This is a genomic window from Asanoa ishikariensis (assembly GCF_900107455.1).
Classification (GTDB): Bacteria; Actinomycetota; Actinomycetes; order Mycobacteriales; family Micromonosporaceae; genus Asanoa; species Asanoa ishikariensis.
Map to the genome: position 1 here is coordinate 619,835 of NZ_FNQB01000002.1, position 56,014 is coordinate 675,848.

General features: G+C 71.5%; 55 protein-coding genes and 1 pseudogene (2 of these 56 cut by a window edge). 42 read left to right on the forward strand and 14 right to left on the reverse strand.

The features are described from left to right. The 5 genes in view from BLV39_RS17200 to BLV39_RS17220 are tightly spaced (at most 15 nt apart) and all read left to right on the forward strand, a layout consistent with a single transcriptional unit that may run on beyond the window. On the forward strand, positions 1–228 hold the 3' portion of the coding sequence (locus tag BLV39_RS17200; RefSeq protein ID WP_090797453.1) for an ABC transporter ATP-binding protein. It extends 561 nt beyond the left edge of the window; the window shows 228 of its 789 coding nt (coding positions 562–789); its start codon lies beyond the left edge, outside the window; it ends in the stop codon at positions 226–228. Next, positions 225–1,682: a benzaldehyde dehydrogenase gene (locus tag BLV39_RS17205; RefSeq protein ID WP_090793144.1), complete on the forward strand. Its 1,458-nt coding sequence runs from the start codon at positions 225–227 to the stop codon at positions 1,680–1,682. Before BLV39_RS17200 ends, BLV39_RS17205 begins: the two co-directional genes overlap by 4 nt. A 15-nt stretch (positions 1,683–1,697) precedes the next feature. Further along, a complete protein-coding gene (locus BLV39_RS17210; RefSeq protein ID WP_090793149.1) occupies positions 1,698–2,819 on the forward strand; it encodes a 5-methyltetrahydropteroyltriglutamate--homocysteine S-methyltransferase in 1,122 nt (373 codons plus the stop codon). Positions 2,820–2,821: 2 nt separating this feature from the next. Next, positions 2,822–4,000: a 4-hydroxybenzoate 3-monooxygenase gene (locus tag BLV39_RS17215; protein WP_239083590.1), complete on the forward strand. Its 1,179-nt coding sequence runs from the start codon at positions 2,822–2,824 to the stop codon at positions 3,998–4,000. Continuing rightward, positions 3,997–5,163 carry an MFS transporter gene (locus BLV39_RS17220; protein WP_176984953.1) on the forward strand — a complete coding sequence of 389 codons (1,167 nt, stop codon included), beginning with the start codon at positions 3,997–3,999 and terminating at the stop codon, positions 5,161–5,163. The genes BLV39_RS17215 and BLV39_RS17220 overlap by 4 nt, the downstream gene beginning before the upstream one ends. Here the strand turns inward: BLV39_RS17220 and crcB are convergent. Both crcB and BLV39_RS17230 read right to left on the reverse strand, forming a co-directional pair. Then, the gene (crcB, locus tag BLV39_RS17225; RefSeq protein WP_090793154.1) at positions 5,147–5,512 is read right to left on the reverse strand and encodes a fluoride efflux transporter CrcB; all 366 of its coding nucleotides are present in this window, start codon (positions 5,510–5,512) and stop codon (positions 5,147–5,149) included. The two genes, BLV39_RS17220 and crcB, sit on opposite strands and share 17 nt — an antisense overlap. Then, positions 5,509–5,943 carry a fluoride efflux transporter FluC gene (locus BLV39_RS17230; RefSeq protein WP_204082756.1) on the reverse strand — a complete coding sequence of 145 codons (435 nt, stop codon included), beginning with the start codon at positions 5,941–5,943 and terminating at the stop codon, positions 5,509–5,511. Before BLV39_RS17230 ends, crcB begins: the two co-directional genes overlap by 4 nt. 97 nt (positions 5,944–6,040) lie before the next feature. Between BLV39_RS17230 and BLV39_RS17235 the strand changes: the two genes are divergently transcribed. Beyond that, positions 6,041–7,384: an FAD-binding oxidoreductase gene (locus BLV39_RS17235; protein ID WP_090793156.1), complete on the forward strand. Its 1,344-nt coding sequence runs from the start codon at positions 6,041–6,043 to the stop codon at positions 7,382–7,384. A gap of 228 nt (positions 7,385–7,612) precedes the next feature. On the opposite strand, the gene BLV39_RS17240 is transcribed toward BLV39_RS17235, so the two are convergent. Continuing rightward, positions 7,613–8,446, reverse strand: a complete 834-nt coding sequence (locus BLV39_RS17240) for an SRPBCC family protein (protein ID WP_090793159.1) — start codon at positions 8,444–8,446, stop codon at positions 7,613–7,615. Then, positions 8,443–8,997 carry a helix-turn-helix domain-containing protein gene (locus BLV39_RS17245; RefSeq protein ID WP_090793162.1) on the reverse strand — a complete coding sequence of 185 codons (555 nt, stop codon included), beginning with the start codon at positions 8,995–8,997 and terminating at the stop codon, positions 8,443–8,445. The genes BLV39_RS17240 and BLV39_RS17245 overlap by 4 nt, the downstream gene beginning before the upstream one ends. A gap of 178 nt (positions 8,998–9,175) precedes the next feature. Here BLV39_RS17245 and BLV39_RS17250 point away from each other — a divergent pair, with 178 nt between their 5' ends. Together BLV39_RS17250 and BLV39_RS17255 are read left to right on the forward strand one after the other, a co-directional pair. Then, positions 9,176–9,712 (forward strand): hypothetical protein, encoded by a 537-nt coding sequence (locus BLV39_RS17250; RefSeq protein WP_090793164.1) that lies wholly within the window; start codon positions 9,176–9,178, stop codon positions 9,710–9,712. A gap of 4 nt (positions 9,713–9,716) precedes the next feature. Continuing rightward, positions 9,717–10,724, forward strand: coding sequence for a COG1361 family protein (locus BLV39_RS17255; RefSeq protein ID WP_090793166.1), 1,008 nt, complete (start codon positions 9,717–9,719; stop codon positions 10,722–10,724). A 110-nt stretch (positions 10,725–10,834) separates the two neighbouring features. Here BLV39_RS17255 and BLV39_RS17260 read toward each other — a convergent pair whose 3' ends face one another. Together BLV39_RS17260 and BLV39_RS17265 are read right to left on the reverse strand one after the other, a co-directional pair. Continuing rightward, a complete protein-coding gene (locus BLV39_RS17260; RefSeq protein ID WP_090793169.1) occupies positions 10,835–11,311 on the reverse strand; it encodes a GNAT family N-acetyltransferase in 477 nt (158 codons plus the stop codon). A gap of 42 nt (positions 11,312–11,353) precedes the next feature. After that, positions 11,354–11,905, reverse strand: coding sequence for a dihydrofolate reductase family protein (locus tag BLV39_RS17265; protein WP_090793172.1), 552 nt, complete (start codon positions 11,903–11,905; stop codon positions 11,354–11,356). Positions 11,906–12,002: 97 nt separating this feature from the next. Here BLV39_RS17265 and BLV39_RS17270 point away from each other — a divergent pair, with 97 nt between their 5' ends. The 20 genes from BLV39_RS17270 to BLV39_RS17365 all read left to right on the forward strand — a co-directional run bounded on the left by BLV39_RS17270 (position 12,003) and on the right by BLV39_RS17365 (position 34,046). After that, positions 12,003–12,329: a YciI family protein gene (locus BLV39_RS17270; RefSeq protein ID WP_090793174.1), complete on the forward strand. Its 327-nt coding sequence runs from the start codon at positions 12,003–12,005 to the stop codon at positions 12,327–12,329. A gap of 2 nt (positions 12,330–12,331) precedes the next feature. Further along, complete coding sequence (locus BLV39_RS17275) at positions 12,332–13,552, forward strand: RNA polymerase sigma factor (RefSeq protein WP_090793177.1); 1,221 nt, start codon at positions 12,332–12,334, stop codon at positions 13,550–13,552. Positions 13,553–13,619: 67 nt separating this feature from the next. Next, positions 13,620–14,840, forward strand: a complete 1,221-nt coding sequence (locus BLV39_RS17280; protein WP_090793180.1) for a CehA/McbA family metallohydrolase — start codon at positions 13,620–13,622, stop codon at positions 14,838–14,840. A gap of 111 nt (positions 14,841–14,951) precedes the next feature. Continuing rightward, complete coding sequence (locus tag BLV39_RS17285; protein WP_090793183.1) at positions 14,952–15,662, forward strand: hypothetical protein; 711 nt, start codon at positions 14,952–14,954, stop codon at positions 15,660–15,662. Between the two features lie 173 nt (positions 15,663–15,835). Further along, positions 15,836–16,297 carry a hypothetical protein gene (locus BLV39_RS17290; RefSeq protein ID WP_090793187.1) on the forward strand — a complete coding sequence of 154 codons (462 nt, stop codon included), beginning with the start codon at positions 15,836–15,838 and terminating at the stop codon, positions 16,295–16,297. Further along, on the forward strand, positions 16,297–17,352 hold the full coding sequence (gene pstC, locus BLV39_RS17295; protein WP_090793190.1) for a phosphate ABC transporter permease subunit PstC: 1,056 nt from the start codon (positions 16,297–16,299) through the stop codon (positions 17,350–17,352). The genes BLV39_RS17290 and pstC overlap by 1 nt, the downstream gene beginning before the upstream one ends. Position 17,353: 1 nt before the next feature. Next, the gene (gene pstA / locus BLV39_RS17300; protein ID WP_090793191.1) at positions 17,354–18,604 is read left to right on the forward strand and encodes a phosphate ABC transporter permease PstA; all 1,251 of its coding nucleotides are present in this window, start codon (positions 17,354–17,356) and stop codon (positions 18,602–18,604) included. Beyond that, positions 18,601–20,199, forward strand: coding sequence for a phosphate ABC transporter substrate-binding protein PstS (locus BLV39_RS17305; protein ID WP_090793194.1), 1,599 nt, complete (start codon positions 18,601–18,603; stop codon positions 20,197–20,199). The genes pstA and BLV39_RS17305 overlap by 4 nt, the downstream gene beginning before the upstream one ends. After that, positions 20,196–22,826, forward strand: coding sequence for a hypothetical protein (locus BLV39_RS17310; RefSeq protein WP_090793197.1), 2,631 nt, complete (start codon positions 20,196–20,198; stop codon positions 22,824–22,826). The genes BLV39_RS17305 and BLV39_RS17310 overlap by 4 nt, the downstream gene beginning before the upstream one ends. Before the next feature lie 188 nt (positions 22,827–23,014). Then, positions 23,015–24,190 (forward strand): hypothetical protein, encoded by a 1,176-nt coding sequence (locus BLV39_RS17315; RefSeq protein ID WP_090793199.1) that lies wholly within the window; start codon positions 23,015–23,017, stop codon positions 24,188–24,190. 71 nt (positions 24,191–24,261) lie between these two features. Then, positions 24,262–25,902 (forward strand): Ig-like domain-containing protein, encoded by a 1,641-nt coding sequence (locus BLV39_RS17320; protein WP_090793203.1) that lies wholly within the window; start codon positions 24,262–24,264, stop codon positions 25,900–25,902. 40 nt (positions 25,903–25,942) lie between these two features. Beyond that, on the forward strand, positions 25,943–26,851 hold the full coding sequence (locus tag BLV39_RS17325; protein WP_176984954.1) for a sortase: 909 nt from the start codon (positions 25,943–25,945) through the stop codon (positions 26,849–26,851). Between the two features lie 16 nt (positions 26,852–26,867). Then, positions 26,868–27,671 (forward strand): phosphate ABC transporter ATP-binding protein, encoded by an 804-nt coding sequence (locus BLV39_RS17330; protein ID WP_090793208.1) that lies wholly within the window; start codon positions 26,868–26,870, stop codon positions 27,669–27,671. 147 nt (positions 27,672–27,818) lie between these two features. Continuing rightward, positions 27,819–29,015 carry an Ig-like domain repeat protein gene (locus BLV39_RS17335; RefSeq protein ID WP_090793211.1) on the forward strand — a complete coding sequence of 399 codons (1,197 nt, stop codon included), beginning with the start codon at positions 27,819–27,821 and terminating at the stop codon, positions 29,013–29,015. Between the two features lie 82 nt (positions 29,016–29,097). Continuing rightward, positions 29,098–30,147: a WxL protein peptidoglycan domain-containing protein gene (locus BLV39_RS44200; RefSeq protein WP_090793213.1), complete on the forward strand. Its 1,050-nt coding sequence runs from the start codon at positions 29,098–29,100 to the stop codon at positions 30,145–30,147. Further along, positions 30,144–30,503, forward strand: coding sequence for an LPXTG cell wall anchor domain-containing protein (locus BLV39_RS17345; protein ID WP_090793216.1), 360 nt, complete (start codon positions 30,144–30,146; stop codon positions 30,501–30,503). The genes BLV39_RS44200 and BLV39_RS17345 overlap by 4 nt, the downstream gene beginning before the upstream one ends. Before the next feature lie 181 nt (positions 30,504–30,684). Further along, the gene (locus tag BLV39_RS17350; protein WP_090793219.1) at positions 30,685–31,833 is read left to right on the forward strand and encodes an inorganic phosphate transporter; all 1,149 of its coding nucleotides are present in this window, start codon (positions 30,685–30,687) and stop codon (positions 31,831–31,833) included. After that, positions 31,830–32,051: a hypothetical protein gene (locus BLV39_RS17355; RefSeq protein WP_090793223.1), complete on the forward strand. Its 222-nt coding sequence runs from the start codon at positions 31,830–31,832 to the stop codon at positions 32,049–32,051. The genes BLV39_RS17350 and BLV39_RS17355 overlap by 4 nt, the downstream gene beginning before the upstream one ends. A 143-nt stretch (positions 32,052–32,194) precedes the next feature. Then, positions 32,195–32,521 (forward strand): STAS domain-containing protein, encoded by a 327-nt coding sequence (locus BLV39_RS17360; RefSeq protein ID WP_176984955.1) that lies wholly within the window; start codon positions 32,195–32,197, stop codon positions 32,519–32,521. 37 nt (positions 32,522–32,558) lie between these two features. Next, complete coding sequence (locus BLV39_RS17365; protein ID WP_090793229.1) at positions 32,559–34,046, forward strand: CYTH and CHAD domain-containing protein; 1,488 nt, start codon at positions 32,559–32,561, stop codon at positions 34,044–34,046. 279 nt (positions 34,047–34,325) lie between these two features. On the opposite strand, the gene BLV39_RS17370 is transcribed toward BLV39_RS17365, so the two are convergent. Then, entirely contained in the window at positions 34,326–35,240 is a 915-nt protein-coding gene (locus tag BLV39_RS17370; RefSeq protein ID WP_239083589.1) for a class I SAM-dependent methyltransferase, read from the reverse strand. A gap of 109 nt (positions 35,241–35,349) precedes the next feature. Between BLV39_RS17370 and modA the strand changes: the two genes are divergently transcribed. The 3 genes from modA to BLV39_RS17385 are packed head-to-tail and all read left to right on the forward strand — an operon-like array spanning position 35,350 to position 37,984. Further along, on the forward strand, positions 35,350–36,144 hold the full coding sequence (modA, locus tag BLV39_RS17375) for a molybdate ABC transporter substrate-binding protein (RefSeq protein ID WP_204082755.1): 795 nt from the start codon (positions 35,350–35,352) through the stop codon (positions 36,142–36,144). Then, a complete protein-coding gene (locus BLV39_RS17380; protein WP_090793239.1) occupies positions 36,141–36,926 on the forward strand; it encodes an ABC transporter permease in 786 nt (261 codons plus the stop codon). The genes modA and BLV39_RS17380 overlap by 4 nt, the downstream gene beginning before the upstream one ends. Continuing rightward, complete coding sequence (locus BLV39_RS17385; protein ID WP_090797460.1) at positions 36,923–37,984, forward strand: ABC transporter ATP-binding protein; 1,062 nt, start codon at positions 36,923–36,925, stop codon at positions 37,982–37,984. The genes BLV39_RS17380 and BLV39_RS17385 overlap by 4 nt, the downstream gene beginning before the upstream one ends. Here BLV39_RS17385 and BLV39_RS17390 read toward each other — a convergent pair. Genes BLV39_RS17390 through BLV39_RS17400 form a run of 3 tightly spaced genes read right to left on the reverse strand, consistent with a single transcriptional unit; the run spans position 37,972 to position 40,706 of the window. Then, positions 37,972–39,237 (reverse strand): MFS transporter, encoded by a 1,266-nt coding sequence (locus BLV39_RS17390; protein WP_239083588.1) that lies wholly within the window; start codon positions 39,235–39,237, stop codon positions 37,972–37,974. The two genes, BLV39_RS17385 and BLV39_RS17390, sit on opposite strands and share 13 nt — an antisense overlap. After that, on the reverse strand, positions 39,234–39,821 hold the full coding sequence (locus BLV39_RS17395; protein ID WP_090793241.1) for an ArsR/SmtB family transcription factor: 588 nt from the start codon (positions 39,819–39,821) through the stop codon (positions 39,234–39,236). Before BLV39_RS17395 ends, BLV39_RS17390 begins: the two co-directional genes overlap by 4 nt. Before the next feature lie 57 nt (positions 39,822–39,878). Continuing rightward, positions 39,879–40,706, reverse strand: coding sequence for an SDR family NAD(P)-dependent oxidoreductase (locus BLV39_RS17400; RefSeq protein WP_090793244.1), 828 nt, complete (start codon positions 40,704–40,706; stop codon positions 39,879–39,881). Between the two features lie 45 nt (positions 40,707–40,751). Between BLV39_RS17400 and BLV39_RS17405 the strand changes: the two genes are divergently transcribed. Beyond that, entirely contained in the window at positions 40,752–41,918 is a 1,167-nt protein-coding gene (locus tag BLV39_RS17405; protein WP_090793247.1) for a serine hydrolase domain-containing protein, read from the forward strand. A gap of 5 nt (positions 41,919–41,923) precedes the next feature. Here BLV39_RS17405 and BLV39_RS17410 read toward each other — a convergent pair whose 3' ends face one another. Beyond that, complete coding sequence (locus BLV39_RS17410; RefSeq protein ID WP_090793250.1) at positions 41,924–42,967, reverse strand: amidohydrolase family protein; 1,044 nt, start codon at positions 42,965–42,967, stop codon at positions 41,924–41,926. A gap of 62 nt (positions 42,968–43,029) precedes the next feature. On the opposite strand from BLV39_RS17410, the gene BLV39_RS17415 reads away from it, so the two are divergent. The 9 genes and pseudogenes from BLV39_RS17415 (at position 43,030) to BLV39_RS17455 (ending at position 53,350) form a co-directional block, all read left to right on the forward strand. Continuing rightward, positions 43,030–43,491 carry a hypothetical protein gene (locus BLV39_RS17415; protein ID WP_090793253.1) on the forward strand — a complete coding sequence of 154 codons (462 nt, stop codon included), beginning with the start codon at positions 43,030–43,032 and terminating at the stop codon, positions 43,489–43,491. Further along, complete coding sequence (locus BLV39_RS17420; RefSeq protein ID WP_090793256.1) at positions 43,488–43,862, forward strand: nuclear transport factor 2 family protein; 375 nt, start codon at positions 43,488–43,490, stop codon at positions 43,860–43,862. Before BLV39_RS17415 ends, BLV39_RS17420 begins: the two co-directional genes overlap by 4 nt. 570 nt (positions 43,863–44,432) lie before the next feature. Further along, positions 44,433–45,511, forward strand: a pseudogene (locus tag BLV39_RS17425) (M20/M25/M40 family metallo-hydrolase). Positions 45,512–45,776: 265 nt separating this feature from the next. After that, positions 45,777–49,280: an ATP-binding cassette domain-containing protein gene (locus tag BLV39_RS17430; protein WP_090793258.1), complete on the forward strand. Its 3,504-nt coding sequence runs from the start codon at positions 45,777–45,779 to the stop codon at positions 49,278–49,280. A gap of 45 nt (positions 49,281–49,325) precedes the next feature. Beyond that, positions 49,326–49,766, forward strand: coding sequence for a hypothetical protein (locus tag BLV39_RS17435; protein ID WP_090793262.1), 441 nt, complete (start codon positions 49,326–49,328; stop codon positions 49,764–49,766). Continuing rightward, positions 49,763–50,638, forward strand: coding sequence for an MFS transporter permease (locus BLV39_RS17440; RefSeq protein WP_176984956.1), 876 nt, complete (start codon positions 49,763–49,765; stop codon positions 50,636–50,638). The genes BLV39_RS17435 and BLV39_RS17440 overlap by 4 nt, the downstream gene beginning before the upstream one ends. Before the next feature lie 4 nt (positions 50,639–50,642). After that, the gene (locus BLV39_RS17445) at positions 50,643–51,035 is read left to right on the forward strand and encodes a thiol-disulfide oxidoreductase DCC family protein (protein ID WP_090793265.1); all 393 of its coding nucleotides are present in this window, start codon (positions 50,643–50,645) and stop codon (positions 51,033–51,035) included. A gap of 138 nt (positions 51,036–51,173) precedes the next feature. Further along, positions 51,174–52,343 carry an alanine racemase gene (alr, locus tag BLV39_RS17450; RefSeq protein ID WP_239083585.1) on the forward strand — a complete coding sequence of 390 codons (1,170 nt, stop codon included), beginning with the start codon at positions 51,174–51,176 and terminating at the stop codon, positions 52,341–52,343. Beyond that, positions 52,340–53,350 (forward strand): D-alanine--D-alanine ligase family protein, encoded by a 1,011-nt coding sequence (locus BLV39_RS17455; protein ID WP_090793270.1) that lies wholly within the window; start codon positions 52,340–52,342, stop codon positions 53,348–53,350. Before alr ends, BLV39_RS17455 begins: the two co-directional genes overlap by 4 nt. On the opposite strand, the gene BLV39_RS17460 is transcribed toward BLV39_RS17455, so the two are convergent. The 3 genes from BLV39_RS17460 to BLV39_RS17470 are packed head-to-tail and all read right to left on the reverse strand — an operon-like array spanning position 53,301 to position 55,860. Continuing rightward, the gene (locus BLV39_RS17460) at positions 53,301–53,768 is read right to left on the reverse strand and encodes a hypothetical protein (protein WP_090793273.1); all 468 of its coding nucleotides are present in this window, start codon (positions 53,766–53,768) and stop codon (positions 53,301–53,303) included. The genes BLV39_RS17455 and BLV39_RS17460 overlap by 50 nt on opposite strands. Next, positions 53,765–55,174, reverse strand: coding sequence for a sensor histidine kinase (locus BLV39_RS17465; protein ID WP_239083584.1), 1,410 nt, complete (start codon positions 55,172–55,174; stop codon positions 53,765–53,767). The genes BLV39_RS17460 and BLV39_RS17465 overlap by 4 nt, the downstream gene beginning before the upstream one ends. Then, positions 55,171–55,860: a response regulator transcription factor gene (locus BLV39_RS17470; protein WP_090793276.1), complete on the reverse strand. Its 690-nt coding sequence runs from the start codon at positions 55,858–55,860 to the stop codon at positions 55,171–55,173. Before BLV39_RS17470 ends, BLV39_RS17465 begins: the two co-directional genes overlap by 4 nt. A gap of 95 nt (positions 55,861–55,955) precedes the next feature. On the opposite strand from BLV39_RS17470, the gene BLV39_RS17475 reads away from it, so the two are divergent. Further along, a protein-coding gene (locus tag BLV39_RS17475; protein ID WP_090793280.1) for a cytochrome ubiquinol oxidase subunit I crosses the window boundary here: on the forward strand, positions 55,956–56,014 show its start. 1,303 nt of this gene lie beyond the right edge of the window; only the first 59 of its 1,362 coding nucleotides appear in the window; its start codon is at positions 55,956–55,958; the stop codon falls past the right edge of the window.

The following is a 56,014-nucleotide window of genomic DNA, read 5'->3' on the forward strand; positions in this document are numbered from 1 at the left end:
TTGCTGTTCGTCACGCACGACATCGACGAGGCGGTCTACCTCGGCCAGCGGGTGATCGTGCTGTCCGCGTCGCCGACCACTGTGGCGCAGGACCTGACCATCGACCTGCCCGCCGAGCGCGACCAGCTCACCACCCGGGCCGACCCTCGGTTCACCGAGCTGCGCGGCCAGGTTTACGCCCGGATCCAGAAGGTGAAGGCACCCGCTTCGGAAGGAGCACCAGCATGACGTTCTTCGACCCAGAGCTGTGGGACGGCAAGGTGTTCACGGGCGACTGGTCCACGCCGTCGGGCGGGTCGGCGCAGATCGTGGAGAAGGCGACCGGCGGCTCGCTCGGCCGCACCGGCGTGGCCGACGCCGGTGACGTGGCCGGCTCCGCGGCCCAGGCTGCCGCCGCGCAACGGGCCTGGGCGGCCACCTCGTTCGAGGAGCGCGCGGCCGTGCTGCGCCGGGCCGGCGCGCTGATCGAGGCCAACGCGGCCGAGCTGCGGGACTGGGTGGTCCGGGAGACCGGTGCCGTGCCCGGCCTGGGCGACTTCGCGGTCGGCGTCGCGACCCAGGAGTGCTACGAGGCGGCCGGGCTGGCCCATCGACCGGCCGGCGAGATCTTGCAGAGCAACCAGCCGCGGCTGAGCCTGATCAAGCGCGTACCCGTCGGCGTGGTCGGGGTGATCTCGCCGTTCAACGTGCCGCTGATCCTGTCCATCCGCTCGGTGGCGCCGGCGCTCGCGCTGGGCAACGCCGTGGTGCTCAAGCCGGACCTACGCACCCCGGTCAGCGGCGGGTTCGCGATCGCCCGGGTGTTCGCCGAAGCCGGCTTGCCGCCGGGTCTGCTGCACGTGCTCCCCGGCGGTGCCGAGGCGGGCTCCGCGTTGGTCACCGAGCCCTTGGTGCGGGTGGTCTCGTTCACCGGGTCCAGCGCGACCGGCCGGCGGGTCGCCGAGCTCGCCGCGCGCCACCTCAAGCGGGTCCACCTGGAGCTGGGCGGCAACTCGGCGCTGGTCGTGCTCGACGACGCCGACCTGGACCGGGCGGTCTCCGCCGGTGCCTGGGGTTCGTTCCTGCACCAGGGCCAGATCTGCATGACCGCGGGACGGCACCTGGTGCACGAGCGGATCGCCGACGACTACGTGGCCGCGCTCGCCGAGCACGCCGACCACCTGCCGGTCGGTGACCCGTTCACCGGCCAGGTCGCGCTCGGGCCGCTGGTCGACGAGGGCCAGCGCGACAAGGTGCACGCGCTGGTCAACGCGACCGTCGACGCCGGCGCGCGGCTGGTCGCGGGCGGCAAGTACGAAGGGCTCTTCTACCGGCCGACGGTGCTCGACCAGGTGCGCACGGACATGCCGGCGTACGCGGAAGAGGTCTTTGGCCCGGTCGCCCCCGTGGTCCGGTTCAGCACCGTCGACGAGGCGGCCGCGCTCGCCGCCGACTCGCCCTACGCCCTTTCGCTGAGCATCCTGACCGGCGACGCGATGCGCGGTCTGGCGCTCGCCGAGCGGATCCCGAGCGGGATCGTCCACATCAACGACCAGACCGTCAACGACGAGGCGGTGGCGCCGTTCGGCGGTGTCCTCGACTCGGGCACCGGCGCCAGGTTCGGCGGTGCCGGCAACCTCGACGCGTTCACCGAGCAGCGCTGGATCACGCTGCGCGGGGATATCCCGGCCTACCCGTTCTGATCGAGAGGTGCAGAAATGACCTTGCGCGACACGCCGCCGTTCCGGGCCGACCACGTGGGCAGCCTGCTGCGCCCCGAACGTCTGCTGAAGGCGCGTGCCGACCGGGCGGCCGGCACGATCTCGGCCGAGGAGTTGCGGGCCGTGGAGGACGACGCGATCCGCGACGTGGTGCGGATGCAGCGCGACGTCGGGCTCAGCTCCGCCACGGACGGCGAGTTCCGGCGTACGTCCTGGCACATGGACTTCATCTACCAGCTCGGGGGCATCCACTCCACCGACGAGAAGATCCGGGTGCACTTCCACAACAAGGCGGGCGACCTCGACTTCACCTCGGCGGCGCTGGCCGTCGACGGCCCGGTCAAGCTGGAGAAGACCATCTTCGGCGACGACTTCGCCTTCCTGAACGCCACCGTGGAAGAGCCGGTCACCGCCAAGCTGACCATTCCGTCGCCGAGCATGGTGCATTACCGGGGCGGCAAGGCGTCCATCGACCCGGCGGTCTACCCCGACGAGGAGCAGTTCTGGGCCGACCTGTCGGCGGCCTACGCCGCACAAGTCAACGCAGTCGCGGAGCTCGGTTGCCGCTACCTCCAGCTCGACGACACCAGCCTGGCCTATCTGAACGACCCCGAGCAGCGCAAGCAGCTCACGGAGCGGGGTGACGACGCCGAGCACCAGCACCTGCGCTACATCAAGCAGATCAACGCGGCGATCCAGGACCGGCCGGCCGGGCTGTCGGTGACCACACACATGTGCCGGGGCAACTTCCGGTCGTCGTGGGCGGCCGAGGGTGGCTACGACTTCGTGGCCGAGGCGCTCTTCTCGGAGCTCGCGGTCGACGGCTTCTTCCTGGAGTTCGACGACGAGCGCTCCGGCGGCTTCGCGCCGCTGCGCTTCGTACCGCCGGGCAAGATGGTGGTGCTCGGCCTGGTCACCACCAAGAACGGCGCACTGGAGTCCAAGGACGCGCTGAAGCGGCGCATCGACGAGGCGAGCAAATATGTGCCGCTGGAGCAGCTCTGCCTGTCGCCGCAGTGCGGTTTCTCCTCGACGGTCGAGGGCAACGTGCTGAGCTACGACGACGAGGTCGCCAAGCTGAGCCTGATCGTCGAGACCGCGCAAGAGGTGTGGGGCTGACCGTGGTCGTGGAGACGCGCACGCAGGTGGGCATCGTCGGCGCCGGCCCGGCCGGCCTCGTGCTCGCCCACCTGCTGCGGTCCCGCGGCATCGACTGTGTCGTGCTCGAACGCCAGTCCCGGTCCTATGTGGAAGCCAGGATCCGGGCCGGTGTGCTCGAGCACGGCACGGTCGACCTGCTCACCTCGCTGGGGCTGGCCGACCGGCTGCACCGTGAACGGATGGTGCACCACGGCATCGAGCTGCTCTTCGAGCGCGAGGCGCATCGGATCCCGCTTTCCGAGTTGGCCGGGCGGGAGATCACCATCTACGGGCAGCACGAGGTGGTCAAGGACCTGATCGCCGCGTGGGACGGCCCGCTGCATTTCTCGGTGTCGTCCGTCTCGTTGTCTTCGCTCGACTCCGCCTCGCCGGTCATCTCCTATGTGGACTCAGTCGGGGTGCCGCAGCGCGTGCGGTGCGACGTGATCGCCGGGTGCGACGGGTTCCACGGCGTGTCCCGGGCCTCCGCGCCCGACGGGGTGCTCACCGTGCACCAGCGCGACTATCCGCACGCCTGGTTGGGGATTCTGGCGGAGGCACCGCCCTCGTCGGAGGAGCTGATCTACGCGCATTCCGCGCGCGGCTTCGCCCTGCACAGCATGCGCTCGCCCACGGTGACCCGGATGTACCTCCAGGTCCGGCCCGACGAGGACCTGGAGGAGTGGCCCGACGAGCGGATCTGGAGTGAGCTGCGGGCGCGGCTGGACCGCTCCGACCCGGCGTGGAAGCTGACCGACGGGCCGATCCTGGAACGCTCGGTCGCCGCGATGCGCAGCTTCGTCGTATCGCCGATGCAATACGGCCGGCTGTTCCTGGCCGGCGACGCCGCGCACATCGTGCCGCCGACCGGTGCCAAGGGCCTCAACCTGGCGGTGGCCGACGTCAAGGTGCTCGCGGACGCGCTGACCTCCTGGTACGCCACCGGCGACCGGGCCGGGCTCGACGCGTACTCGGAAACCTGCCTGCGCCGGGTCTGGCGGGTCCAGCACTTCTCCTGGTGGATGACGTCGATGCTGCACCCGACCGGCGACGACCCATTCGACCTGGCGCTCCAACTCTCCCAACTGCGGTACGTGACCTCGTCGCGCGCGGCGGCGACGTCGCTGGCGGAGAACTACGTCGGCTTCCCGTTCCCGTGAGGGGCCGGTTCACCACCGTCGCCTGGCTGGCGGCGGTCCTGCTCGCCGCGGTCAACCTGCGCCCCGCCATCGCGTCCGTGCCGCCGATCATCGACGCGGTCCGCGGGACGTTCGGGCTGTCCGCCTCGGCGGCCGGCGTCCTGACCGCGGTGCCGGTCGTCTGCATGGGCCTGTTCGCGCCGGCCGCGGCGTGGGCGGCGGCCCGCTGGGGGACCAGCCGCACGATGGCGCTCGCGCTGGCCCTGCTCACGGTGGCGACGGCGGTCCGACCACTGGCCGGGATCGGGCTGCTCTATACGGCGACGGTGCTGGTCGGTGTGGCGATCGCGGTCGGCGGCGCGCTGATGCCCGCGCTGGTCCGCGACCGTTTCCCGGACCGGGTCGGCCCGATCACCGGGCTCTACACGACGGCGCTGATCTCCGGCGCGCTGATCGGCTCCGGTGGCACCGAGCCGTTGCGCGCTGCGCTGGGCGGGTCCTGGCAGGCCGCGCTGGCTCTCTGGGCGGTGCCGGCGGCCCTGGCGTTGGTGGTCTGGCTGGTGGTGCGGCCGGCCGCGGCGCCCCGTCGCCCAGTGGTCGCTGCTAGTGGGGGCTGGTCGCCGTGGCGGGACCGGGACGCGTGGATGGTCACCCTCTACATGGGCGGACAGTCGCTGCTCTACTACGCGCCGCTGGCCTGGCTGGCCGCGCGCTACACGGAACTGGGCTGGTCGGCCGCCCGGGCGGGTGGGCTGCTCGCGCTGTTCAGCGCGACCCAGGTGGTGGCGGCGCTGGTCGCACCGGCGCTGGCCCGGCGTGATCCGCGGCCCGCGATCGTGGTCGGACTGCTGCTCGCCATCGGCTGCCTCGCGCTGATCGGGGTGTCACCGCTGAGCGCGCCGGCGCTCTGGGCGGGGCTGCTGGGCATCGGGGTGGGCGCCAACTTCTCGCTCGCCCTCACCGTGGTCGGGCAGATCGCGCCGACGCCGGCGGACACCCCGCGGGCGTCCGGGATGGCGTTCTTCGTCGGCTACCTGCTGGCCTCGCTTGGGCCGGTCGCGGTCGGTTTCCTGCACGACCTGACCGGCGGCTTCCGGGTGCCGTACCTGGTGTTGGTCCCCGTCGGCCTGGCCACGCTGGCGGCCGGGCTGGCGGCGGGCGGCGTGGTCAACGCCAGACGGTGAGGCCGATGGCGACGCCGGCTGCCGCGGCGCCCAGGCCTGCTGCGACGCTGACGGCGGCGTACGCGATCGCCGTGCGGGTAAGGCGCTGCTCCAGCAGCCGGACGGTCTCGTAGCCGAACGTTGAATAGGTGCTCAGAGCGCCGCAGAAGCCGGTGCCGACCAGCGCGAACACGCCGGTGGTCGGGGCGGTGCCGCCGGCGGCCAGGCCGAGGACGAAGGAGCCGACGACGTTGACGATCAGCGTCCCGGCCGGGAAGTGGCCGCGATAGAGGCGCTGGACCGCGCGGCCGGTCAAGTAGCGCAGGGGCGCGCCGACGGCCGCGCCGAGCGCCACGAACAGCACGGTCACGAGGCCATCCAGCGGCGAACGGCCCGGACCGCCGCCATGCCGGCGAACACCGCCACCAGAGCGGCGGCCAACGTCGCGAACAGGTAGAGCACGGCGGTTCCGGTGGCACCGGCCGCGATCAGGCCGCGGATCTCGACCGAGTACGTGGAGAACGTCGTGTAGCCGCCGAGCACGCCGACGCCGAGGAAGGGCTGGAGCAGGTGGTGCCGCGTGAAGACGTCGTGGACCAGCATCATGAGGGCGCCCATCAGCAGGCAGCCTGTGACGTTGATTACGAAGGTGGCCCACGGGAACCCTGAGGCCGGTGTGGGCCAGGCGTGCCCGATGCCGTAGCGGGCCAGCGCGCCCAACACGCCACCTGCCGAGACCACGGCCAGTGCGGACCACGGCGGCCGGGCCCGCTCGGCCGGTCCCGGCATCACGAACCGCATGACGACTCCCCCCACCGCTGACCATGATCGTAGGTGGAATGTCGTACCCGGCGGCTAGAACGGATAGGACACACGTAACCGCCAACGGAGGAGTGCCATGACTTCCACCCTGTCGGCACAGGTAACGGGCCCGGTGCTGGCCGCTTACGACGAGGGCTACGCCGACGAGGTCGCCGCGTGGAACACCGGCGCCACGCACACCCCGGAGCTCGTCGTCGGTGCGACGTCGGCCTCCGACGTCGCCGCGGCCATTCGCTATGCCGGCGACCATGGGCTGCACGTGCATGTCCAGGGCACCGGGCACGGCGCCGAGCGGCCGATCACCTCTGGGCTGCTCATCACCACGCGTCGGCTTGACGGCCTCGTCGTCGACCCGCAGACCCGCACCGCGACCATCGGCGCGGGCCAGCAGTGGGGTGCGGTGGTCGCGGCCGCCGCCGAGCACGGGCTGCTGCCGATCGCCGGCGCGGCGTCCACCGTCGGCGTGATCGGTCTGTTGACCGGTGGCGGCCTCGGCCCACTGGCCCGCAGCCACGGCTACGCGTCCGACTACGTTCTCGACTTCACCGTGGTGACCGGGGCCGGCGAGATCGTCACGGCCTCGGCGACCGATCACGCCGACCTGTTCTGGGCGTTGCGCGGCGGCAAGTTCGGGCTGGGCGTCGTCACCGAGGTGCGGGTCCGGCTCGTCGAGCTCGACCGCCTCTACGGCGGTGCGCTGATGTTCGACGCGGCCGACATCGAGCCGGCGCTGCGGGCCTGGGTCGACTACACGGCCACGGCCGACGACCAGGTGTCGACCAGCGCCGCGATCATCCGGATGCCGCCGATCGAGCAGGTTCCTGAGGCGTTGCGCGGGCGCACGTTGCTGTCCGTGCGGTTCGCCTATCCTGGCTCGGTCGAGCAGGGTGCGAGCCTGGCCGCGCCGTTGCGGGAGGCGGCGCCGGTCTACCTCGACGTGCTGGGTGAGCTGCCCGCCGGTCAGATCGCGCGGATCCACAACGACCCGACCGAGCCTGGCCCGAGCCAGGTCTACGGCATGCTGCTCGACCCTGTCGACCAGGACTTCGCGACCGCGTTCCTGGCCGCGTTCGGGCCGTCGGCCGACTCGCCGTTCGTGGCGGTCGAGCTTCGTCACCTCGGTGGCGCGGCGGCGCGTGACGTCGAGGGCGGTTCGGCGGTCGCGGGTCGCGGCGGGGCGTTCGCGTGCGCGTTGGTCGGCGTGCGGCCCGACTTCTTCGAGAAGGTGCTGCCCGAGGCCGCCGCCGAGTGGCGCGAGACGGCCGGGCCGTGGCTACGCGGCGACTGCAACGCCAACCTGATGGGCCTGCCGATCACGGCCGAGCGGCTGGCGACGATGTGGACCGAGGGCGCCAACACGCGGCTCGGCGAGATCCGCTGGCGCTACGACCCCGACTCGGTGCTGGCCAAGCCGGCCTGACGGGCGGTGGGCGGTCCGGCCGTGAGGCCGGACCGCCCATGGCCCTTGGCGGCGTCGGGTAAGCCGTTCGTTGGGCCGGACCGCCCACTGCCCTTGGCTGGGCCGGGTGGGCCGTGGTCTGGTCGTTGGGCCGGACCGCCCACGGCCCTTGGCTGGGCCGGGTGGGCCGTGGGCTGGTCGTTGGGCCGGACCGCCCACGGCCCTTGGCCGGGGCTGGGTAGGCCGCGGTCAGGCCGGCAGGAAGATCTGCGGTTGGCCGGGCAGCTCGTGGAAGCGGCGCAGCCCGGCGGTGCCGGAGAGGATGCCGCCCCAGGCCGCGTAGGGCGGGTTGGCCGTGTCGAAGCCGCTCTGCACGAGGGTGAGCCGGGTCTTGCCCTCCGAGCCCGCGAGCTCCCAGGTGCTGACACCGGCGGGTCCGAAGTCGATGGAGAACCGGGCGTCCGGCACCAGCTCGAGGACCTTCGCCGGGTTCGGGTTGGCGTCCAGGCCGCCCATCGCGAACCGGCCGCCCTCCCACGGCTCGATGCCGACGGGGAAGCCGAACCACTCGCTGGCCTGCGCGGAGTCGGTCAGCGAAGTAAAGACGCGGTCGACCGGTGCGGCGACCTCGAACTCGGCACGGAAGTCGGGCGTCGTGAAGTCGACCTTGGGGGTCAGGGCGCGACCCTCCACATGGTCCACGAGGTTGGCGACCGACAGCGCCCAGAAGGTCTGTAGCACGCCGCGGATGCTGCTGCCGCTCATCATCTCGGCGAAGTCGAAGTGGCTCTGGTCGACGACGATGACGGTGCTGTCGTCGCCCTCGGCCTCGAGTGCGATGTCGGTGGTGGTGTCGACCCCGTCGAGGCGCCAGGTGAACGCCACGCCGCTGTCGTCGGCCCTGGTCGGGCTCTGATGCGGCGCGTCGCCCTCGGGCGTGTAGCGGCCCCAGAACGCGTAGCGGCCGGGCAGGTCGACGTCGGCATGCTCGGCGAGCCACACGCGCAGCTCGCCGGCGTCGGTGAGCGCGTGCCGCACCTGCTTGATCGGGGCGTTGACGCGGGCCTTGGCGATCACGGTCATCGTTCTTCTCCCTTGGGATAGCAGGCCACGGCGAGTTTGAAGGCGTCGCCTTCGGCACCGCCGTAGCGGGTGAACAGCTCTTGCAGCGTCGACTGGAGGTCGTCGAGGAACTCCTGACGCCGCTCGGGTCGGATGTGAATCTCGCCGGAGACGCCGATCGACGGCAGCTCCGGTGCGGTGCGGTCGAGCGCGCCGATGTCGGCCTGCACTTCTTCCATCAGGTCGAGCAGGTAGCCCAGGCTCAGCTCGTCCTGCGCCTTGCGCAGGCCGATCCGGCCGACCAGCCGCGGCGACAGCCAGTAGGACCGGGCCTGCGCCTGGTAGATCCCCTCGCTGATGCCGCGGACCTTGCGCTCGGCCACCTGCGTGGCCAGGCCGGCGTCGACCAGCCGCTTGACGTGGTAGTAGACGCGCTGCGGCGTCTGGCCGAGCGTCGCGGCGACCTCGGTGCACGACCGGGGCTCGGCTAGCTGCCGCAGCACCTCGATGCGCTGCGGCTTGAGCAGTGCCTCGGCCTGCTCGATCTGCTCCAGGTACAGGACGTCTCTCATAACGAAAACAAGTCTTTACGTAAAAACAGATTTTGTCAATCGGATCCGATGGATCGACACGCGTCTGACCTGCGGGTTTTTTGGTGATTAGTCGGATTGGTGATGTGAAGAGTTCTTATGGTGAATCCGCACCTTCCAACGTGACGCCCGTGCAGGGCGTGGTTCGTGAGGAGTAGCCATGTACAGACGCGTCACCCTGGCAGCCATCGCTGCGGTCGCCGCAGTGGTGGGGATCGGAGCCGCGCCCGCTGTGGCGGCTCCCGGCCCGACCGCCACGACCGGCATCACCTTCCAGATCACCGCCGGCGGCCTGACCATCACGGCGCCCGCCAGCGTCAACCTCGGCAACGGGGTGTCCGGCGGCACCGTCGCCGGATCCATCGGTCCTGTCCAGGTCGTCGACCAGCGCGGCCTGCTGGTCGCCGCGTGGACCGCCACGGTCTCGTCGACCGCCTACACCACCGGCGGCGGCACACCGGCCGAGACGATCCCGAACTCGGCGGCCACCTACACCCCTGGTCTCCAGACGGCGGTCACCGGCGTGCCGGTCCCCTTGCCCGGAGTGGCCGGCACGTTGGGCGCGGCCCGCACGGCGTTCTCCGCGACGGCCGTCGGCTCGAACTCGGTGACCTGGAACCCGAACCTGTCGATCGCCATCCCGGCGGCGGCGGTGGTCGGTACCTACACGGGAACGGTGACCCATTCGGTCGCGTAACCGGATGACGCACCTGGTGATGGCGATCGCGGCCCTGGGGGCCGCGGTCGTCATTCCGTCGCCCCCGGCCGCCGCGGCGGCCGAGGACGGGCAGGTGGGCATCCGGTTGCTCGAAGCACCCGTGGCGCGGCGAGACGACCCGCGGGCGCACATGTACATCGTGGACCACCTCGCGCCCGGCATGCGGATCAGCCGGCTCTTCGAGGTCATCAACCGGACCGACGAGCGGCGGGAGTTCGACATCTACGCCGGCGCGGCGAGCCTCGAGAACGACGAGTTCGTCTACGGCAAGGATCGCGAGACCAACGAGCTGAGCTCGTGGGTGACGCTCTCCAAGACCAAGGACACGCTGGACCCCGGTGAGACCGTCCAGGTCGAGGCGACCATCGTGGTGCCCAAGCAGGCGTCGCGGGGCGAGCGCTACGCGGTGATCTGGGCGGAGACCCGGGCGGCGCCGGACAAGAAAGGCAACATCGGCGCGATCCGGCGCGCGGGGATCCGGGTGTACCTGAGCGTCGGCCCGGGCGGTGAGCCAATCTCCAGCTTCGACATCGGCCAGGTCACCGTCTCCCGGGGCGACGACGGCGTGCCGAGGATCTCGACCCTGGTCCACAACACCGGTGAGCGCGCGCTGGACATCAACGGCACGCTCAACCTGGAGGACGGGCCGGGCAGCATGCGGGCGGGCCCGTACCGGTTGGCCACGGTGACCACCCTCGCGCCCGGCGCCAGCGGCATCGTGGTGGCCGCCCTCGACGCCAAGCTGCCCGACGGCGCCTGGCGGCTCGACCTGGACCTGGCCAGCGGCACGGTCAAACGCCACCTCGACCTGGCGGTGACGCTCCAGCCGCCGGGCCTGAGCATGGTCGGCACGGTGATCGAGAACTGGTGGGGGTGGTTCGGGGCCGGCGGCGCGCTGCTCGTGGCCCTCGCCTTCGCGGCCCTGCTGCTCGTGCGTCGCCGTCGCCGTCAGCCGGCCGCCGCCGTCACCTATCGGCCGCGACACCTCTGACTCGGAAGCCCGGGGCCCGTCACAAGGCCTCGGGCAGGGTCCGCTCCATTCAGTCGGCCGCCGCCGTCACCTGCCGGCCGCGATGCCTCTAGCCGGAAGCCCGGGGCCTGTCACTGGGCCCCGGGCAGGCTCCGCTCCATCAGGATCTCGGCGGGATCCTCCTCGTTCGGCCCCGTGTGGCGGAAGCCGGCGCGTTCGTAGAGGTGGCGAGCCGGGGCGTTGTCTGTCCGCACCGCCAGCTTCAGCGACGTCACGCCGGACTCCGACGCCCAGGCGGCGATCGCCGCGACAAGTGCGTCGCCCACGCCGCGGCCGCGCCCGGCCGGACTCACCCAGACCGAGATGATCTCGACGGTGTCCGGCCCGGTCGGTAGCCCCGTGGCCATCCCGACGGGTTCGTCGCCGAGATAGGCGACCAGGTCCCGGGCGCCTGGCAGGCGCAGCCGGTCGCGCCAGCGGTCCTCCTCCGCGTCCTGCCAGCCGGCGAGCGTGGAGCCGAACGCGTGGGGCGCCTCGGCCAACGCCGCGAGCCGTAGGTCCCGCCAGAGCTTCCAGTCGTCGTCGGACAACACCCGAAGATCCACCATGGCCAGCAGGATGCCGGACCGCCGTGGGCCGCCGCCACCGAGTTAACGGCGGCCCTGATTCACCGTGTAGAGGTGGTGGGTGACGCCGGAGCGGAGGACGTCGCACTTCTCCAGGGTCAGGTGCACCTGCGGTCCGTCGCCCGGGAAAAGGCGCTGGCCCGCGCCGACGACGATCGGGTGGATCAGCAGGCTGAGCCGGTCGACCAGGCCCGCGGACAGCAGCGCGCGGACCACGGAGATGCTGCCGACCACCGAGATCGGCCCGCCCGGACCGGCCTTGAGCTCGGCGACCCGCTCGGCCAGGTCGCCGGCCGGCAGCAGGTGCGAGTTGCGCCAGGCCAAGGCGGGCCGGGTGCGCGACACGACGACCTTCGACGGCCGGTTCATCGGCCCGCCGACCGGGTCGTCGTCGGGCAACGTGGCGAACGCGCCGGCGAAGCTGTCGTAGGTGACGCGGCCCAGCAGCAGGGTGTCGGCCGGCTCGGACCAGATGGCCGCCATCATCTCCTGGTCGACGTACGGCATGTGCCACTTCTCCGGCGACTCGACGACGCCGTCCAACGAGCTGAACTGACCCACCGTGATCGTGCGCATGGTTGCTCCCAGCGAACCGCGGGCGGCCGTTCCGCCCGACACCCACTCCGCGATCGGCGGGACCGGATTTCGACACGGACCGGCTAGATTTCTCGGAATGCGCTTCCTGATGACGTTGAACGCCCCTGTGCGACCGCCCGACCAGGAGCTTTTCGCCGAGATGGGCAAGTTCGTCGACGATCTCGCCCAGGCCGGCGTGCTGATCGCCACCGGCGGCCTGGCCATGGAGGGCACCCACGTCTCGTCCAGTGGCGGCAAGGTGACGGTGGTCGACGGTCCCTATCCGGAGACCAAGGAGACGATCGTCAGCTTCGCGTTGGTCGAGGTGGCATCGAAGGACGAGGCGGTCGCGCTGTCGCAGCGGTTCTTCGGGATCGTCGGCGACGGCGAGGGTGACCTGCGCCAGGTGTTCGGTCCGGAGTAGCCGTGGACGCACGGGCCACCGTCGAGTCGGTCTGGAAGCTCGAGTCGGCCCGGATCGTCGCGGCGCTGACCCGGCTGGTCCGCGACGTCGGTCTGGCCGAGGACCTGGCACAGGACGCGCTGCTCGCCGCCCTGGAGGAGTGGCCGGCCAAGGGTGTGCCGGCCAACCCCGGAGGCTGGCTCATGCTCACCGCCAAGCACCGGGCGATCGACCGGCTCCGCCGCGACGACCGGCTCCGGGCCAACCTGGCGGAGCTCGGCCGGGCCGCCGAGCACGAGCAGCAGGCCGGTCCCGAGGAGCTCGACGACGGGGACATCGGCGACGACGTACTCCGGTTGATCTTCATCGCCTGTCATCCGGTGCTGTCCCGGGAGGCCAGCGTCGCGCTCACGCTACGGATGATCGGCGGGCTCACCACGGCGGAGATCGCGCGCGCGTTCCTGGTGCCCGAGCCGACCATCGGGCAGCGGATCTCGCGGGCCAAGCGGACGCTCGGCGAGCGGAAGATCCCGTTCGAGGTGCCACCGCCCGACGAGCGCGCCGGCCGGCTGTCCGCCGTACTCGAAACCGTCTATCTGATCTTCAACGAGGGGTACGCCGCGACGGCGGGCGACGACTGGATGCGTCCGGCCCTGGCCAGCGAGGCGATCCGACTCGGTCGGATGCTGGCCGGGCTGGCGCCCGCGGAGCCCGAGGTGCACGGCCTGGTCGCGCTGATGGAGCTGCACGCGTCGCGGATGGCGGCCCGGCTCGGTCCCGGCGGTGAGCCGGTGCCGCTGCTGGAGCAGGACCGCGAACGGTGGGACCACGAGCTGATCCGCAGCGGCTTCGCCGCCCTGCTGCGGGCACAGCATTCCGACGGCCCGTACGTCCTCCAGGCCGCGATCGCCGCCAGCCACGCGCGGGCGCGGACCGCCGGCGACACCGACTGGGTACGCATCGCCGGCCTCTACGAACTGCTGGTGCGTCGCACGCCGACCCCGGTGGTCGAGCTGAACCGGGCCGTGGCGGTGGCGATGGCGTTCGGGCCGGAACGCGGGCTGGCCATCGTCGACGGGCTGGCCGGCGAGCTACGCGACTACCACCTGCTCCCGGCGGTCCGCGGTGACCTGCTGCGCCGCCTCGGTCGGGACGCGGAGGCCCGGGCCGAGTTCGCCCGCGCGGCGGACCTCGCCCGCAACGCCAAGGAGCGCGACGTGCTCCTGGCGCGCGCCGCGATGTAGCCGGAGTTTCCCATCAGTACATCCATATGTGTCGACATGTTGGGAGCGGTCGGGTCGACTGTTCCTCGTGAGCGGACACGAACACACCCACGAATCTGACCACCGCGGCAACCTCACCCGGCGTGGCCTGCTGGCCGGCGCCGGCGGCCTGGTCGTGCTCGGTGCGGCGCCGGGCAGCGCACAGGCGGCCCGCGTCCAGGTCGCGCCCGGCCTGGCCGCCGGCGCCGACCGGGCCTCCCGGATCACCCAGGGCACCACCCTGGTGCACGGCGACCTGCACAACCACACCCTGATGTCCGACGGCGACGGCAACCCCGACCTCGTCTTCGGCTCGATGCGCGACGCCGGCCTCGACGTCGCGGCCCTGACCGACCACGCCACGCTCTTCGCCATCGAGGGGCTGAGCAAGTCCGAGTGGAACCGGGCCGGCGCGCTCGCCGACGCCGCCAACGTGCCGGGCACGTACACGGCGCTGCGCGGCTTCGAGTGGAGCCACCCGCTGCTCGGGCACGCCAACGTCTGGTTCACCAACAACTACGTCGACCTGGGCGGCGCCAGCAGCATGGGCCGGTTCTTCAACTGGCTCGCGGGCTCCGGCGGCATCGCGGGCTTCAACCACCCGGGCCGGGAGATCCTGCGGTTCGACAACTTCAACTTCAACAGCGGCGCGCGCGACCAGTTGGTCAGCATGGAGATCTTCAACCGGGGCGACGACTACCTCTTCGACGGCTGGTCCAGCACCGGCTCGTCGCCGCTGGTCGCCTGCCTGAACGCGGGCTGGCGGACCGGCCTGGTCGGCGTCACCGACGAGCACGGCACCAACTGGGGCTTCCAGGAGGGGCTGGGCCGGGCGGGGCTCTGGGTCACCGGCAACACCCGCAACGAGGTGCTCAACGCGATGCGGGCCCGGCGGTTCTTCGCCACCCGGGTCAGCGGCTTCCGGCTCGACGCCACCGCGTCCGGCGTGCGGATGGGCGGCGTGCTCGGCATCACCTCGGGCGACGTGCGGTTCGCGGTCGACCTGGACCGCGGCCCGGAGTGGCTCGGCAAGCCGCTGCACATCCAGGTGCTGCGCCCCGACACCCGGGCACCGAAGGTGGTCGACGTGATCGAGACGACCGCCGGTGCGGTCGCCGAGTTCACCGTGCCGTTGAACGTGGCCGACGGCAACTGGGTGGTCCTGCGGGTCTCCGACCCGAGTCAGCCGAACCCGTCGCCGGGCCCGGCCAACCACCCGTGCAACGACTTCGGGGTCGCGTACTCGAGCCCGTGGTGGCTCCAGCCGTAGGTGTTCCCGGACGGAGCGCCCGTCGGGCCTGGGCGCTCCGTTCACCCGCTCGCCGTCTGGCGCGCGCCTGCGCGAGAGCCGCGGGTCGTCGGCGCTGACTAGACCGAGCGTGTGAACCCACTCATCCGCCGCTTCTCCGCTGCCGCCGGGGCCGTCCTCGCCCTCGCCGTGGCCGTTCTGGTCCTTCCCGCGCCGGCCGTCGCGGCGCCGTTGGGGCAGGTGACGCTCGATCGGACCGCCGGATCGGTCGACGACAACCCGATCTTCAGCACCGCCGCCGCCAGCGCGCCCTGCCCGACCGGGTTCGGCGCCGACGCGATGGTCCGGATCGGCCCGCCCGGTGGCCCGTACGCGAACGTCGCCAAACCGCTGACCGCCGGCGGGTACGACCGGAAGGCGGTCTCGGTGAAGCCGAACCGCTCGTTCGTGATGGCGCTGGGCAACGTCAAGCCGGCCGACGGCGAGTGGCAGGTCGTGGTCGAGTGCTACAGCGTCACCGAAGGCATGCACAAGGAGCGGTTCGTCACGCCGATCACGGTGTCCGGGGGACGTTGGCGCACCGGCCGGCCGGCGGGCGGCAACCCGACGCCGACGACGTCCGCCGGTGCCGACGACCAGCCGCCGGCCACGCCGACGGCGTCCGCGCCGCCGGACGTCAGTGGCTCGGACCAGGCAGCCATCGACGCGCGACTGGCCGCGAACAATCGAACCGGGAAGGCCTCGTTCGGCAATGCCTGGTGGATCGCCGGACTCGGCGGAGTTCTTTGCGTATTCGGATTGGTTTTCCTGTTGACCCGTCCGCGTCCCGGAAAATCCCGCTGAATTGGGACGCCAATTCGTCGCCTCATACCACTAGTGCCGCACGGTAGCTGAACGGTGGATACGTCAATACGGGCTGTTCATCTTCCGCATGTCTGGCGTGTGCACGACGCGTCGCGCCGAGTCATGGGCCATGCGGAATCTGGTGCCGCACGCGGACAACGAAGGGACCGACGATGCAGCGTTCCCGATTCGTCTTTCTGGCCCTGCCGATGCCGGACGGCAATGCGACAACCGCCGACCGGACGCCGGCCGAAGGGATCCTGTGGATGCTGGTCTCGCCTAACAATCGGCCGCTTGGGCGCGGTACGACCTATCACGAGTCGTACGCGGAATGCCTGGGTTCGGTAGAGCTCATGAAGGCCAACGCGCATCGCGTCGTGCCGGTCGAGACGACCGTGGAACGCACCGGCCAGTGGAGTTGGCGGATCGAGCTCGACGGCACGGCGGTGGCGGCGTCCAGCCGCTCGTACCTGCGCACCCGGGAATGCGCCTACAACCTGGCCAAGTTCATGGAGGCGCTCCCGACGGCCGACATCGTGGCCGGCACGCGCAGCGCGCGGCGCGGCCGCCAGCGGCCCGAGCCGTCGCCGGTCTGGCGACGCGGTGAGCGACTACGCGGCGGGTTGGCCGGCTGATGGTGCTCCTCGAGGACTCCCGGGCGACCGTGACACCGTCCACTCCGGATGGACCGGATGACGAGCCGCGGGCGGTGGTCACCCGGCTGCCCACCAGCGACCGGGTGTTCCGGGGCGTGGCCCGGGTGGCGGGCTCCGCCGTGCTGGGCATCATGCTGCTGGTCGGGCTGTTCCTGAGCGTGCAGGCCTGGCCCGCGGTGCGCAAGGCCGGCTGGGGCTTTCTCACGACGCAGGACTGGGACACCGAGGGAAACCACTTCGGCGTCGCCGGCGTGCTCGTCGGCACGATCCTGATCGCCCTCGTCGCCATCACCATCGCACTGCCGCTGGCGATCGGCACCGCGCTCTACATCTCCGAGTACGCGCCGCGCCGGATCGCGCCGCTCCTCGTCAACCTGGTCGACCTGATGGCCGCGGTGCCCAGCGTCGTCTACGGCATCTGGGGCTTCTTCCTGCTCCAGCCGCACCTGCTGGTCGTCGGCAACCAGGGTGAGGGGCTGCCGCGCTGGCTCACCACGTACTTCGGCTGGATCCCGCTGCTCTCGGTCGACGAGTACCAGCCCCGGGACCCCGAGGCGAGTGCCAGCCGGTTGACCTCCTCGACGTTCATCGCCGGGATCGTGGTGGCGATGATGGTGACCCCGATCATCGCCTCGGTGATGCGCGAGGTGTTCGCGCAGGCGCCACCGGGGGAGCGGGAAGGCGCGTACGCGCTGGGCGCCACGAAGTGGGGCATGATCCGCTCGGTCGTCCTGCCGTTCGGCCGGGGCGGCATGATCGGCGCGACCATGCTCGGCCTCGGTCGCGCGCTCGGCGAGACCATCGGCGTCGTCCTGATCATCTCGATCGGCTTCGTCATCCAGCCGCACATCCTGCAGAACGGCGGCGGCTCGATCTCCGCCCTGATCGCCTCGCGCTACCAGGAGTCCACCGCCATCGGCGTCGCCGCTCTGATGGGCGCCGGGCTCGTCCTGTTCGCCATGACCCTGGTCGTGAACCTGCTGGCCGGCGTGATCATCAGCCGCAGCCGGTCGGGCGCGTCGAGCGAGGCCTGAGATGACGACGACCATAGAACCTCGCACCACGCTCCCGGAGCGCGCCGCGGACGCCGGCCACGAGGTGCGCCGCTCGACCGGGTCGACCCGCAAGGCCGACCTGTACGTCGCCCTCGGCGCCGCCTGGGGCTCGCTCGCGCTGACCGCGCTGCTGTTCACCCGCCTCGCGCCGTTCGACGGCACGCTCGGCTTCGTCGTGCTCGCGTTCGTCTTCTTCGTCGCGTTCTACGGGCTGCTGGTCGGGCTCGACGAGCGCGGGCCGACGGTGCGCGACCGGATCGCGGCGGTCCTCGTGCACGGCCTCGCCGTGCTCATGCTGATCGCGCTCGTCGTGGTGGTGGTGTTCACCGTCTATCGCGGTCTCGACGCCCTGGGCCACCGCAACTTCTACACCCAGGACATGCGCGACGCGGGACCGCTTCAGCCGCTGTCGATCGGCGGCATCCGGCACGCCATCCTCGGCACGCTGGAGCAGATCTCGATCGCACTGGCGGTCACCGTGCCGCTCGGCGTCACCGCCGCGGTCTTCCTGGCGGAGTTGCCCGGCCGGTTCAGCCGGTTCGTGCGCACGATCGTCGAGGCGATGACCGCCCTGCCCTCGGTGGTCGCCGGCCTGTTCGTCTACTCGTCGGTCATCCTGCTGCTCAACCAGGCCAAGGACCGGCTCCCGGAGGAACTGCGCTGGCTCGCGGTCGGCAAGTCCGGCTTCGCCGCGTCCCTCGCGATCAGCGTGATGATGCTGCCGATCGTGATCCGCGCGGCCGACGTGGTGATCCGGCTGGTGCCCGGAACGCTGCGCGAGGCGTCGCTGGCGCTGGGCGGCTCGCAGTGGCGCACGGTCTGGTACGTGGTGCTGCCGACCGCCCGGTCCGGCCTGATGACCGCGATCATCCTGGGCACCGCGCGCGGCATCGGCGAGACCTCGCCGGTGCTGCTCACCTCCGGCGTCACCGCGTACACGAACGCGAACCCGATGCGGGAACCGCAGATCTCGTTGCCGTTGTTCGTCTTCAACTCCGTCACCCGGCCCGACGCGGGAATGATCTCGCGCGGGTTCGGCGCGGCGGCCGTCCTGATGTTCCTCGTGCTCTTTCTCTTCGCGGTGGCCCGCATCATCGGCGGCCGCCCAGCGGGGCAGTTGGGCCGGGGCCAGCGGCGGCGCCGGGCCGGGCGGTCCTATCGCGACGCGGTGCGGTTCGCCGGCCGCGAACGAGCCAGAGTCACCAACCGCGACGATGAGGTCAGCACATGAACGTCAGAGCCCTGGTCGCCGCCGCGGTCGCGGTCGCCGTCACGGCGCTCGTTCCCGCACAGGCGGCAGTCGCCGCCGCGCCCCGGCGCGTGCCGATCAACGGTGCGGGATCCACGTGGAGCTCCAACGCCATCGACAACTGGCGGCGCAACGTGTTGCAGCGCCAGTTGTACGTCAACTTCCAGCCGACCGGTTCGACGGACGGCCGCAACCAGTTCCGTAATGCCACTGTGGACTTCGGTGTCTCCGAGATCCCCTACGGCCTGCGGGACGCCTTCGGCGGCGTGGACACCGCACCGCCGCGCAAGTTCGCCTACATGCCGATCGTGGCCGGCGGCACCGCGTTCATGTACAACCTGAAGATCGCCGGCCGGCAGGTGACCAACCTGCGCCTGTCCGGCGACGTCGTGGCGAGCATCTTCACCGGTGCGATCAAGCGCTGGAACGACCCGAAGATCAAGGACGACAACCCGGGGCTGGCATTGCCCAACCGGCGGATCGTGCCGGTGGTGCGGCAGGACGGTTCCGGCACCAGCGCGCAGTTCACGCTCTGGATGAGCAAGCAGTATCCGAGCATCTGGAACGCCTACTGCGCCAAGTTCGGCAAGAAGGCGCCGTGCGGCATCACGTCCGCCTACCCGTTCCGGTCGTCCGACGGGTTCGTCGGCCAGCAGGGCTCGACCGGCGTCACCGGCTACGTCCAGCAGGCCAACGCCGAGGGCGCGATCACCTACGTCGAGTACTCGTACGCGATCGGTGCCCGGTTCCCCGTCGTCAAGGTGCGCAACGCCGCCGACTACTACGTCGAGCCGACCGCGCAGAACGTGGCGGTGGCGCTGACCAAGGCGCGGATCAACACCAACCAGGGCTCGCGCGAGTACCTCACCCAGATCCTCGACGACGTCTACCGCTTCACCGACCCGCGGGTCTATCCGCTGTCGTCGTACTCCTACATGATCGTGCCGACCGAGACCGGCCGCGGCATCAACACCGACAAGGGCTTCACGCTCGGGGAGTTCGCCAACTACTTCCTCTGCGAGGGCCAGCAACAGGCCGACGTGCTCGGCTACTCGCCGCTGCCGAAGAACCTGGTCGAGGCCGGCTTCGCGCAGGTGAGCAAGATCCCGGGAGCGGTCAAGCACGGCGGGTCGCTTTCGCAGTGCAACAACCCGACGTTCTCCAGCGACGGCTCCAACACCCTGGCCAAGACGGCGCCACAGCCGTCGCCGTGTGACAAGCGAGGCTCGAAGCAGACCTCCGCCGGCACGGCGGGTGCGAAGGTCGAGACTCCGGTGCTCGCCGCCGCGCGCTGCACCGGCAGTGGCGGCGGGGGCAGCCAGGGCAACACGCCGCAGAACGGCGCGACCGTGGGACCGTCGGCCTCGGCCAGCGCGGGCCCCGGCGGCGGGGCGACCGGCGGCGGCGGGAGCGGCGACGGCGAACTGATCGGGGCGGTGCCGGTCGACCTGACCGGCCGGCCCGGCTGGGGGCTCCAGCAGACCGCGATGCTGATCGCCGGGCTGGTCGTCCTCGGTCTCGTGCTGGTGCCCCCGCTGCTGGCGCAGCGGTGGCGGTCGCGTGGAGGACGGCGATGAACCGCGTCAGTGCGGCCGGCCTGGTGCTGGCCCTGGCGGCCGGGCTCGCGCTGCTCGGCGTGGGCGACCCGACACCGTCCCTGGCGTCGCAGGACGTCCAGTCCGGCGGGGCCGACACGGGCTCGGCGATGACCGTGCACGGGCGGAAAACAGCTATCGAAGACTTCTCCGGCCTCGCGGTCACGGTCTCGCAGACCCGCGACCTGACCAACCAGGCGGTCGAGGTGTCCTGGACCGGTGGCGTGCCGTCGCCCCGGACCCGGTCGCTCGGCTTCGACTACCTCCAGATCATGCAGTGCTGGGGCGATCCAGGGGATGACGAGAACGACCCCGACGGTTTGGCGTTCCGGGAGACCTGCCAGTTCGGCATGAACCTGCCGTCGCCGTTCACCGGGCGCTCCGGGGCCACGTCGCAGGCGGCCAACTCCCGCTCGATGACGTTGGGTCTCGCGAACTATCCGTCGCGGGACGAGAAGGAAGTCGCGCCAAAGGACGTGGACGATCCGGCGACCAAGGACGTCGACGAGCGGGACGCGCCGGGCACGCTGCGGACCGACGCGAAGATGATCCCGTTCCGCACGGTGCAGGGCATCCGGTTCCGCGACGGCAGCCCCTACAAGCCGTACCGGATGATCATTAACCCGGCCACGGGCAATACCACCGAGGAAACCGACGTCGACGTGCTGCGCGAGTCGTTCGCCGAGCCGTCGACCAACGAGGTTCCGTGGGCGCTGACGTCGGGCGACGGCACCGGGCGTGCGGTCTTCGAGATCCAGGACGCCGGCCGGGCGCCGGACCTCGGGTGTGGCGCACCGACGGTGGAGCGCAACGGCAAGTCGGTCGCGGGACCGAAGTGCTCGCTGGTGATCGTCCCGCGCGGGCGCAACAACCCGTACACGGGTGAACAGGTCAACCTGGCCGAGGGTGCCGTGCACGGCAGCCCGTTCCTGCCGGCCAACTGGGTCAACCGCATCGTCGTGCCGCTGGACTTCCGACCGGTGACCGGCCTCTGCCCCCTCGGCCTCTCGGAGCGACGCACGGCCGGCACCGAGATGGTGGCCGAGGCGGTCACCGCCTGGCAGCCGGGAGTCTGCGCCAACAACGGCCCGCTCATCGGCTACTCGGCGATCGGCGACGGTGAGGCCGCCCGGCAGGTGCTGCTGACCGGCGCCGGCTCACCCGGACTGGTGTTCACCGCCGATCCGGTAGTGCCGGGGTTGGGGCAACCACCGGTGGTGCACGCGCCGGCGACGTTGAGCGGCATCGAGATCGCGATGAACGTCGACGCCAACATCGTCGACCCCAATCAGGCCGACGGGAAGGTGCCGCCCGAGGTGCTGGCGATGGCCGGCTCGGCGCTCAAGGACGTCAAGCTGACGCCACGGCTGATCGCCAAGCTGCTGACGCAGACGTACCGCAACGACGCCAAGGACCCCGACGCGTTCCCGAACCTGCCCAACGGCCACAAGGCGGCGAACCCGGCGTCCATCAGGGACGATCCCGAGTTCCGCGTCATCAACCCGGTCTTCGACTGGTGGGACCGCACCCAGTCGTCGACCCTCGACGGCCTGATGGTCTCGCTCGGCAACTCGGCCGGGAGCCGTCAGGTGTGGCGGTGGCTGCTCGCCGACCCCGAGGCCGGGCCCTTCCTCGCGGGTAAGCCCGACGAGAACGGCATCGTGATCAACAAGTGGTACAAGGGCCTCACCAACACCGGACTCGACACGTTCCCCAAGGCCGACCCGAAGTGCACCGAGGTCACGTTCGACAAGATCGCCTATCCGCACTGTACGCAGAACCTGCGGCCGTACCTGGGAAGCATGTCCGAGGCGGCGTTGCAGACGCTGCGGGCCGACACCAAGGGCCGGCTGCCGGTGTTCAACGAGCTCACGCTGCCGCCGAACTACGACCCGGTGCCGCGGCGGGCGCCCGGATACCGGTTCGCCATGTCGATCACGGAGTCGGCGTCGGCGGCTCGCTACGGCCTCTTCCCCGCGCAGCTCTGCAAGCCGCTGCGTGACACCAAGAAGAAGCTGCTCGCGGGCGTCGACTGCCGCACGCCCACGGACACGGCGCTGCAGAAGGCCGCGGGGACCGCGCAGAGCTCGACGGTGCCAGGGGTGAAGGTGATCGACCCGACGGTCGCCTGGAAGACGCCGGGCGCGTACCCGCTGGCGATGATCAACTACGCGGTCGGCAACCTCTGGGAGCAGGCGGACGCACGCAAGGACTACGCCGCGCTGCTCCGGCAGATCGCCGGCGAGGGGCAACAGCCGGGCCTCGGGCGCGGTCAGCTACCTGAGGGCTACGCGCCGCTGCCGCAGGACCTCCGGTCGCAGACGATGAACGCGGCCGCCCTGCTCGAGTTCGGGTCGCCGACGCCACCTCCTCCCTCCTCGCTCACCCCGCCGCCGGGTGTGCCCGCCACCGGTCTGCCGCCCTCGCTCGGGCCCGTCGCGGCCTCGCCCGCGCCGCCGATCGCGCGGGCGTCCGCGACGACTCCGGGCGGCCCAATGGGGATGATGCGGAACCTGCTGATCATCGTGCTCGTGGTCGGGCTCGTCGGCGGGGTGATCGGACCGGTCCTCAAGCGCATGGGCGCCGGCCGGGGCGGTCCGAGCTCATGACCATCCATCGTGGAGTAAACGACCCCGCCTCCGCTCGTTCATCCGGCCTACGTGTTGGCGGAACGCTTCACCCCGAAACGTTCGTCCGGTCGCGGTATCAGCGCACCGCCGGCGCTCGCGACGATGGCTTCGCCTCGTCCGTCAGCAGGGCGGCTACGAGCACCTTGCCCCGCAGAAAGGGAGCACACATGAAGGTCAAGAACGTCGGTCGGGTGGGCGCTGTCCTCCTGGCCGCCGCGCTTGGGGCCGCTGCCATGGCTGGACCGGCCATGGCCGACCCGAGCTCGGCGACCGATTTCCGGTCGCTGACCGGTGTCGGCTCGGACACCACGCAGGACGTCATGAACGGCTTCGGCAACGCGTACGCCCCGAACGGCACGAAGGTTGTCGCCTCCTGGGACGCCCGCGGCACCTCGCCGATCAAGACCAAGGCGACCAACTGCGTGTTCCCGCGGCCGGACGGCTCGGGTGCGGGTCGTCAGGCGCTGCGCGCGTCGGAGGGTGAGAACCTGGGCGGCACGCACGGCGGCCCCGGCTTCTTCAACGGCGCCGCGGTGCAGGGTTGCGCCGACTTCGCCCGCTCGTCGTCCTACGGTGGCCCGACGCCGCCCGCGACGGCCGGCAACTACACCTACATCCCGTTCGGCGTCGACGCCGTGGGCCTGGCCCGCAACGTCAACGGCGACATCCCGGCGAACATCTCGTTCGCCCAGGTGCAGCGGGTCTACAAGTGCTTCGACACCGCGATCGCCGGCAACACGGTGACCCCGCGGATGATCCAGGCGGCCTCCGGCACCTGGCAGTTCTGGACCGGCAAGATGGGCATCACCGAGGCTGAGATCAACCTCGGTGACTACAGCTGCCTGGCTCGCGACGCCGACAGCAACCCGGCCACCCCGGCGCAGCCCAACCTCGAGCGCGTCCAGGAGCACGACGGCACCGTCCTCAACAACAACCTGAACCAGATCGTGCCGTTCTCGGCCGGTCAGTTCATCGCGCAGAGCAACGTCGCCACCATCGCGACCGCGACGGGCGTCACCGTGACCGACCGGCGTGGCCAGGCGGCCCTGACCGGCATGCGGATGCCCGGCCAGGCCATCCAGCAGCCGATCGTCGGCGGCGTGCTCAACACCGCGTTCCCGCTGCGTCGTGACGTCTACAACGTCGTGCCGACCAGCAAGCTCGCCAACGCCGCGATCGACGCCGCGTTCACCGGTGCCGACTCGGCGCTGTGCACCAGCACGGTCAACGTGGGCGGCACCAACCGCAGCCTGATCGAGCTCTTCGGCTTCGGCAAGCGCACCGCCAATGTCGACCTGCTCAACGCCGCCTGCGGCTCGACCGACCTCAAGGCCAACAGCTAGTCCGTCACACCCCGAGGTCCGGACGGCCAACCAGGCCGTCCGGACCCGTCGACTTGAAGGAGTCGCCAGCGATGCACAGGCGTCGTCTGACCCGGCTGGTCGCGCGAGCGGCTCTGCTCGCGGCCGCCATCACCAGCATCGCGGCCGGCACCCTGGTCATCGCGACCAGCGGCGCCAGCGCCGCCAGCCTCGGTGAGGTGAAGTTGTCGCAGCCGCAGGGCAACGTGAACGACACACCCATGTTCGCGTCAGCCACGTCCGGGCCATGCCCGACGGGATACGGCGAGAACGCCGGGTTGCGGGTCGGCCCCGCTCCCAGTGGTCCCTTCAACAACCTCGCGGTCGCGCTCGGCGGTGGCGGGTTCGACGAGGCGGACGTCGAGTTCGCGGGCGAGACGGCGCCCAACCGGTCGTTCACCACGGCGATGGGTGGCGTGGCGCCGGCAGAGGGCGACTGGATCGTCATCATCGAGTGCTTCAGCCTCACCGAGGGCCGGAACACGGACGAGTTCCGCACCCCGATCAAGGTCTGCGGCGCCCGGTGGGCGGTCGGGAACGCCTGCCCCGGCAAGGACCTCACCTTCACCACGCTGACCGTCTCGCCGAGCTGGTCGGTGCTGGACGACGCCCCGGTGACCCTGACCGCGGCGGTGACGCCGGTGACGGTCGGCGGCGAGGTCGAGTTCTTCTACGACCCGCCGGGTGACGAGACGAAAGCGTCGATGGGCAAGGTCGCGGTGGCCGACGGCAAGGCGGTACTGACGACGAGCGACATCCCGGTCAACGAGACCGGCGAGTTCTTCGACCTCTCCGCGGTGTTCACCCCGATCGGTGAGTACCAGGCGTCGACCAGCAACGTCGTCAAGCTCAACGTGCGACAGCAGGCCGACCCGATGCCGACCACCGTCGCGATCGAGGTCACGCCGAAGAACCACGCCGACGTCGGCGCGAACGTGACCATCGCGGCGACGATCGAGCCGGCGAACGCGCTGGGCAAGGTGGCGTTCTCCTACCGGCGCGGTGCGGACCCGACGGACGTTCCGATCGGTGCCGAGGTGCCGGTCGACCAGCACGCGGCCGTCAAGGAGACCACTGAGCTGCCGGGCGGCAAACTGACGATCACCGCGACGTTCGTACCCGGCGAGGGCTTCGGACCGTCGACCGTGTCGCTGCCGGACTATCAGGTCGGCGAGGCGGTGAAACAGGCGACCACGGTCTCCCTGAGCCCGAGCAAGCAGAGCCCGCAACCGGCGAACGCCCCCATCACGCTGACGGCGACCGTCACGCCGGGCGGCACGGCCGGTGCCGTCCAGTTCAAGAACGAGACGGCCACCCTCGGCGCGGCGGTCACGGTCGTCAACAACGTGGCCAAGCTGGACCTCGTCAACATCCCGGTCGGCACGTACGTGTTCACGGCCGAGTTTCAGCCGACGGACACGGCCACCTTCGCCAACTCCACGTCGGCGCCCGTGAACTTCGTGATCACCGATGCGGCGGGCGGCGACGACCCCGACGGTGACGATCCCGACGGCGACGACCCGGGTGGTGACGACGACGGTGGCAACCTGCCCACGACCGGTGCCCCGATCGTCGCTGTCGCGATGGTCGGCGCCGGTCTGGTCGGCGTCGGTGCGCTCGCGATGACCACCGGTCGTCGGCGCCGGCTGTTCCCGTCGGTGCCCTGGTTGGACCGCCACGATGACGACAACTGACGTTCAGGCATCGGCACCGCCGGCACCTAGCGTGCCGGCGGTGCCGCCGCCGTCCCCGCCCCCGTCCCGGCCGCCGAACCTCGGGCTGCAGGTCGTCGGCACCGCGTTCACCATCGTCGCGGTGCTCGCCATCGGGCTGATCGCGCACCTGACCGCGGTCTCGTGGCTCCAGTACCAGCGTGACCAGCAGACGCTGTTCGCCGACTTCCGCGCCGAGCTCAAGCTGGGCACCGCGCCGGTCGGCCAGTACCGGGTGACGTACGAGCCCGACGGCTCGCCGCGGCCGGAGGAACTGGTCGAGCCGGGCAGCCCCGTGACGTGGCTGGAGATTCCGAGCATCGGCCTGAGCGCGGTGGTCGTGGAGGGCACCAGCGGCGACGTGCTGCGCGCGGGACCGGGGCACCGGCGGGACACCGTGCTGCCCGGGCAATCCGGTGCGAGTGTCCTCATGGGACGGCAGGCGGCGTACGGCGCGCCGTTCCGGGACCTCGAAATGCTGATGAAGGGTGACCCGATCCACGCCACCACCGGCCAGGGACGCGCCGAGTACAAGGTGACCGGCATCCGCCGGCCGGGTGAGCCGGAGCCGCCGGAGCTCGTGCCGGGTGCCGGTCGGCTGACGCTGATCACCGCGCACGGCAAGGCGTTCGACCCCGAGGGCACCGTCTACGTCGACGCCGAACTGCTCTCGCCCGCGCAACCCACCCCGGCACGCAAGTTCGGCGAGGGCTCGCTGCCCACGGCCGACCGGGTGATGGCGACCGACTCGTCCGGCTGGCTCTGGGCGATGTTGTGGGGCCAGGCGTTGCTGCTCGCCGCGATCGCGGTCACCTGGCTGCGCACGAGATTGAGCGGCTGGCACGCCTGGATCATCGGCGCGCCGGTGCTCGCCTTCCTCGGTCTCGCCGTCGCCGACCAGGCCGCGCGCCTGTTGCCCAACCTGCTCTGAGAGAAAGAGATACGACGTGACCCAGACGCTGACCGCCCCGCCGATCGGCGGAACCTTGGACGCCAGGGCGATCTCGGCCTGGTTCGGCGACCACAAGGTGCTCGACCGGGTCTCGCTGGTGATGCCGGCCGGCAAGGTGACCGCGCTGATCGGCCCGTCCGGCTGCGGCAAGTCGACCTTCCTGCGAATCCTCAACCGGATGCACGAGCTCGTGCCGAGCGCGTCGCTGGCCGGCGAGGTGCTGCTCGACGACACCGACCTGTACTCGTCCGAGCGCCGCGTCACCGACGTACGCCGCCAGGTCGGGATGGTGTTCCAGAAGCCGAACCCGTTCCCGGCGATGTCCATCTTCGACAACGTGCTGGCCGGCCTGAAGCTGACCGGCACGCGGGCCTCCCGCTCGACCCGGGACGACATCGTCGAGGAGACGCTGACCCGGGCCGGACTCTGGAAGGAGGTGCGCGACCGGCTGCGTTCGCCCGGCGGCGCGCTCTCCGGCGGCCAGCAGCAACGGCTCTGCATCGCGCGCTCGCTGGCCGTACGCCCGCGGGTCTTGCTGATGGACGAGCCCTGCTCGGCCCTGGACCCGACCTCCACCCGGCGGATCGAGGAGACCATCGCCGAGCTCGCGGGCGAGGTGACCATCGTGATCGTCACGCACAACATGCAGCAGGCGGCCCGCGTCTCGGACCTCTGCGCGTTCTTCCTCGCCTCGCACGGAACCCCTGGCGCGATCGTCGAGCACGGGCCGACCGACGTCATGTTCGACTCGCCGCGCGACGAACGGACCAACGACTACGTCAACGGTCGCTTCGGGTAGCCGAAACGGATGAGCCCTTGGCACCAACTGTTTCCCTAGCGCACGTCCGGCGGAGAGATCGGCCTGATGACCGGGACACAGCCGCTGTAAAGCCTGATCGCGGCCGGTTCACCGGACCCGGCTTGAACTTCTGAGAGGAAGTGATCCATGAGCAAGCGTGTGTTCGCTCGCGCGGCCGCGCTGCTGGGTGCGGCGACCATCACGGCCGGCGTCCTGGCGGGTATCGCCAGCCCGGCCCAGGCCGCCTCGCTGGGCGAGGTCACGCTGTCGCAGCAGAGCGGCAGTGTGAACGACACCCCGATGTTCGCCACGGCCACCAGCCCGGCGTGCCCGACCGGCTTCGGCGAGAACGCGTCGCTGCGCATCGGCCGCCCCGGCGGTCCCTACAGCAACCTCGCGGTCGCCCTCGGCGGCGGCGGGTTCGACGAGGCGCCGATCTCGGTCAACTCGAACCGGTCCTTCACCACCGCGCTGGGCGGCACCGCGCCGGCCGCCGGTGAGTGGTGGGTCATCGTCGAGTGCTACTCCCTCACCGAGGGCCGGCACGTCGACGAGTTCCGCACCTCCATCGTCGTCAACGGCACCACGTGGCGGATCCCCGTCGCCGAGGCGACCACGACCGCCCTGTCGGTCGGGCCGGCCGGTGGCATCGAGCGTGGCCAGGAGGCCACCTTCACCGCCAACGTCACCCCGAACACCGCCACGGGCACCGTGGAGTTCAAGCGGGGCACCACGGTAATCGGCTCGGCGTCCGTGACCAACGGCGTCGCGACCTTCGCCACCACCGCGCTGCCGGTGGGCACCTACCAGTTCACCGCGGCCTTCACGCCGGCGGACGCCACCGCGTTCAAGTCGTCCGTGTCGACCGCGGCGGCGTTCACCATCGCGCCGGGCCAGACCACCGGCCCGTCGGCCGACGTCGAGATCCTCGCCCCGATCGACCCGGGCGCGTTCAGCCTGGCCGTCGCGGCGCCGACCACCTCGCTGTCCGGTGGCGTCGTCGGTGGCACCGCCAGCGGCACCCTGCCGAAGGCGACCGTGACCGACCTCCGCGGCACCAACGTCGGCTGGTCGCTCACCGGTCAGCTCGAGGACTTCGCCCAGGGCACCAGCACCATCGCCAACAGCAAGCTCGCCTGGACCCCGTCGGCCGCCAAGGTCTCGGGCTCGGGCGCGGTTACCGCTGGCGCCGCTGCTGACCTCGGCGACACCCGCACCCTCTGCTCGGCCGCCTCGGGCGCCAGCGCCGGCACGTTCACCTGCGACGCCGGCCTGACGCTGTCCATCCCGGACGACGTGGCACCGGGTGAGTACGCGGCGACCCTGACCCTGACGCTGGCCTGATCGGTGTCAACGGCGGAGGTGTCGCAGCCTGCGGCACCTCCGCCACCCCACGTACCACCGTCCTCTAACCGGAGCCGCCCAGATGAACACCAGAACTGTCAACGGACCCCGACGCGCCTGGCGTGCCGGGGTGTTCGTCGCTGTGGCGGCGATGCTGCTCACCTCCGGGCCGATGCCGTTCGCCTCCGCCGCACCGGCCGCCCGGCGTGCCGAACGTCCTACCTGGACGGTCGTGCCGGGAAGCCCCACCGGACCCAAGGGGCGTAAGCAGTTCGACTACGAGCTCAACACCAAGGAAGCGATCACCGACTGGATCTCGGTGAGCAACCTGGGCACCAAGCCGCTCACCGTGGACCTCTACGCGACGGACGCGTTCACAGCGGCGGACGGCGGCTTCGCGCTGCTGCCCCGCAACCGGAAGCCCGACGGCGTCGGCACCTGGATCAAGCTGCCCAAGGCGTCCACCACGCTGCCGGTCGGCAAGCGCTCGGACATGCCGTTCACGCTGTCGGTGCCCGCCGGAGCGACGCCGGGTGACCACATCGGCGGCATCATCGCGTCGATCACCGAGCAGCAGGTCAACGAGAAGGGTCAGCGGGTCGACGTCGAGCGGCGGGTCGCCGCCCGGGTCTACCTGCGGGTCACGGGACCGCTCACGCCGGTGGCCGCGGTCACCGCCGTCGACGTCGACTACGAGAACCCGATCATCCCGCTGCCCGGCGGCAAGATGGCGGTCACCTACCGCGTCGCGAACCACGGCAACGTGCGCCTGTCCGGCACCGTGCGCGTGCGGGTCGACGGTCCGTTGGGCGTACGGCTGGCCAGCAGTGACCCGATCACGGTCGCGGAACTGCTGCCCGACTCGGAGCTTCGGCTGCGGCAGGAGTTCTCCTCGGTGTTCCCGGCCGGCCGGCTGACCACCGCCGTCGACTTCAACCCGACGACCAACCGCGAGACGCTTCCCTCGGTGTCCGGACAGGCCGGCACGACCGCCGTACCCTGGCTGATCCTCGCCCTGCTGGTCGTCGTCCTCGCCCTGGTGGTGTACCGGATCTTCCTGCTCCGCGCCCGCCGGCGTCCCGCGCCCACCTTCCTCGACGGCGCCGGCCAGGCCGTCCCGACGGCGCCGTGAAGCGGGCCGCGTTCGTCCTGCTGGTCGCTCTAGGTGTTCCGGCGGTGGCCGCCGTGCCCGGACCTCCGGCGCAGGCCGCGGTGATCGCCCCGACGCCGGGTCCGAGCGGTGCCCGGGTCGACCTGACCGTGCGCATCGCACCGAACCCGAGCACCACGCCGACCACGCCGCCACCCACCACCGCACCGCCGACGACCGAGCCGCCGGACGAGGATCCGGGCGGTGGCGACCTGCCGAGGACCGGCGCCGCGATCATGATGATCGCCCTGGTCGGCGGCCTGTTCGTCGCCGGCGGTGTGTTGCTGCGGGTGCTGGCGCGGCGCCGCGCCGACGCGGAACGCTGGATGGCCCGCTGATCTGGCCGAACTCCGCCCACGGCGGCTGCCTGAGGTCGAGAATGGGAACGGTGAATTAGTTTCACGCTTGGGTCGTGTCATGCCGTCCTGATGCGGGGTTCGCCGAAGGGTCACCTCATGGGCCGATCCACGGTGCCTCGGCAGGGGACCTCATTGACCAGGGTTCCCCTGGGAGGCATCGATGGACACTCTGGTCATCGTCGTCATCATCACGGCACTGGCCTTTGATTTCACCAATGGCTTTCACGACACCGCCAACGCGATGGCGACCTCGATCGCGACGAAGGCGTTGCGGCCCAGGGTCGCGGTCGCCATCTCGGCGGTGCTCAACCTCGCGGGCGCGTTCCTCTCGGTGCAGGTCGCCAAGACGATCTCCAGTGGTCTGGTCGACGACGCGAAGATCACTCCAGCGGTGATCTTCGGTGGGCTGGTCGGCGCGATCCTGTGGAACCTGCTCACCTGGCTGGTCGGCCTGCCGTCGAGCTCGTCGCATGCGTTGTTCGGCGGCCTGATCGGCGCCACCTGGATCGCCGCGGGTGGTGATGCGGTGAACTTCGCGACGGTCGTGACCAAGGTGATCATTCCGGCGATCGCCTCGCCGCTCATCGCCGGCGTGGTGGCCGCGACGGGCACGTTCCTCCTCTACAACATCACCAGGCGGGCGGCCAAAGGCAAGGTCCGCGCGGGCTTCCGCCACGGGCAGGTGGTCTCGGCGTCACTGGTGTCGCTGGCGCACGGTGCCAACGACGCGCAGAAGACGATGGGCGTGATCACGCTGGTGCTGATCACCGCCGGCGTGCTGGGTGCGGACAGCGGGCCGCCGCTCTGGGTGATCTTCACCTCCGGCCTCGCCATCGCCCTGGGCACCTACTTCGGTGGCTGGCGGATCATCCGTACCGTCGGGCACCGGCTCACAAAGATCGAGCCGCAGCAGGGCTTCGCCGCGGAGACCAGCGCGGCGACGGTCATCCTGGCCTCGTCGAACCTCGGCTACCCGCTCTCGACCACTCAGGTCACGTCCGGCGCGGTGATCGGCTCCGGCGTCGGCAAGAAGCTCTCCGAGGTCAAGTGGGGCGTTGCCGGCCGGATCGCGATCGCCTGGGGTCTCACCCTGCCGGCAGCGGCCGCGATCGGTGCGCTGGCGGGCCGGGTCGCGATCAGCGGAACGGCCGGCGTGATCATCGTGGCGGCGGTGCTGGTCGCGTTGGCCGCGACGTTCTACCTGCTGTCGCGGCGCAACAAGGTCGACCGGCACAACGTCAACGACGAGCCCGTCGCGTCGCCCAAGTCCAAGTCCAAGCCCTCGGTGGCATCGAGGTACGCGCGATGAACGTTCCCTGGGGAGACCTCGGCACGGTGCTGATGGCCGCGCTGTTCCTGGGCGGAGGCGTGATCGTCCTCTACGCGGTCGGGATCCGAGTGCTCAGCCCGGCCAGCGCCGACGGCGAGTCCGCGGGCCGGCCAACCCCGTTACGGATCGCGATCACCAGCCTCTGCTTCGCCATCTGCGCCGCGGCCGTCGGATATGGGATCTATACCTTGCTCTAGGCCCTGTCTCATGACTGAGGCCGGGCTGCGGCGGGCCCAGTCATGAAACAGGGCCTAACGGCTAGCTAACAGTGGGTGGTGCGAGCCTGCTGGCACGGATACCGTGAAGGCGCCGAAAACGCGGCCGACCCGGAGGTATCCCCGTGGGTACGGTGCTCGTCACCGAGCGCGACCAACTCGGCGTCGTCGTTGTCGAAGTACGCGGCGACGTGGGTGCCACAGACGCAGCCGACCTACGGGCGGCTTTGGTGCGTGCGATCCGCCACACCGACTCGACCCAGGTGATCGTGGACCTGCGTGGTGCCGGGCACATCGAGCCCGAGGGCATCGGTGCCGTGGTCGCCGGGGCCGACGTGGCCAGCGACAGCGGCATATCGATGACCGTGCGCGAGGCCGCTCCCGACGTGGCCGAGCAGCTACTGGTCGCGGGGCTGCCGCGCGCCCAGGTCAGCCCAGCCGCGCGGGTCTGATCCGCATACCAACCCGGCGGCGGGGTAGGAACAGGTCATGCGGACCGTGGTGGAGCGTGAGCGCAAGTTCGAGAGCCCCGACGGCTTCCGGATGCCGGACCTCTCCCACGACGGCATCGCCGCACTCGACGAGCCGGCCCTGTTCAAGCTCGACGCGACCTACTACGACACGCCTGAGCTGCGGCTGACCCGCGGTGCCCTGGCGCTGCGCCGGCGCACCGGCGGGGCCGACGCGGGCTGGCACCTCAAGGTCGGCGCCGCGGGTGGTGCCCGCACCGAGCACCAACGCGCGCTGACCAAGAGCACCAGCCCGCCGCGTGACCTCATGGGGCTCGTCCAGGCGGCGACCCGGGGCGCGACGGTCGAACCGGTGGCCCGGATCGAGACCCGGCGCCGGGAGTGGCGGCTGCTCGGTGCCGATGGTGCCGTGTTGGCCACGCTCGCCGACGACGCCGTGGTCGGGCACGACCTGGTCGACGACCGCCGCGTCGCGTGGCACGAGATCGAGGTGGAGCTGGTCGAGGGCGACGAGGATCTGCTCGACGCCGTCGAGCGCCGGCTGCGCAGGGCCGGCGCACGGCCGGGGTCGCCGGCGAAGATCCACCGGGTGCTGGGGGAGCGGCTCGACGTGCTCACCGCGATCGACGCCGGAGCGGCCACACCGGTCCTCGCCTACGCCGCCGCCCACCGCGACGACCTGGTCGCGCACGAACCGGCGGCCCGGGCCGGCGACGTCGACGGCGTGCACGACATGCGGGTGGCGGTGCGCCGGCTGCGCAGCACGTTCCGCAGCTTCCGCGAGCTCTGGGACGCCGGTCGCGTCGACGGTGTCCGCGCCGAGCTCAAGTGGCTCGGCGAGCAGCTCGGCGGCGTGCGGGACGCCCAGGTGATGGGGCCGCGGCTGGCCAAGGCGGTGCGCCGCGAGCCCGCGGAGCTGGTGCTCGGCCCGGTCGCCGCGGACCTGAGCGAGCGGTTCGCCGCAGACGAGGCCGCCGCACTCCTCGCGCTGCGGCGGGCGCTGACCTCGCGCCGCTACGCCACTCTGTTGTCCACACTGGATGAGTTGGTCGAGACGCCGCCGGCGATGCGGGTCAGCCCGCGCTGGGTGAACCGGCGGATCCACAAGGCGGTGCGCCGGGCCGACAGCCTGCTCGACACCGCACTTGAGCGGCAGGCCGAACGCGACACCGGCGACGACGATCCCGCGCTGCACGAGGCGCGCAAGGCGTACAAGCGCGGTCGTTATGCGGTCGAGGTGCGCAAGCTGGCCGGCGACAAGAATGCCCGCAAGCTGGTCCGGGGCCTCAGGGGTCTCCAGGACCTGCTCGGGGACCACCAGGATTCCGTCATCACCCGACAGGTGTTGCGCGAGACCGCCGTCCAAGCCTTCGGCCGCAAGGCCAACACCTTCACCTACGGCCTGTTGTACGCGGAGCAGGTCGCGCACGGCCGCGCGCTGGTCCGTGCCCTACCCGCCGCCCAGGCCAAATCCCGACGCCGCAAACTGCGGCGCTGGCTTCGGTAGGCGCTCTTCCTAGCCCGCGGTCGCGGTTTGCCGGCGCGGCCCGTGTTCGCGGTTTGCTGGCGTGGCCAGGGGCGGCGGTTTGCCGACACTGCCCGCGGTCGCGGCTTGCCGGCGTGGCCTGCGGCCGTGGTTTGCCGGCGCGGCCCGGGTTCGCGGTTTGCTGGCGTGGCCAGGGGTGGCGGTTTGCCGGCGTGGCCCGCGGTCGTGGTTTGCTGGCGTGGCCTGCGGTCGCGGTTTGCTGGCGTGGCCTGCGGCCGTGGTTTGCCGGCGTGGCCTCGGTCAGGAAACCGGACCAGCCTGGCGCATCCGGGTGGCCACGGCCAGGAACCGGTGCTCTGGGTCGTCGTAGCGGTCCAGGCGCCAGCCGGCGGCCGCGGTGGACGCGGCCAGTGGGCCTGGTGACAGCGGTTCGTCAGCGCGGACCGGGCGGCCGTGCCGGGCGGCGAGCGCGGCCCGCCCCGACGGGTGGAAGATCACCAGTCGCCCGCCGGGCCGGGTCACCCGGGCCAGCTCGCGCAGGCCGTCGGTCGGGTCGGGGAGATGGGCGACCAGGCCGGCCGCGAAGATCCCGTCGACCACGGCGTCGCCCAGTGGCAGGCGGCGGGCGTCGGCCAGCAGCAGCGTCGCGGCCCGTTCCTTCGCCACGGCCAGCATCTCCGGCGTGATGTCGACGCCGAGCACCAGCCCGGCCGGGCCGACCGCGGCGCGCAGCGCGGGCAGCGCCCGGCCGGTGCCGCAACCGACGTCGACCGCGGTGCCACCGGCCGGCAGGGCTGCCTCGGCCACGGCCGCCGCGTAGGCGGGCAGGTCATCGCCGAACTTGGCGTCCCAGGTCGCCGCCCGGACAGCGAAGAAGGCCCGGCTCTCCGGCAGGTACCACCGGGTGCGGTCGGCCAGCCGCTGGTCGACGTGCCGGATCACCGGCCACTCCGGGTCGTGCAGGTCGATCACCACGTCGGCCTGGTGCTCGGGGCCGTCCGCCTTGCCCGGCAGGAGGCGCAGCCACACCAGCGCGTCGGGGCGGGACTCCCGCCAGCCTGGACCTGCGGTCACCAGGACCTGCGGGTCGAGGGCCTGGGTCAGCCGGTCGGCCACCAGCGCGTTCCGCTCGCCGGCCCCGTCGACCACGACCGTCGCCGGTGCTGCCGGGAGCAGATCGACGAGGTTGTCGATCATCTCTTGCCACCTGGTCACTGTTCTATCTTGCAGTTGCTGGCTTATTCTGACCAGTGGCTAGGGAGAATGCCAACCTCAAGCCTGGTTTGCCATCGCATCTGCGATGCCTGAGACAAGGGATGTGTCCGTGCGAGCACGTTGGACCAGCATCGTCCTGGCCGCCGTCACCGTCGCGAGCCTGACCGCGTGCGGCAGCGACAGTGCCAACACCGCCGCGACCGGCGCCAGCGCCAGTCCCAACGCCGTGTCGGGCCCGATCACCGTGTTCGCCGCCGCGTCGCTGACCGGGTCGTTCACGCAGATCGGCAAGGACTTCGAGGCCGCCAACCCGGGCACGACGGTGACGTTCAGCTTCGCCGGCAGCTCGGCCCTGGCCACCCAGATCAACCAGGGCGCGCCGGCCGACGTGTTCGCGTCCGCCGCCCCGGCCAACATGAAGACGGTCACCGACGCCGGCAACGCCGATGGCACGCCGGAGACCTTCGTCAAGAACCAGCTCGTCATCGTGGTGCCGAAGGGCAACCCGAAGAACATCACCACGCTCGCCGGGTTGGCCCAGCCGGGCGTGAAGGTCGCGCTGTGCGCGCCGCAGGTGCCGTGTGGCGCCGCCGCGCAGAAGGCGCTGCAGGCCGCCAACGTCACCGTCACCCCCGTCACCCAGGAGCAGGACGTCAAGGCCGCACTGTCCAAGGTGACCCTAGGCGAGGTCGACGCGGCGCTGGTCTACCGCACCGACGCCAAGGCCGCGGCGAGCGACGTCGAAGGGGTCGAGTTTCCCGAGTCGGCCAGCGCGATCAACGAGTACCCGATCGTCGTGGTCAAGAACGCTCCCAACAAGGCGGGTGCCCAGGCGTTCGTCGCGTACGTGCTGTCCGAGCCGGCCAAGAAGGTTCTGACGGACGCCGGCTTCCAGGCACCGTGAGGCGCCGTCGGGCGCCCTTGGCGCTGGCCGTACCGGCGGTGCTCGGGCTGCTCTTCCTGGTGCTGCCGCTGGTCGGCCTGCTCTACCGGGCGCCGTGGAGCACGCTGCCCGAGCGGCTGACCGAGCCCGGCATTCTGAGCGCGCTGCGGCTCTCGTTGCTGACGGCGACCATCGCGACGCTGGTCTGCCTGGTGCTGGGCGTGCCGCTGGCCTGGCTGCTGGCCCGGGTGTCGTTTCCGGGCCGGCGGCTGGTGCGGGCGCTGGTGACCGTGCCGCTGGTGCTGCCGCCGGTGGTCGGCGGTGTCGCCCTGCTGCTGGTGTTCGGCCGGCGGGGGCTGATCGGCGAGTGGCTCGACAGCACGTTCGGGATCACCCTGCCCTTCACGACGGCCGGCGTGGTGATCGCGGAGGCGTTCGTCGCGATGCCATTCCTGATCATCGCGGTCGAGGGTGCGCTGCGTGGTGCCGACGCCCGCTACGAGGAGGCGGCGGCGACCCTCGGTGCTGGGCGCTGGACGACGTTCACCCACGTCACGCTCCCTCTCGTGGCGCCCGGTGTCGCCGCCGGCGCGGTGCTCTGCTGGGCCCGTGCGCTCGGTGAGTTCGGCGCGACGATCACCTTCGCCGGCAACTTCCCCGGCAAGACGCAGACCATGCCGCTCGCGGTCTACCTGGCCCTGGAGACCGATCTGGAAGCGGCCATCGTGCTGAGCCTGCTGCTGTTGATCGTGTCCGTGGCGATCCTGGCCAGCCTGCGCGACAAATGGATCTCGAGCGCATGACCGGCGGACTGCTCGACGCCCGGCTCGTCGTCGACCGCGGCGCCTTCCGGCTCGACGCGCACCTGCGGATCGCGGCCGGCGAGGTGCTCGCCCTGCTGGGTCCCAACGGCGCCGGCAAGACCACGGCGTTGCGGGCACTGGCCGGGTTGGAGCCGCTGACCGCCGGGCACGTCACGCTCGGCGAGCGGGTGCTCGACCGCCCCGACGCCCGGGTGTGGACACCGCCGGAACGCCGCCCGATCGGCGTGGTGTTCCAGGACTACCTGCTCTTCCCGCACCTGTCCGCGCTCGACAACATCGCGTTCGGCCCGCGACGGCACGGCGTCGACCGGCGTCGGGCACGGGCCGAGGCGGGTGACTGGCTGGCCCGGGTGGGCCTCGCGGAGCTCGGCAAACGCAAGCCACGGCAGCTTTCCGGCGGGCAGGCCCAACGCGTGGCGCTGGCTCGGGCCCTGGCCACCCACCCGGAGCTGCTGCTGCTCGACGAGCCGCTGGCCGCGCTGGACGCGCGTACCCGGCTGGACACCCGGGTCGAGCTGCAGCGCCACCTGGCCGAGCACCCCGGTGCGACCCTGTTGGTCACCCACGACCCGTTGGACGCGCTGGTGCTCGCCGACCGGTTGGTGGTCATCGAGGACGGCGCCGTGGTGCAGGAGGGCGACGCGGCGGCGGTGACCGCCCGGCCGCGCACCGACTACGTCGCCCGGTTGGTCGGGCTCAACCTCTACCGGGGCAACGCGTCCGACCACGGGGTCCGGCTCGCCGACGGGTTCACCCTGGCGGTCACCGACCGGGTCAGCGGCGAGGCCTTCGTCGCGTTCCGGCCGTCGGCCGTGGCGATCTACAGCGACCGCCCGGCCGGCAGCCCGCGCAACGTATGGGCGGCGACGGTCGGTGGCATCCAACGGCACGGCGACAACCTGCGGGTGGTGCTGCACGGCCCGGTCGAGGCAGCGGCCGACGTCACGCCGCCGGCCGCCGCCGAGCTCGGTCTGCGGCCGGGACAGCAGGTCTGGGCGGCAGTCAAGGCGACGGAGACGCACGCCTATCCGGCGTGAACCAGCTCGCGTGGCGTGCTTCGCGGCGTGCTGGGGAGGTCGCGCGCGGTGCGGATCGGTCCGATCAGGAGGATCAGGCCGGAGGCGACGGCCGCGACCATGCTGAGCCAGATCGTCGGCCGCAACCCGATGCTGGCGCCGAGCACGCCGCCGATCAGCGCGCCGAGCGGGATCGTTCCGTAGTTGAGCAGTTGCATGCTCACCGTGACCCGGCCGAGCAGCTCGTGCGGCACGTACGTCTGCCGGAAGCTGCCCTTGACCACGTTGCCGGCGCTGACCCCGGCGATCAGCACGGCGACACCGGCGACCGCCAGCGCGAGCCGCGGTCCCCGCTCGGCCAGCGGGAGCAACAGGCCGAACGGCGTCGCGAGCACGTTGCTGGCCAGCAGAGCGCGGGCGGTGCCGAGGCGGCGGCCCAGCGCGCTGCCCGCCGCCGCGCCGAGCACGCCGCCGAGGCTGGTCGCGGCGATCAGGCCGCCCACGACGCCGGGCGCCACGCCCACCTCGCGGACCAGGAAGACCACCAGCACGGACTGGTAGCCGATCAGCGCGAGGTTGCTGACCGCGCCCCAGATCGTGAGCACCCGCAGGTACGGGTCGCGCGCGACGAACCGCAATCCTTCGGCCACCTCGGCCTTGAGCGATCGACGGGGTCCACGATGGAGGCGTTCCGGCACGCGGATGCGCCACAGGCAGATGGCGGAGACCAGGAAGCTGACCGCGTCGACGAGCAGGCCGGCGACCGCGCCGGCGAGCTGGGTGAGCAGACCGGCGACGCCCGGGCCGGCGACGTGTGCCGCCTGCTCGGTGCTCTGCAGTCTTGTGTTGCCGCCGGGCAGGTCGCCCGGGCTTAGCAGGGTGGGCAGGAAGACCTGGTCCGCGGTCTGGAAGAAGACGCCGGCGGTGCCGCTGACCAGCGCCGCGATGAACAGGTGGGTCAACGTCAGGGTGCCGAGCCACCAGGCCAGCGGCACGCTGAGGAAGACGACGAGGCAGAGCAGGTCGCAGCCGATCATCAAGGGGCGGCGGGGCAGGCGGTCGACCCAGGCGCCGGCTGGCAGGCCGATCAGCAGCCAGGGCAGCCAGGTGAACGCGGCCAACAAGGCAACCTGCAACGTGCCGGCGTCGAGGGTCGCCACCGCGACCAGCGGCAGTGCCACCGAGCTGACGCTGCTGCCCAGCTTGGACGTGGCCTGGCCGAGCCAGAAAAGCCGGAAGTCCCGGCCGGCCACGGTGCCGCCGCCGGCGGTCACGGTGTTGCCGGGATGCCGTGCGCGAACACGAACACGGGGCGGCGGGTCTCGTCGCCGGGCTCCGCGGCGGCTTCGGCTGAGCGGGCCGACCAGCGGTCGAGGAGGGCGACCAGGTCGCGGCTCAGCTCGAGTAGTTCCGCGGGCGTGAGGTGCAGCCAACGGTCGGCCGCGAACGTACTCTCGCCCCAGACCGCCTGCTCTTCGTCGGGCGCGGCGTACCACTCGCGGACCAGGCCCACCTGGTGGTCGAGGTTGAGTGACTCGGCGGCCCGCAGCACGGCGGCCTCGCCGGGGTCGTCGTCGAAGTCCCGGCCGGACCAGCGCAGCCCGGCGCTGACCGGGCGCCACCAGCGCTCGCGGCGGTCGCGGGCCAGCTCGGGCGCCTCTTCGACCAGGTCGCACTCGCGCATCACCTTCATGTGATGGCTGATGTTGGCCGGGGCCTGGCCGGTCCGCTCGGCGAGCGCGCCGACCGGCTGCGGGCCGTAGACCGTGAGCACGTCCAGCAGCCGCCGGCGCAGCGGGTGGGACATCGCGGCAAGCACGCGCGAGTCGGTGACCTGTCGGACGTGACGTTCTGCCATGCCGATAGCGTGGCATGGCAAGAGCTGTTGCGCAACAGCTCTTGCGAAAGAGTTCTTTCAGAAGTCGGTCGAGCGGGAGACGTCCGCCCAGGTCGCGAGCTCGTCGGCCAGTGCGTGGTTGTGGCGCTCCGCGAGGCCCAGGGCGTCCGAACCGAGCGGCAGGCGCTTCGGCGGTTCGTCGAGGTCGACCACGTCCACCAGCACCTGCGCCGCCTTGGCCGGGTCGCCGGGCTCGTTGCCGCCGGCCTGCTCGCGGTAGCGGGCCATGCGGCCGACCGACTCGGCGTACTCGGGACCGCCGTCCTCGATCCGCATCGAAGATCCGGCCCAGTCGGTGCGGAAGCCGCCGGGCTCGACGATCGTCACCTTGACTCCGAAGGGCTCGAGCTCGGCGGCGAGGACCAGCGAGAAGCCCTCCACACCGAACTTCGCGGCCTGGTACGGCCCGATGCCCGGTGTGCCGCCGACGCGCCCGCCGATCGACGAGAACTGGAGGTAGTGGCCGGACCGCTGGGCGCGGAAGTGGGGCAGCGCCGCCTTCGAGACGTACACGACGCCCAGCAGGTTGGTCTCGATCTGTTGGCGGAACTCGTCGAGCGACGTGTGCTCGATCGGTGCGCTGTTGGCATTTCCGGCGTTGTTGGCGACCACGTCGATCCGGCCGAAGGTGTCGACCGCCGCGCCGACCGCCGCCTCCGCCGCGGCCGGGTCGCTGACGTCCAGCGCCACCGCGCTCACCTGGTCGCCGTAGGTATCCACCAGGTCACTCAGGTCGGCCGGTCGGCGCGCAGTGGCCACGACGTTGTCACCCCGGTCGAGCGCGGCGGTGCAGAGCGCCCGCCCGAGGCCGCGCGAACTTCCCGTGACCAGCCAGGTTTTCGCCATGGTGGCACCCCCTTGTGCCAACCGTAGGCACGCTAACGTCGGGACATGTTGTCGACGATGCGGTTGCGACGGATGCGCGACGTACTCACCGGATATGTCGAACGGGGCGACGTGCCAGGCGTGGTGGCGTTGGTGAGCCGGCGCGGGCAGACCCACGTCGAGACACTCGGCACGACGGCGTACGGCGGCGGGCGTCCGATGAGCGCCGACACCATCTTCCGGGTCAGCTCGATGAGCAAGCCGGTCACCGCGGCCGCGGCGATGATGCTGGTCGAGGAGTGCCGGATCCGGCTGGACGACCCGATCGACGCGCTGCTGCCCGAGCTCGCCGACCGTCAGGTGCTGCGCAGCATGGGCGCGGCCCTGCACGACACCGTGCCCGCCTTCCGCCCGGTGACCGTGCGCGACCTGCTGACGTTCACGTGGGGCTTCGGGCAGGTGTACGCGCCTGCCGACGCGTACCCGGTGCTGAAAGCGGCCTGGGATCTGGGTATCGGCATGGGTGAGCCTCGGCCGCGTGAGATGCCCGACCAGGACGAGTGGCTGAAGCGGCTCGGCTCGCTGCCGTTGATGGCGCAGCCGGGGGAGAAGTGGTTCTACAACACGGGTTCCGACGTGCTCGGTGTGCTGCTGTCACGGGCGTCTGGACTGTCCTATGCGGACCTCTTGCGGGAGCGGGTGTTCGAGCCGTTGGGCATGCACGACACCGGGTTCTGGGTGGGCTCGCTCGACCGGCTGGCCCATGGCTACTGGGGTGATCCGGCGGAACCGCTGGACACGCAGGAGGAGTGGACCAGCGTGCCGCCGTTCTTCTCCGGTGCCGGCGGGCTGGTGTCCACAGTAGAGGATTTCTTCGCGTTCGGGCGGATGATGCTGCGCACGGGGGAGCATCGGCTGCTGTCCCGGCCTTCGCTGGCGACCATGACGGCCGACCACCTGACGCGAGCGCAGAAGGTGCTGCCGCACTGGGTGGCCGACGAGTTCGAGGCGTCCGGGTGGGGCTTCGGCGGCAAGGTGACCACCCGCCGACACACGATCGCCGACACACCCGGCCGGTACGGATGGGACGGCGGCCTAGGCACCTCGTGGCGGATCGACCCCGCGGAAGAGATGATCACCATCTTGATGACCCAACGGGCCTGGTCCTCTCCGGAGCCGCCGCCGATCCTGCGCGACTTCTGGACCCTGGCCTACCAGGCGATCGACGACTGATTCGGTCAGCGCACCCGGCGGCCGCGCAGGATCACCGCGAGGGGCTGTTCCAACTGGTCGAGGTCTTCGCGCGGGTCCTGCGCGTAGACGACGGCATCGGCGGGTGCGCCAGGTTGCAGGCCCTGGAGGCCCAGGTACTCACGGGCTGACCAGGATCCCGCCGCGAGCGCGTCGTGTGCCGGCACGCCGGCCTTGACCAGTGCGCGGATCTCGTCGGCGACTCGCCCGTGTGGGCGTGAGTCGGTGCCGGCCAGCAGGGTCACTCCGGCCTCCGCCGCCGCGGCGACCAGCGCGGGGTGTGCGCTCGCCCCACCGACGTACCACCGCTTGCCCGGGCTGTCGGGTTGGTCCCGTCTCTTTTCCAGCGAGCCGCTCAGGGCGGCCAGCGTCGGGGTCAGCGCGGTGCCTTGTGCGGCCATCTGGGTCAGCAGGGCGGGGTCGAGCCACATGCCGTGTTCGAGCGAGTCGACGCCGGCCGCGACGGCAACCGCGCAGCCCTCGGCGTTCTGCGCGTGCACCGCGACCCGGCCGCCCACCGCGTGCACCGCGTCGACCACGTCCCGCACGACGGCTTCGGGGAACGGCGGGTCGCCAGGCTTCCAGTCGCCGATCAGCTTGACCCAGCCGGTCGACGCCGCCTGGCTCGCGGCCAGCCCGGGCAGGTCGGTATGGCTCGGGCGGCGGCCCCAGGCGTCGAAGAACTGGCCCTGCTGCGCGAACCAGGGACCGGCGTGTACGGCGCGGGGCAGGTCCGGTTCCTCACCGAACCATTTCGGCGGGTGGCCGGCCAGGCCGGGTGCGCGGATCAGCGTGACGCCGCTGTCGGCGTGGCGGCGCAGGTCCGCTCGGAGGGTGTCGTCGTCGAGCGGCGCGCCCACCTCTTCCGCACCGGGATGGGTGTGCGCGTCGACGAGTCCGGGCAGCAGCCAACCCTCGGCCACCAGGTCGGCGCCGGCCACCGGGTCGGTGGTCCAGCGGTCGCCGTCCGCGTACAGGTCGACCGCTTCGCCGCTGGGCAGGGCACGACCGCGGATCCGCAGAACGCTCATCGTCGGGAGGCTACGCCGGTCGCCGGCCAACAATTGTCGTAGGGGCGCGCTAACGTCCTGCCATGCGAAACGACTTCGATTTCCTGGTCGGCACCTGGACGTCGCGACAGCGCCGGTTGCGTTCGATTCTGGCCGGCAGCACCGAGTGGTACGAGTTCGAGGGAACCAGTCGCGGCTGGAGCGTGTTCGACGGTGCCGGCAACATCGACGAGATCACCTTTCCGTCGCAGGGTTTCGGCGGGGTGACCCTGCGGCTCTACGACGCCGAGCGCGACGAGTGGTCGCTCTACTGGGCGAGCAGCGTCACCGGGTTGTCGGTGCCACCGGTGGTCGGCCGCTTCGACGAGAGCGGTGTCGGGGTGTTCACGGCCGACGAGGTCTACGAAGGACGCCCGATCAAGGTGCGGTTCATCTGGTCCGACATCAAGCCCGACTCGGCCCGGTGGGAGCAGGCCTTCTCGGCCGACCAGGGTGAGACCTGGGAGACCAACTGGGTCATGGAGTTCACCCGGACCGAGGCATGACCAGGGCCTCCGCGGCGGCCCTGGCCTTTTGGGCCGCCGCCGAGGCCCGCGACTGGTCCGGGTTCGGTGCGTTGCTCGCCGACGACGTGGTCTACGAGCTACCGCAGAGCCGGGAACGCATCCGGGGCAAGGCGGCCTACCTGCGGTTCAATGTGGAATATCCCGGTGAGTGGCACCTGACCGTGCGCCGGGTGGTCGGCGAGCAGCGCCAGGCGACGACCTGGTGCCACTTCGTCACCGGTGGTGAGCCGGGTGAGGCGCTGACGTTCTTCGAGTTCGACGAAGCCGGCCTGATCACGACGATCACGGAGTTCTGGCCGGAGCCCTACGAGCCGCCGCCGGGCCGAGAGCATCTGGTCGAACGCTTCTAGGGACCGCCACGCTGGCCTCCCTCACTCGTCGCACGAGGCCACTGCCACGACGGCCAAGGTCGCGGCTATCGACAGCATCAGCCGAGAGCCTTTGAGAGCCGTCAGTGCCGCAGCGGTCGTCCGACGCACGATGCCACCCCCATGCTCTCGGAACCGAGGCAGTTTACATGACATCGATCAACGACGATGATTCGTGGAATGGGAGACAACCGTGAAAGCCAGGAGCGACCCACGGCTACCCGCCGGGCGTTCCTGTCCGCATCCGCAGTAACCGCCGCGGCGGCCGTTCCGTTGGTTGGCGCGGCACCCGCGCGGGCCGACGGGCGGTGGAGCGACCCACCGGTCAACGGGCCGGGTCGTCGGCTGAGCTCACAACGACCCAGTGCGGCGCTGCGCCGCGCACTGCGCGAGGTCGACGCCGACCGCATCGAGGCCGACGTGCGCCGGCTGGCCGCGTTCGGCACCCGGCACACGCTGTCGACGCAGACCGACCCGGTGCGCGGCATCGGCGCGGCCCGCGACTGGCTGTTCGACCAGTTCTCGCGGATCGCCGCGAAGTCCGGCGGGCGGATGACTGTGGAGAAGCAGTCGTTCACCCAGCCGGTGTCGCCGCGCGTGCCGACCCCGACGGTGCTCACCAACGTGATCGCCACGCTGCGCGGCACCGTCACGCCGGAGCGGGTCTACGTGCTGACCGGGCACTACGACTCACGGATCACCGACGTCATGAACTTCACCGACGACGCGCCAGGTGCCGACGACGACGCGTCCGGGGTGGCGATCCTGTTGGAGCTGGCACGCGTGCTGGCCGGCCGCCCGCTCGAGTCGACCCTGGTGCTGGGCGCGTGGCGGGGGAGGAGCAGGGCCTCTACGGCTCCATCTACATGGCCCAGGCGATGAAGGACGCCAACACCGACATCCAGGGCATGTTCTCCAACGACATCGTGGGTTCGAGCCGGGCCGACGACGGCACCCGCGAGCCGCGCACGGTCCGGTTGTTCTCCGAGGGCGTACCGACCTCCGAAACGCCCGCCCAGGGCAACACCCGACGCTCGGTCGGCGGCGAGAACGACTCGGCGAGCCGGCAGTTGGCCCGCTTCGTCGACGCGGTAGCCGACAACGACGAGACCGACATGCACGTGCGGGTGATCTGGCGCCGCGACCGCTACCTGCGCGGCAGCGACCACATCTCGTTCCTGGAGCGCGGCTACCCGGCGGGCCGGTTCACCGAGCCCAACGAGATCTTCGCCCACCAACACCAGGACGTCCGCGTCGAGAACGGCGTGCAATTCGGCGACCTGCCGGAGTTCTGCGACTTCGACTTCATCGCCCGGGTGGCCAAGGTAAACCTGGCCACGGTCTGGTCGCTGGCCCAGGGCCCCGGCACTCCCAAGGGCGTGGTCATCGTGACGACCAACCTGACCAACGACACCCAACTGCGCTGGCAGGCAGGCACCGATCCCGACCTGGCGGGCTACGAGGTCGTATGGCGGGAGACCCGCGAAGACACCTGGACCCACGTCATCGACGCGGGCAACGTCACCGGCACGACCGTCGACCTGTCGAAGGACAACGTCTTCTTCGGCGTCCGCGCCTACGACAGCGACGGCCACCGCAGCCCGGTCGCCTTCCCGGTGCCCGGCACGTAGAACAACAGGGCAGGCCGCGCCGCCACCGCACCGGCGCGGCCCACCCACCGCCGCGCCTGGCCGTGTCCGCTCGTGATGATTGGCGGGGCGCGGTGGTCGAAGTTGGAGGAAAGCGGCTCTTCGGGCGGCCGGTGCGTGCGGTCGCGGTTGAGTACATTGCCGGCGGCGGCGAGGGGGTTTCGCCTTGCGCACGGGCTAAATGCGTTGAGGGATCGGCGATTCCGGCGCAGTCTGGAGGTTCGTCAAACCCGGGGGACACACACCCATGCCGCTGCTTCGTGACCTTTGGTCGACCGCACCGCTACGCACCGCCGTCGTAGCGGTTCTTGTGTTGGTCAACGCCATCGGGATGGCGCTGGCTGCGGCTCTGGCCGGGCCTGTGTTGGTCGATCATTCGACTACCGCGTTCGTGGCGCTGTCCATCGCCCTTACCGCCGCCGTGTTCAGTGACACCGCTACCGGGCTGCTGATGGCGCGGGTCAGCGCCGACTGGACCGCCGATGTGCGGCGGCGGCTGTGTCGGGTCGCGCTCGGGCAGGACATCCCGAAGCTGGAGTCGACGCCGGTCGGTGAGTTGCTCGACCGGATCGACAACGACGTCTACCAGATCGGCGGCGACCTGCGGGGCAGCGGCATCCGGGTCGTGCAGTCCGTCGCCATCGGCGTCATCTCGGTGGTCACCGCGCTCGTCGTCTGGTGGCCGGCGGGCGTCGGCATGGTCGTGCTCGCCGCGATCCTGGTGATCTGGCTGGCCAAGCCGACGCAACGGATCGCGCCGGCTCGGATGGCCGAGGAGGAAGCCTGGTCGGACCTGGCCGCCGTGATGGAGGAGTCCATCCACGGGCAGGACGACGTGCGCACCACCCTGGCCCGTCCTTACGTCCTTCGTCTGTTCGCCGCCCGCTCGCGCGAGGTGTTGCGGCTGGGCCGGGTCGTCTGGCGACTGTCCGCCAAGGTCACCACGATGGCCGTCAGCGTGATGCGGGTCGGCGTCGCGTTCGCCGTCGTCGGTGGGGTGTGGGCGCTGAACACCGGGCGCATCGACGGCGCGCGGCTCACCGCGATCTGGCTGCTGATCCTCGGCTTCGCCGGCGTGGTCGAGCACATGAGCCGGATGGTCCCGGAGCTCCAGAACGCGCTCGGCGCCTGGGGTCGGGTGCTCCTGCTCAAGGCCTCAGCGCAGGAGCCGGTCGGCGGCACCCCGCCGCCCGACGCGGACATCGCCGTGCGGGGGCTGACCTTCCGCTACCCGGCGGCGGAAGCGAGCGGGCGCCCGGCCGCGCTGCGCGACGTCAACCTGAGCTTCGTGCGCGGCCGCTCGTACGCCGTGGTCGGTCGCACCGGATCCGGCAAGTCGACGCTGGCCAAGGTGCTGACGCGATCGGTCGACGTGCCGCGGGGCACGGTCCGGCTCGGTGACACCGACCTGGTCGACATCGACCTCGAAGGGCTGCGCCGGTGGGTCGCGATCGTCCCGCAGCGCACCGAGATCCTGGCTGGCACGCTCGCCGAGAACGTGGCGCTCTTCGACCCCGAGCTGATCGGCCGGGCCGGCACCGCGCTCGACGAGTTGGGCCTGTCGGCCTGGGTCGCCGAGCTGCCCGACGGGTTGGAGACCCGGCTCGGCGAGGGCGGCAACGTGCTCTCCGCGGGCCAGGAGCAGCTCGTCGCGTTCGCCCGGATCCTGGTGCGTGACCCGCACGTCGTGATCCTCGACGAGGCGACGGCGCGGCTCGACCCGGTTACCGAGGGGCGGGTCCAACAGGCCACCCAACGCCTGCTGCGCGACCGCATCGGCATCGTGATCGCGCACCGGCTCTCCTCGGTGCGCCGCTGCGACGAGGTGATCGTGCTGGCCGACGGCGAGGTGCTGGAGGCCGGTCCGCTGCGCGAGTCCGAGCGGTTCGCGACGCTGATGGCCCGCAGTCGTGGCGGCAGCACCGGCGGTGTGGCACTCGCCGACCGGCCGGAAGCAGACGCCCACGACCTGGTGCTCGGCGACGTGCCGACCAGCCCCGCCCACGCCATCCCGCGTCCGGCGACCGCGATCACCGTGCCGCCGAAGGCCGATCCGCCGCCGGTCAGCGAGCCCTCGCGGCCCGGCACGCTGCGCGAGATTCTGCGGCTGATGACCAACGACCCGCGGTACGGCATCGCCGGCCTGGTCATCTTCTGCGGCATGACGCTGCTCGGGCTCGACGGCTCCGTGCTGCCGTTCCTCTGGGCCAGCCTGGTCGACGGCAGCGGCGGCGTGTTCTGGCCGACCGTCGGCATCATCGCCGGCCTGCTGATCTACCTGCCGATGCCCTACGTGAGCTCCGTCTGGTACCCGGAGTGGTGGGTCCGGCAGATGCTGCGGATCAGCCTGCGGCTGCTGCACGGCCAGACCGGCCCGCGCCGGGTCAGCAAGCACACGCCGGCCGAGGTGGTCGCGCAGGCCGGCGACACCGAGCGGGTTGTGTTGATGGCCGACCACCTGGTCGACCAGACGATCTGCGTGTTCCTGCTGGTCTCGATGACGCTGGTCTCGCAGTCGCTGGTGCCGGCCGCGTTCTTCCTGGCCACCGTGCTGATCTCGGGGCTCGTGGCGACCGCGTTCGGCGGCCGGCTGGAGAAGCTGGCGCGCAGCACCGTGGCCGCCCGGGCCGCGTTCGCCACCGCGTTGGTCTCCTCCCTCTCCGCGGCCCGCACGGTCAAGCTGGCCGGCGCCAGCGAGCCGGTGCTCGCCCACCTGGCCCGCCTCGACTTCCTGCGCAGCGACAAGCAGCGTCGGGAGATCTCGATGCAGGTGTTGGCCCGGTCGACGCCGTCGATGATCAGTGGCCTGCTGCCGATCGGCGCCTGGGCGCTCTACCTCGGCGGCGGCCTCACCGGCGGCGCCGCCCTGGTCACGGTGGCCACGCTCGGCGCGGCCCGCTGGTTCGCCTGGACCACCGCCTCGCTGGTCGCGCAGCTACCGTCGGCGCGGGTCTGGACCTGGCGCACCGCGGCGATGGCCGGGCAGCCCGACTACTCGGCCGAGGTGCCCGGTGTCGACATCTCGCTCGGCATCGCGCCGGCGCCGGTGGCCGCACCCCGCACGCCGTTGCGCGAGCTGGAGCTGCGGGGCTTCTCGGCGGTGCACGAAGACGGCACGATCGGCGTCCGCGGAGTCGACCTGACCCTGCGCCGCGGCCAGCTCGTGCTGGTGGTCGGCCCGGTCGGTGCCGGCAAGTCGTCACTGCTGCGGGCGATGGCCGGCATCGTGCACCACCGCGGCATGCTGCGCTGGAACGAGGAGCCGGTCACCGAACCCGAGCTGTTCCTGCGCCCCAACCAGGTGGGCTATGTCGGCCAGCTACCTCGGGTGCTGTCCGGAACGGTCGCCGACAACATCGAGCTCGGCCACCAGGTCGACGCGGAGAAGGCGGTGACCATCGCCCAGCTCTCGCACGATCTCGCGGCGGCCGGCGGCGGGCTCGGCCTGCTGATCGGGCACAAGGGCACCCGGCTCTCCGGCGGCCAGTTGCAAAGGCTGGCGCTGGCCCGGGCGTTGGCGCCACGCACCGAGTTGCTGATCGCCGACGACGTCTCGTCCGCGCTCGACGTGACGACCGAGCTCGACCTGTGGCGGGCGCTGCGGGCGACCGGCGTCACGGTGATCGGCTCGACGTCGAAACACGCCGCGCTGGCCCAGGCCGACCACGTCGTCGTGCTCACCGAGGGCACGGTCGCGGCCAGCGGCCCGTGGCAGGACCTGGCGCCGCGCTGGGGGCATCTCGCGGGCTGACGTGGGCTATCTTCATGGCCGGCACGTAGGGCACGGGGGTGAACAATGGCAGAACTGACGGCGACCGGGCGCGCTACTCGGCTCGTCGCCGCGGCCGTCGGTGTCGCACTGCTGCTGGCCGGCACCGTCTGGGGCCAGGACGACAAGTTCCCGTTCGGCCCGTTCAGCATGTACGCGGGCGTCAACGGCCCCAACGAGCCGGCGCCGGACACTCGGGTCGAGGGCGTCGACCGCACCGGCCGCACGATCGTGCTCAACGAGCGCAACGCGGGCGTACGCCGGGCCGAGATCGAAGGCCAGGAAGGCTCCTACGTCGACGACCCGAGCCGGCTCGCCCGGATCGCGGACGGTTACCAGGGGCTCAATCCGGGCGCGCCCCCGCTCGACAAGGTCGCGCTGATCGTCCGGCTGCACGAGATCCGGCGCAGCAGCGCGACCGGCAAATGGCACGACGACGTCCGGGCGGTCTGGGAGCGGCCGGCATGAGGGCCTGGTTGTTCGAGCGGGTCCCACGCGGCCGGGTCGCCGCCCTGCGCACGTTGACGTACCTCTTCATCGTCTTCGACCTGCTGCTCTACAGCTCCTGGGTGCGCACCAGGGGCGACGTACCGACCGACCTCTACCAACCACTGTGGATCGGCCGCGTGCTGCACCTGCCGGCGCCGACCGAGACGCTCGTCAACGTGGTGTTCTGGGCGTTGCTGGTGCTCGCGCCGCTCGCCGCGACCGGCCGCTTCCCGCGCCTGTTCGGCTGGCTCGTCTTCGGGTTCTACTTCGAGTGGCTGATCATCGCGATGAGCTACGGCAAGGTCGACCACGACCGGTTCGCCTTCCTCGTCGCGCTGGCCGTGCTGCCCACCGTCGGGCGGGCCCGGCACGGCGACCGGGAGCGGAGCGAGGCGGCCGGCTGGGCACTGCGAATGATCCAGATCGCGGTGGTCGCCACGTACTTCCTCGCGGCCTGGGCGAAGATCCGTTTCGGTGGGCTCGGCTGGATGACCGGCTCCGTGCTGGCCCGCGCCTTCATCCGGCGCGGCTCCGAGTTCGCCGACCTCATCGCCAGCGTCCCGTACCTGATGATCGCGGCCCAGATCGGCATGGTCACCTTCGAGGCGCTCAGCCCGTTGGTGTTCGCGCTGCGGGGCCGCTACCGCTACGCCGCGATCGCCTTCTTCTACTCGTTCCACGTGCTGTCGTTCGCCACCATCTCGATCTCGTTCGCTCCGCACCTGATCGCGATGACCTCGTTCCTGCCGCTGGAGCGGGTGCGCCCGATCGAATGGCTCCGCCGCCGGACGCGACCCCGGCCGGCCGTGGATACGCTTGATCCGGTGGGTGCCGAGGCGGGTGGAGGTTGACGGCATGAACGAGACGTTCGTGTACGACGGTGACTGCGCGTTCTGCACCATGTGCGCGCGGTTCATCGAACGCCGGATCCACACCGGCGCCACGGTCATCCCGTGGCAGTTCGCCGACCTCGACGCCCTTGGGTTGACCCGCGCACAGTGCGTCGAGGCGGTGCAGTGGGTGCCGACGACCGGCCCGACGTCGGCCGGCCCGGTGGCGATCGCCGATCTGCTGCGCTCCAGCGGCCCGGTGTGGCGCCTCGCGGGCCGGGTCCTCGGCTTGCGGCCGGTGATCGCGCTCGCCTGGCCGGCCTACCGCTGGGTGGCCCGCAACCGCCACCGGTTGCCCGGCGGCACTGCCGCCTGCGCCATCCCGGCCGACTCCCCGGCCCGCCGGCCCGCCGCCTGACCGGCTCACCGCGAGCGCGGCACCGGGCCGGTGCGCCGGCGTGGTGTGACGTCCGTGACAGGCCGTTGACCTTGGTTATTACGGGTTCGTGACATTCCGGGGATGGGCCCCGGACATCGCGCTGGCACCGTGCTCCCGGTGATCAGCCACCCGACCACCTCGCCCGGCGCGGCGCCGCCCGCCGCCGGCGCGACCCGGGCGCTCGCCGAAGCCGAGATCGACCTCGATGCCATCGCCGCCAACGTTCGGACCATCGCGTCGGTGACCGGAAACGACCTGATGGCCGTGGTCAAGGCCGACGGCTTCGGTCACGGTGCCGTCCCGGTCGCCCGGGCCGCGCTCGCCGGTGGCGCCACCTGGCTCGGGGTCACCTCGGCCGCCGAGGCGCTGGAGTTGCGGGCGGGTGGCATCAGCGCGCCGATCCTGAGCTGGCTGCATCACCCCGACGAGGACTTCGGTCCGCTGCTCGCGGCCGGCGTCGACATCGGCATCTCGACCATGTCACACCTGCGAACGGCAGCGGCGCACGCCGCACGCCGACGCACCACCGCGATGGTGCAGCTCAAGGTCGACACCGGGTTGTCGCGCAACGGCGCCCGCGGCACGGACTGGGCCGACCTGGTCGCGCTGGCCCGGGCGTACGAGCTAGCGGGCACGGTCAAGGTCCGCGGCATCTGGTCGCATCTCGCGGACGCCGACCAGCCGGGGTCGCCACTGGTCCGCCGCCAGGTGAGCGCGTTCCGGACCGCCGTCCGGGTGGCCCGCGCCGGCCGGCTCGACCCGGTGCTGCTGCACCTGGCCAACTCCGCCGCCGCGCTCACCGCGCCGGCCACCCGGTTCGACATCTGCCGGATCGGGCTGGCGCTCTACGGTGTCGAGCCCGTCGCCGGGGCGGGCGCCGGCCTGCGTCCGGCCATGACGCTGCGGTCCTCCGTGGTCAACCTCAAGCAGGTTCCGGCCGGCACGGGCGTCTCCTACGGACCAGGCCATGTGACCGCCGAGCCGACCACGCTGGCCCTGGTGCCGGTCGGCTTCGCCGACGGGATCCCCCGCAGCGCGGAGGGACGCGCCTCGGTGTGGGTCGGCGGCGCGCGCTGCCCGATCGTCGGGCGGATCACGATGGACCAGTGCGTGGTCGACGTCGGCGACCGGCCCGTGCGGCTCGGCGATCCGGTCACCATCTTCGGCCCGGGGCCGGACGAGCCGACCGTGGCGCAGTGGGCGCACTGGGCCGGCACCAACCCGAACGACCTACTCACCGGGATCGGCCCTCGGGTCGCCCGCCGCTATCTGGGGGTGGCCGCATGAGGATCGCCGTGCTGTTCGGTGGGCGCAGCGGGGAGCACGAGGTCTCCCGCAAGTCGGCCGCGAGCATCATCGCCAACCTGGGCGACGCGTACGCCGTGACCGAGGTGTTGATCGGCCGGGACGGGCAGTGGCACGTCGACCAGGTGCCGGTCACCTTCGCGAAGGCCCTCGACGTGCTCGGCGCCCAGGACGTCGTCTTTCCCGCCCTGCACGGCCCGTACGGCGAGGACGGCACCGTCCAGGCGATGCTCGAGTGGCTGGGCGTGCCCTACGTCGGCAACGGGGTCCTGGCCAGCGCCGCCGGCATGGACAAGGCGGTCACCAAGACGCTGCTCGCGGCCGACGGCCTGCGCGTCGCCGGTGGCGTCACGCTGCGCGCCGGCGAACACCTGACGGGCGACGACCAGGAGCGGCTGGGCCTGCCAGTGTTCGTCAAGCCGGCCCGGGCCGGTTCGAGCCTGGGCGTGTCCCGGGTGGCGGATTGGTGGCAACTGCCCGAGGCGCTCACCGCGGCGTGGATGTTCGACGAGAAGGTCGTGATCGAGCCCGCGGTGATCGGTCGCGAGGTCGACGTGGCCGTGCTGGAGTACCCGGACGGCCGGGTCGTCGCCGGCCCGCCGCTGGAGATCCTGGTGAGCGGTGCGGGCTTCTTCGACTACGACGCCAAGTACGCGGGTGGGGCGCGCTTCCAGATTCCGGCGGACCTGCACCCGACGACCACCGAGGTGCTCCAGGACCGGGCGATCCGGGCGTTCAACGCGCTCGGCTGCCGCGGCCTGATCCGCGTCGACTTCTTCCTGCCGGACGACGCGCGGGACGGCAGCCCGGGCGGTGAGCCGGTGGTCAACGAGGTCAACACGTTCCCGGGCTTCACCAGCGCGTCCCAGTACCCGCAGATCTGGCAGCGGGCCGGCATCGACTATCCGGAGTTGCTCGACATCCTGATCGCGGGCGCGGTCAGAGATAAGCGGGGCATTTCAGTGGCCCCCGGCTCTGCTCGCCGTTGACCAGCGTCACCGGCGCGTCGCCGGCGACCGCCTGCACGGTGCAGACGATCTGAACCACCGCCAGCACGGACAGCCCGCGCACCTCGGTCGCCAGCGACACCAGCACGCCGTCGCCGGCCACGCCGATCTTCGCCGGCGCGATGTCGGCCGGGACCTCACTGGTGAACCCGGCCTGCTGTTCGGTCGGGGTCGGCCCGGCGGCGAGCACGCTCAGCATCTCGTCGAGCCGCATCGGCTTGAGCCCGCGCAGCACGACCGTGGGCTCGCCGTCCGAGAGCAGGTAGAACCGCACGCCCTCGACCGTGCCGGCCGGCGCCGGGCCGCCGCTGATCACGTCGCTGGGCCGGACGCCGCAACCGGCCAGCAGGAGGGCCAGCAGCGCGCCGGCGGCGAGCAGCAGGCGGGTCGGCCGGTTCATGCGGTGCCTCCTCGCGGGACGCGCAGGCTGAAGACCGCGCCGTGTGGCGAGCGGTTGCCGGCGACCAGGGTGCCGCCGTGGAGCCGGGCGTTCTCCAGCGCGATGGCCAGCCCGAGGCCCGCGCCCTCGGACCGGGACCGGGCGCTGTCGGCCTTGTAGAACCGGTCGAAGACGTGGTCCCGCACCTCGGGCGTGAGGCCGGGACCGTAGTCGCTGACGGTCACCTCGACCCAGCCGTCGACGGCCCGCAGGTCGACCGTCACCGGTGCGGCGCCGTGCCGCAGCGCGTTGCCGACCAGGTTGGCCACGATCACGTCGAGCCGGCGCGGGTCCAGCCAGGCCAGCACCCGGTCCGGCAACGCGATGGTCACCTGATCGGTCCAGCCCCGGGAGCGCAGGGTGGCCCGGATCGCCGCGCCGACGTCGATGTCGTCGCAGGCGAGCGCCGCCGTGCCCGCATCGAACCGGCTGATCTCGATCAGGTCCTCGACGAGCTGGGCCAGGTTCTGCGTCTCCTGGCTGACCAACCGGGCGGCCTTGCCCGCGTCGCCGGGCAGCCGCTCCGCCTCCTCGTCGAGGACGTCGGTCACTGCGGTCATCGCGGCCAGCGGCGTACGCAACTCGTGCGAGACGTCGGCCACGAACCTTCGGGCGTCCGCCTCCATCCGGCGCAGCTCGCCGACCTGCCGCTCCAGCCGTTCGGCGGTCTGGTTGAAGATCAGTGCCACTCCGGCCAGCTCGTCGCTGCCGTGCACGGTCGCCCGGGTCTTCAGGTCGCCCTCGCCGAGCCGGCGGGCGGCGCGGCCGAGCTCGCTCACCGGTCGCAGCACGCCGCGGGCGGCCAGCAACGCGAGCAGCACCGCCAGCACCAGCGACGCGGCGCCCGTCGACCAGGCCAGCGCGGCGAGCTGGTCGATGCTGTGCTGCTCGTCGGCGAGCGGGTGCAGCCGGTACACCTCGATGCCGGTCGGCTCGGTGCTCCCGTCGGGCCGCTTGGTCCGAAGCTGCGTGCCGATGGCGAGCGTCGGTGTGCCGTCCCGGGAGAACCGTTGCCAGACCACCCTGCCATCGCGCACCTCCGCGCGCAGCGGCTGGGGGATCTCGCTCGGATGGAGGCCGGACGAGGCGTACCCGTCCCGGTAGAGAACCGCAGCGGCGTCGGGCCCTTCGGCGAGGGCGGCCACGATCGCGTTGAGCTGCTCAGGGCTCGGCGGCAGCTCGCGCACCGGATCGAGCCGGGTCACCTCGTCGACCAGCGAGAGCACGGCGGCGTCCTGGGCCTTCTGGAGGACCACGGTGCGGGCCTGGCCGTAGCTGACCCCGGCCACCAGAGCGGTGGTGGTCAGCCCCAGCATCGCGAAGGCGAGCAGCAGCCGGCCACGCAGCCCGAGGCCCCAACGGGTCACAGCGGGCCGAACCGGTATCCGAAGCCGCGGACCGTCTGCACGTACACCGGAGCGGTGGTGTCGTTCTCGATCTTCGCCCGGAGCCGCTGCACGCACGCGTCGACCAGGCGCGAGTCGCCGAGGTAGCCCTGCTCCCAGACGGCCTCGAGGAGCTGTTGGCGGCTGTAGACGCGGCCGGGCGTCGCCGAGAGCTCCAGCAGCAGCCGGAGCTCGGTCGGTGCGAGGCCGACCGGCGCGCCGTCCTTGCGGACCACCAGCGCGGCCCGGTCGATGGTCAGCTCGCGGTGCCGTTCCTCGGCGAGCGCGACCGGATCGGCCGCGCGGGTGGTGCTGCGCCGGAGCACCGCGCGGATCCGGGCTTCGAGCACGCGGGCCTGCACGGGCTTGACCACGTAGTCGTCGGCGCCGGCCTCGAGCCCGGCCACCACGTCCATGTCGTCGTCGCGGGCGGTGAGCATGATGATCGGCAGATCCTGGTTGGCCCGGATCCGCCGGCAGACCTCGAAACCGTCCATGCCCGGCAGCATCAGGTCGAGCACGACGACGTCGGCGGGCGCGGCCGACAGGTGCGCCAGAGCCTTCTCGCCGGTCTCGAAGGCCTCGACGGTGTGCCCCTGCCGCGTGAGCGCGATGCGCAGACCCTCTCGTACCGTGTGATGGTCTTCGATCAGCAGCACCCGTGACATGGCACCAACTATCGCATCAGCGGGGAACCCGACCGCCCTTCACGTTGTGCGTTTGGCCACGTGGAACGGTTACCAACGCGTAGCGTGACGTGGCGATGACGGATATCCTGGCTCAGGACTACCTGCTCGAAGCGCGTCAGATGCAGGCCCTCTC

What these genes read in the sequence shown, in the direction of transcription:
- BLV39_RS17205 (WP_090793144.1), top strand. Translation starts at nt 225, where the DNA reads ATGACGTTCTTCGACCCAGAGCTGTGGGACGGCAAGGTGTTCACGGGC.
- BLV39_RS17210 (WP_090793149.1), top strand. Translation starts at nt 1,698, where the DNA reads ATGACCTTGCGCGACACGCCGCCGTTCCGGGCCGACCACGTGGGCAGC.
- BLV39_RS17230 (WP_204082756.1), bottom strand. Translation starts at nt 5,943, where the DNA reads ATGCGGTTCGTGATGCCGGGACCGGCCGAGCGGGCCCGGCCGCCGTGG.
- BLV39_RS17235 (WP_090793156.1), top strand. Translation starts at nt 6,041, where the DNA reads ATGACTTCCACCCTGTCGGCACAGGTAACGGGCCCGGTGCTGGCCGCT.
- BLV39_RS17240 (WP_090793159.1), bottom strand. Translation starts at nt 8,446, where the DNA reads ATGACCGTGATCGCCAAGGCCCGCGTCAACGCCCCGATCAAGCAGGTG.
- BLV39_RS17245 (WP_090793162.1), bottom strand. Translation starts at nt 8,997, where the DNA reads ATGAGAGACGTCCTGTACCTGGAGCAGATCGAGCAGGCCGAGGCACTG.
- BLV39_RS17250 (WP_090793164.1), top strand. Translation starts at nt 9,176, where the DNA reads ATGTACAGACGCGTCACCCTGGCAGCCATCGCTGCGGTCGCCGCAGTG.
- BLV39_RS17255 (WP_090793166.1), top strand. Translation starts at nt 9,717, where the DNA reads ATGACGCACCTGGTGATGGCGATCGCGGCCCTGGGGGCCGCGGTCGTC.
- BLV39_RS17260 (WP_090793169.1), bottom strand. Translation starts at nt 11,311, where the DNA reads ATGGTGGATCTTCGGGTGTTGTCCGACGACGACTGGAAGCTCTGGCGG.
- BLV39_RS17265 (WP_090793172.1), bottom strand. Translation starts at nt 11,905, where the DNA reads ATGCGCACGATCACGGTGGGTCAGTTCAGCTCGTTGGACGGCGTCGTC.
- BLV39_RS17270 (WP_090793174.1), top strand. Translation starts at nt 12,003, where the DNA reads ATGCGCTTCCTGATGACGTTGAACGCCCCTGTGCGACCGCCCGACCAG.
- BLV39_RS17290 (WP_090793187.1), top strand. Translation starts at nt 15,836, where the DNA reads ATGCAGCGTTCCCGATTCGTCTTTCTGGCCCTGCCGATGCCGGACGGC.
- pstC (WP_090793190.1), top strand. Translation starts at nt 16,297, where the DNA reads ATGGTGCTCCTCGAGGACTCCCGGGCGACCGTGACACCGTCCACTCCG.
- pstA (WP_090793191.1), top strand. Translation starts at nt 17,354, where the DNA reads ATGACGACGACCATAGAACCTCGCACCACGCTCCCGGAGCGCGCCGCG.
- BLV39_RS17305 (WP_090793194.1), top strand. Translation starts at nt 18,601, where the DNA reads ATGAACGTCAGAGCCCTGGTCGCCGCCGCGGTCGCGGTCGCCGTCACG.
- BLV39_RS17310 (WP_090793197.1), top strand. Translation starts at nt 20,196, where the DNA reads ATGAACCGCGTCAGTGCGGCCGGCCTGGTGCTGGCCCTGGCGGCCGGG.
- BLV39_RS17315 (WP_090793199.1), top strand. Translation starts at nt 23,015, where the DNA reads ATGAAGGTCAAGAACGTCGGTCGGGTGGGCGCTGTCCTCCTGGCCGCC.
- BLV39_RS17320 (WP_090793203.1), top strand. Translation starts at nt 24,262, where the DNA reads ATGCACAGGCGTCGTCTGACCCGGCTGGTCGCGCGAGCGGCTCTGCTC.
- BLV39_RS17335 (WP_090793211.1), top strand. Translation starts at nt 27,819, where the DNA reads ATGAGCAAGCGTGTGTTCGCTCGCGCGGCCGCGCTGCTGGGTGCGGCG.
- BLV39_RS44200 (WP_090793213.1), top strand. Translation starts at nt 29,098, where the DNA reads ATGAACACCAGAACTGTCAACGGACCCCGACGCGCCTGGCGTGCCGGG.
- BLV39_RS17350 (WP_090793219.1), top strand. Translation starts at nt 30,685, where the DNA reads ATGGACACTCTGGTCATCGTCGTCATCATCACGGCACTGGCCTTTGAT.
- BLV39_RS17355 (WP_090793223.1), top strand. Translation starts at nt 31,830, where the DNA reads ATGAACGTTCCCTGGGGAGACCTCGGCACGGTGCTGATGGCCGCGCTG.
- BLV39_RS17365 (WP_090793229.1), top strand. Translation starts at nt 32,559, where the DNA reads ATGCGGACCGTGGTGGAGCGTGAGCGCAAGTTCGAGAGCCCCGACGGC.
- BLV39_RS17385 (WP_090797460.1), top strand. Translation starts at nt 36,923, where the DNA reads ATGACCGGCGGACTGCTCGACGCCCGGCTCGTCGTCGACCGCGGCGCC.
- BLV39_RS17395 (WP_090793241.1), bottom strand. Translation starts at nt 39,821, where the DNA reads ATGGCAGAACGTCACGTCCGACAGGTCACCGACTCGCGCGTGCTTGCC.
- BLV39_RS17400 (WP_090793244.1), bottom strand. Translation starts at nt 40,706, where the DNA reads ATGGCGAAAACCTGGCTGGTCACGGGAAGTTCGCGCGGCCTCGGGCGG.
- BLV39_RS17405 (WP_090793247.1), top strand. Translation starts at nt 40,752, where the DNA reads ATGTTGTCGACGATGCGGTTGCGACGGATGCGCGACGTACTCACCGGA.
- BLV39_RS17410 (WP_090793250.1), bottom strand. Translation starts at nt 42,967, where the DNA reads ATGAGCGTTCTGCGGATCCGCGGTCGTGCCCTGCCCAGCGGCGAAGCG.
- BLV39_RS17415 (WP_090793253.1), top strand. Translation starts at nt 43,030, where the DNA reads ATGCGAAACGACTTCGATTTCCTGGTCGGCACCTGGACGTCGCGACAG.
- BLV39_RS17420 (WP_090793256.1), top strand. Translation starts at nt 43,488, where the DNA reads ATGACCAGGGCCTCCGCGGCGGCCCTGGCCTTTTGGGCCGCCGCCGAG.
- BLV39_RS17430 (WP_090793258.1), top strand. Translation starts at nt 45,777, where the DNA reads ATGCCGCTGCTTCGTGACCTTTGGTCGACCGCACCGCTACGCACCGCC.
- BLV39_RS17435 (WP_090793262.1), top strand. Translation starts at nt 49,326, where the DNA reads ATGGCAGAACTGACGGCGACCGGGCGCGCTACTCGGCTCGTCGCCGCG.
- BLV39_RS17440 (WP_176984956.1), top strand. Translation starts at nt 49,763, where the DNA reads ATGAGGGCCTGGTTGTTCGAGCGGGTCCCACGCGGCCGGGTCGCCGCC.
- BLV39_RS17445 (WP_090793265.1), top strand. Translation starts at nt 50,643, where the DNA reads ATGAACGAGACGTTCGTGTACGACGGTGACTGCGCGTTCTGCACCATG.
- BLV39_RS17455 (WP_090793270.1), top strand. Translation starts at nt 52,340, where the DNA reads ATGAGGATCGCCGTGCTGTTCGGTGGGCGCAGCGGGGAGCACGAGGTC.
- BLV39_RS17460 (WP_090793273.1), bottom strand. Translation starts at nt 53,768, where the DNA reads ATGAACCGGCCGACCCGCCTGCTGCTCGCCGCCGGCGCGCTGCTGGCC.
- BLV39_RS17470 (WP_090793276.1), bottom strand. Translation starts at nt 55,860, where the DNA reads ATGTCACGGGTGCTGCTGATCGAAGACCATCACACGGTACGAGAGGGT.